Origin of the sequence: Xanthomonas sp., assembly GCF_017163755.1 — a bacterium.
Lineage (GTDB): Bacteria > Pseudomonadota > Gammaproteobacteria > Xanthomonadales > Xanthomonadaceae > Xanthomonas_A.
Genome location: NZ_JAFIWC010000013.1, coordinates 1 through 56404, shown reverse-complemented (window position 1 = coordinate 56404; position 56404 = coordinate 1). Strand labels below are relative to the sequence as shown.

General features: G+C 71.2%; 48 protein-coding genes and 1 pseudogene (1 of these 49 cut by a window edge). 26 read left to right on the top strand and 23 right to left on the bottom strand.

Annotated elements, in window-relative coordinates; all coding sequences use genetic code 11:
• Positions 1-127, bottom strand: partial view of a hypothetical protein gene (locus JR065_RS10425; RefSeq protein ID WP_206234064.1) — the 5' end (the start) only. It extends 407 nt beyond the left edge of the window; 127 of the gene's 534 nt are visible here — the first part of the coding sequence; its start codon is at positions 125-127; its stop codon lies off the left edge, out of view.
• A 219-nt stretch (positions 128-346) separates the two neighbouring features.
• Between JR065_RS10425 and JR065_RS10420 the strand changes: the two genes are divergently transcribed.
• Both JR065_RS10420 and JR065_RS10415 read left to right on the top strand, forming a co-directional pair.
• Positions 347-721: a hypothetical protein gene (locus JR065_RS10420; protein ID WP_206234063.1), complete on the top strand. Its 375-nt coding sequence runs from the start codon at positions 347-349 to the stop codon at positions 719-721.
• 34 nt (positions 722-755) lie between these two features.
• A complete protein-coding gene (locus tag JR065_RS10415; RefSeq protein WP_206234062.1) occupies positions 756-1739 on the top strand; it encodes a polysaccharide deacetylase family protein in 984 nt (327 codons plus the stop codon).
• Between the two features lie 19 nt (positions 1740-1758).
• On the opposite strand, the gene JR065_RS10410 is transcribed toward JR065_RS10415, so the two are convergent.
• On the bottom strand, positions 1759-2130 hold the full coding sequence (locus JR065_RS10410) for a hypothetical protein (RefSeq protein ID WP_206234061.1): 372 nt from the start codon (positions 2128-2130) through the stop codon (positions 1759-1761).
• A 284-nt stretch (positions 2131-2414) separates the two neighbouring features.
• Between JR065_RS10410 and JR065_RS10405 the strand changes: the two genes are divergently transcribed.
• Together JR065_RS10405 and JR065_RS10400 are read left to right on the top strand one after the other, a co-directional pair.
• Complete coding sequence (locus JR065_RS10405) at positions 2415-3302, top strand: AraC family transcriptional regulator (protein ID WP_206234059.1); 888 nt, start codon at positions 2415-2417, stop codon at positions 3300-3302.
• A 243-nt stretch (positions 3303-3545) separates the two neighbouring features.
• Positions 3546-5651, top strand: a complete 2106-nt coding sequence (locus tag JR065_RS10400) for an NHL repeat-containing protein (RefSeq protein WP_206234058.1) — start codon at positions 3546-3548, stop codon at positions 5649-5651.
• A 222-nt stretch (positions 5652-5873) separates the two neighbouring features.
• Here the strand turns inward: JR065_RS10400 and JR065_RS10395 are convergent, their stop codons facing one another.
• A complete protein-coding gene (locus JR065_RS10395) occupies positions 5874-6344 on the bottom strand; it encodes a DUF4410 domain-containing protein (RefSeq protein WP_206234057.1) in 471 nt (156 codons plus the stop codon).
• Positions 6345-6470: 126 nt separating this feature from the next.
• Positions 6471-7253 (bottom strand): transporter substrate-binding domain-containing protein, encoded by a 783-nt coding sequence (locus tag JR065_RS10390; protein WP_206234056.1) that lies wholly within the window; start codon positions 7251-7253, stop codon positions 6471-6473.
• A 304-nt stretch (positions 7254-7557) separates the two neighbouring features.
• On the opposite strand from JR065_RS10390, the gene JR065_RS10385 reads away from it, so the two are divergent.
• Positions 7558-8535, top strand: coding sequence for a hypothetical protein (locus JR065_RS10385; RefSeq protein WP_429001857.1), 978 nt, complete (start codon positions 7558-7560; stop codon positions 8533-8535).
• Positions 8536-8631: 96 nt separating this feature from the next.
• Complete coding sequence (locus JR065_RS10380) at positions 8632-9402, top strand: lytic transglycosylase domain-containing protein (RefSeq protein ID WP_206234054.1); 771 nt, start codon at positions 8632-8634, stop codon at positions 9400-9402.
• Positions 9403-9759: 357 nt separating this feature from the next.
• Here JR065_RS10380 and JR065_RS10375 read toward each other — a convergent pair whose 3' ends face one another.
• The 4 genes and pseudogenes from JR065_RS10375 to JR065_RS10360 all read right to left on the bottom strand — a co-directional run.
• Entirely contained in the window at positions 9760-10455 is a 696-nt protein-coding gene (locus tag JR065_RS10375) for an AIM24 family protein (RefSeq protein ID WP_206234053.1), read from the bottom strand.
• A gap of 55 nt (positions 10456-10510) precedes the next feature.
• On the bottom strand, positions 10511-12199 hold the full coding sequence (gene treA, locus JR065_RS10370; protein WP_206234052.1) for an alpha,alpha-trehalase TreA: 1689 nt from the start codon (positions 12197-12199) through the stop codon (positions 10511-10513).
• 562 nt (positions 12200-12761) lie between these two features.
• Positions 12762-13547 carry a DUF72 domain-containing protein gene (locus tag JR065_RS10365; protein WP_206234051.1) on the bottom strand — a complete coding sequence of 262 codons (786 nt, stop codon included), beginning with the start codon at positions 13545-13547 and terminating at the stop codon, positions 12762-12764.
• Positions 13548-14008: 461 nt separating this feature from the next.
• Positions 14009-16867, bottom strand: a pseudogene (locus JR065_RS10360) (M16 family metallopeptidase); the annotation flags it as partial.
• Between the two features lie 224 nt (positions 16868-17091).
• Here JR065_RS10360 and JR065_RS10355 point away from each other — a divergent pair.
• A complete protein-coding gene (locus JR065_RS10355) occupies positions 17092-18750 on the top strand; it encodes a M28 family metallopeptidase (protein WP_206234048.1) in 1659 nt (552 codons plus the stop codon).
• 138 nt (positions 18751-18888) lie between these two features.
• On the opposite strand, the gene JR065_RS10350 is transcribed toward JR065_RS10355, so the two are convergent.
• Positions 18889-20487, bottom strand: coding sequence for an APC family permease (locus JR065_RS10350; RefSeq protein ID WP_206234046.1), 1599 nt, complete (start codon positions 20485-20487; stop codon positions 18889-18891).
• 465 nt (positions 20488-20952) lie between these two features.
• Here JR065_RS10350 and JR065_RS10345 point away from each other — a divergent pair, with 465 nt between their 5' ends.
• Positions 20953-21594 (top strand): DUF4142 domain-containing protein, encoded by a 642-nt coding sequence (locus tag JR065_RS10345; RefSeq protein WP_206234045.1) that lies wholly within the window; start codon positions 20953-20955, stop codon positions 21592-21594.
• Positions 21595-22067: 473 nt separating this feature from the next.
• Here JR065_RS10345 and JR065_RS10340 read toward each other — a convergent pair whose 3' ends face one another.
• The gene (locus JR065_RS10340) at positions 22068-23273 is read right to left on the bottom strand and encodes an FAD-dependent oxidoreductase (RefSeq protein ID WP_206234043.1); all 1206 of its coding nucleotides are present in this window, start codon (positions 23271-23273) and stop codon (positions 22068-22070) included.
• 673 nt (positions 23274-23946) lie between these two features.
• Here JR065_RS10340 and JR065_RS10335 point away from each other — a divergent pair.
• From JR065_RS10335 to JR065_RS10325, 3 genes are read left to right on the top strand one after another with little or no spacing between them, the layout of a single operon-like run.
• Positions 23947-25248 (top strand): sensor histidine kinase, encoded by a 1302-nt coding sequence (locus JR065_RS10335; RefSeq protein ID WP_206234042.1) that lies wholly within the window; start codon positions 23947-23949, stop codon positions 25246-25248.
• Positions 25241-26008: a LytR/AlgR family response regulator transcription factor gene (locus JR065_RS10330; RefSeq protein WP_206234041.1), complete on the top strand. Its 768-nt coding sequence runs from the start codon at positions 25241-25243 to the stop codon at positions 26006-26008. The genes JR065_RS10335 and JR065_RS10330 overlap by 8 nt, the downstream gene beginning before the upstream one ends.
• 47 nt (positions 26009-26055) lie before the next feature.
• Positions 26056-26433 carry a hypothetical protein gene (locus JR065_RS10325; protein ID WP_206234039.1) on the top strand — a complete coding sequence of 126 codons (378 nt, stop codon included), beginning with the start codon at positions 26056-26058 and terminating at the stop codon, positions 26431-26433.
• A gap of 124 nt (positions 26434-26557) precedes the next feature.
• On the opposite strand, the gene JR065_RS10320 is transcribed toward JR065_RS10325, so the two are convergent.
• Together JR065_RS10320 and JR065_RS10315 are read right to left on the bottom strand one after the other, a co-directional pair.
• Positions 26558-26986: a hypothetical protein gene (locus tag JR065_RS10320; protein ID WP_206234038.1), complete on the bottom strand. Its 429-nt coding sequence runs from the start codon at positions 26984-26986 to the stop codon at positions 26558-26560.
• Between the two features lie 196 nt (positions 26987-27182).
• A complete protein-coding gene (locus tag JR065_RS10315) occupies positions 27183-27815 on the bottom strand; it encodes a hypothetical protein (protein WP_206234037.1) in 633 nt (210 codons plus the stop codon).
• Positions 27816-28156: 341 nt separating this feature from the next.
• On the opposite strand from JR065_RS10315, the gene JR065_RS10310 reads away from it, so the two are divergent.
• Both JR065_RS10310 and JR065_RS10305 read left to right on the top strand, forming a co-directional pair.
• Positions 28157-29077: an oxygenase MpaB family protein gene (locus tag JR065_RS10310; RefSeq protein ID WP_206234036.1), complete on the top strand. Its 921-nt coding sequence runs from the start codon at positions 28157-28159 to the stop codon at positions 29075-29077.
• 403 nt (positions 29078-29480) lie between these two features.
• Entirely contained in the window at positions 29481-32393 is a 2913-nt protein-coding gene (locus JR065_RS10305) for a bifunctional diguanylate cyclase/phosphodiesterase (RefSeq protein WP_343237261.1), read from the top strand.
• Positions 32394-32520: 127 nt separating this feature from the next.
• Here the strand turns inward: JR065_RS10305 and JR065_RS10300 are convergent, their stop codons facing one another.
• The 3 genes from JR065_RS10300 to JR065_RS10290 all read right to left on the bottom strand — a co-directional run bounded on the left by JR065_RS10300 (position 32521) and on the right by JR065_RS10290 (position 35817).
• Positions 32521-33219, bottom strand: coding sequence for a glycosyltransferase (locus JR065_RS10300; protein ID WP_206234033.1), 699 nt, complete (start codon positions 33217-33219; stop codon positions 32521-32523).
• Positions 33220-33526: 307 nt separating this feature from the next.
• Positions 33527-34522, bottom strand: coding sequence for an aldo/keto reductase (locus tag JR065_RS10295; RefSeq protein ID WP_206234032.1), 996 nt, complete (start codon positions 34520-34522; stop codon positions 33527-33529).
• A 206-nt stretch (positions 34523-34728) separates the two neighbouring features.
• Complete coding sequence (locus JR065_RS10290; RefSeq protein ID WP_206234031.1) at positions 34729-35817, bottom strand: aldo/keto reductase; 1089 nt, start codon at positions 35815-35817, stop codon at positions 34729-34731.
• 77 nt (positions 35818-35894) lie between these two features.
• Between JR065_RS10290 and JR065_RS10285 the strand changes: the two genes are divergently transcribed.
• Together JR065_RS10285 and JR065_RS10280 are read left to right on the top strand one after the other, a co-directional pair.
• Positions 35895-36812, top strand: a complete 918-nt coding sequence (locus JR065_RS10285; protein WP_241093527.1) for a LysR family transcriptional regulator — start codon at positions 35895-35897, stop codon at positions 36810-36812.
• Positions 36813-36850: 38 nt separating this feature from the next.
• Positions 36851-37186 carry a DUF2834 domain-containing protein gene (locus tag JR065_RS10280; RefSeq protein ID WP_206234030.1) on the top strand — a complete coding sequence of 112 codons (336 nt, stop codon included), beginning with the start codon at positions 36851-36853 and terminating at the stop codon, positions 37184-37186.
• 82 nt (positions 37187-37268) lie between these two features.
• Here the strand turns inward: JR065_RS10280 and JR065_RS10275 are convergent, their stop codons facing one another.
• On the bottom strand, positions 37269-37838 hold the full coding sequence (locus JR065_RS10275; protein WP_206234028.1) for a flavodoxin family protein: 570 nt from the start codon (positions 37836-37838) through the stop codon (positions 37269-37271).
• 113 nt (positions 37839-37951) lie between these two features.
• On the bottom strand, positions 37952-38860 hold the full coding sequence (locus JR065_RS10270) for a LysR family transcriptional regulator (protein WP_206234027.1): 909 nt from the start codon (positions 38858-38860) through the stop codon (positions 37952-37954).
• A gap of 171 nt (positions 38861-39031) precedes the next feature.
• On the opposite strand from JR065_RS10270, the gene JR065_RS10265 reads away from it, so the two are divergent.
• Together JR065_RS10265 and JR065_RS10260 are read left to right on the top strand one after the other, a co-directional pair.
• Positions 39032-39838, top strand: a complete 807-nt coding sequence (locus tag JR065_RS10265; protein ID WP_206234026.1) for a DODA-type extradiol aromatic ring-opening family dioxygenase — start codon at positions 39032-39034, stop codon at positions 39836-39838.
• Between the two features lie 128 nt (positions 39839-39966).
• Positions 39967-41211, top strand: coding sequence for a putative DNA modification/repair radical SAM protein (locus tag JR065_RS10260; protein WP_206234025.1), 1245 nt, complete (start codon positions 39967-39969; stop codon positions 41209-41211).
• 30 nt (positions 41212-41241) lie between these two features.
• Here JR065_RS10260 and JR065_RS10255 read toward each other — a convergent pair whose 3' ends face one another.
• Positions 41242-41397, bottom strand: coding sequence for a hypothetical protein (locus JR065_RS10255; RefSeq protein WP_206234023.1), 156 nt, complete (start codon positions 41395-41397; stop codon positions 41242-41244).
• A 350-nt stretch (positions 41398-41747) separates the two neighbouring features.
• Here JR065_RS10255 and JR065_RS10250 point away from each other — a divergent pair, with 350 nt between their 5' ends.
• Positions 41748-43187, top strand: a complete 1440-nt coding sequence (locus tag JR065_RS10250) for a UdgX family uracil-DNA binding protein (protein ID WP_206234022.1) — start codon at positions 41748-41750, stop codon at positions 43185-43187.
• A 708-nt stretch (positions 43188-43895) separates the two neighbouring features.
• Here the strand turns inward: JR065_RS10250 and JR065_RS10245 are convergent.
• On the bottom strand, positions 43896-44282 hold the full coding sequence (locus tag JR065_RS10245; protein WP_206234021.1) for a YciI family protein: 387 nt from the start codon (positions 44280-44282) through the stop codon (positions 43896-43898).
• Between the two features lie 146 nt (positions 44283-44428).
• Here JR065_RS10245 and JR065_RS10240 point away from each other — a divergent pair, with 146 nt between their 5' ends.
• From JR065_RS10240 to JR065_RS10230, 3 genes are all read left to right on the top strand, one after another.
• Positions 44429-46066 carry a Na+/H+ antiporter gene (locus JR065_RS10240; RefSeq protein WP_206234019.1) on the top strand — a complete coding sequence of 546 codons (1638 nt, stop codon included), beginning with the start codon at positions 44429-44431 and terminating at the stop codon, positions 46064-46066.
• Between the two features lie 290 nt (positions 46067-46356).
• The gene (locus tag JR065_RS10235) at positions 46357-47298 is read left to right on the top strand and encodes an ATP-binding cassette domain-containing protein (RefSeq protein ID WP_206234018.1); all 942 of its coding nucleotides are present in this window, start codon (positions 46357-46359) and stop codon (positions 47296-47298) included.
• A complete protein-coding gene (locus JR065_RS10230; protein ID WP_206234016.1) occupies positions 47295-48056 on the top strand; it encodes an ABC transporter permease in 762 nt (253 codons plus the stop codon). Before JR065_RS10235 ends, JR065_RS10230 begins: the two co-directional genes overlap by 4 nt.
• Before the next feature lie 181 nt (positions 48057-48237).
• On the opposite strand, the gene JR065_RS10225 is transcribed toward JR065_RS10230, so the two are convergent.
• Positions 48238-48480 (bottom strand): DUF3297 family protein, encoded by a 243-nt coding sequence (locus JR065_RS10225; RefSeq protein ID WP_206234015.1) that lies wholly within the window; start codon positions 48478-48480, stop codon positions 48238-48240.
• A gap of 149 nt (positions 48481-48629) precedes the next feature.
• Here JR065_RS10225 and JR065_RS10220 point away from each other — a divergent pair, with 149 nt between their 5' ends.
• Positions 48630-49172 (top strand): DUF6630 family protein, encoded by a 543-nt coding sequence (locus tag JR065_RS10220; RefSeq protein ID WP_206234014.1) that lies wholly within the window; start codon positions 48630-48632, stop codon positions 49170-49172.
• Positions 49173-49387: 215 nt separating this feature from the next.
• Here JR065_RS10220 and JR065_RS21710 read toward each other — a convergent pair whose 3' ends face one another.
• Positions 49388-49522, bottom strand: a complete 135-nt coding sequence (locus tag JR065_RS21710; protein ID WP_277420138.1) for a hypothetical protein — start codon at positions 49520-49522, stop codon at positions 49388-49390.
• 220 nt (positions 49523-49742) lie between these two features.
• Between JR065_RS21710 and JR065_RS10215 the strand changes: the two genes are divergently transcribed.
• The 3 genes from JR065_RS10215 to JR065_RS10205 are packed head-to-tail and all read left to right on the top strand — an operon-like array spanning position 49743 to position 54933.
• Complete coding sequence (locus JR065_RS10215; RefSeq protein ID WP_206234012.1) at positions 49743-50843, top strand: LacI family DNA-binding transcriptional regulator; 1101 nt, start codon at positions 49743-49745, stop codon at positions 50841-50843.
• Between the two features lie 35 nt (positions 50844-50878).
• Positions 50879-54217 (top strand): GH92 family glycosyl hydrolase, encoded by a 3339-nt coding sequence (locus JR065_RS10210; RefSeq protein WP_206234138.1) that lies wholly within the window; start codon positions 50879-50881, stop codon positions 54215-54217.
• Entirely contained in the window at positions 54217-54933 is a 717-nt protein-coding gene (locus JR065_RS10205; protein WP_206234011.1) for a basic secretory protein-like protein, read from the top strand. Before JR065_RS10210 ends, JR065_RS10205 begins: the two co-directional genes overlap by 1 nt.
• A 184-nt stretch (positions 54934-55117) precedes the next feature.
• On the opposite strand, the gene JR065_RS10200 is transcribed toward JR065_RS10205, so the two are convergent.
• Together JR065_RS10200 and JR065_RS10195 are read right to left on the bottom strand one after the other, a co-directional pair.
• Complete coding sequence (locus JR065_RS10200; RefSeq protein ID WP_206234010.1) at positions 55118-55402, bottom strand: DUF4031 domain-containing protein; 285 nt, start codon at positions 55400-55402, stop codon at positions 55118-55120.
• A gap of 8 nt (positions 55403-55410) precedes the next feature.
• Positions 55411-55932 carry a hypothetical protein gene (locus JR065_RS10195; protein WP_206234008.1) on the bottom strand — a complete coding sequence of 174 codons (522 nt, stop codon included), beginning with the start codon at positions 55930-55932 and terminating at the stop codon, positions 55411-55413.
• Positions 55933-56211: 279 nt separating this feature from the next.
• Here JR065_RS10195 and JR065_RS10190 point away from each other — a divergent pair.
• A partial coding sequence (locus tag JR065_RS10190) for a hypothetical protein (protein ID WP_206234007.1) occupies positions 56212-56404 on the top strand: 193 nt, incomplete at its 3' end.

Genomic DNA, 56404 nt, shown 5'->3' with positions numbered 1-56404 from the left:
TCCAGACCGAGATGTTGTGGTCCAGATAGACCTCCGGCGACATGTTCTTGTTGCCGGTGGTGGGGTCGCAGGCGGACAGCACGGTCGCGCACAGTGCCAGCAGGACGAGGGTGACGAGATTCTTCAAGACGATTTCCTTGGTGCGAACGATGTGCCTGCCGGACGAGTGGCGCGGCGGAGGGCAAGGAATCGACGCAGGCCGGCAGGCCGGGGCGAGGCCGGCGCGATCTTCCTTGATGGGTGCAACGGCAGCGGGCCGGTGCGGCCCGGCGAACGATGCGCGGCGATTATAGCGGCAACGCCGCGCCGGCACATTCGCGCGTCTGCATCGCGGCGGCGGCCTAGAATGCAGCGATGGCCGCAGGCGGTGGAGACGATGGGCAGGCAGGAACGACGGCAACGCAAGCACGAACCTGCGCCGGCGCCCGCGCGCCGGCTGGCCGAGTGGTTGCGCTGGCCGGCCTCGGTGCTGGCGGTGGCGATGGTGGCGGCCGGTGGCCTGGTGAAGCTCTACCTGCTGGTGAAGTCGTTGCTGAGCGGCGTGTACACCAACGTGCGGCGCGTCGGGCCGACGCAGGTCTATGTGCGCGACGCCGATCCGCAGGGCTACTGGTTCTGGATGGCGATGGACGGCTTCTTCACCGTGCTGTTGCTGCTGGCGGCCGTCGCCACCGGCTGGGTGCTGCTGGTGCTGAGCAGGCCGCAACGCCGCAGCCGCTAGACTGGACAGCTCTCGAGAGAACGCGATGTGGCCGATGAACAATCCTTGCCGTTTCCTGTTGTCGGCGCTGTTGCTGGTCTCCGCTGCCGCACAGGCACAGGTACAGGCACAGGTCGACGACCGCCGCATCGCGGTGACCATCGACGACCTGCCATGGCAACGCATGGGGCAGACCCCGCAGGCGCAGCTGCCGGCGCTGCATGCGCAGCTGATGGCCGCGTTGAAGCAGGCGCAGGTGCCCATCGTCGGCTTCGTCAACGAGGACAAGCTCGAACGGGACGGCCAACTGCAGCCGCAGCGGGTGGCGATGCTGCGCGACTGGCTGGACGCCGGCTACGAACTGGGCAACCACACCTACGGCCACGTGAACCTGCACGAGGTCGGCGTGCCCGCCTACGAGGACGCCATCGTGCGCGGCGAACGCACGCTGCGCCCGTTGCTGGCCGGATACGGCCAGCCGTTGCGCTGGTTCCGCCATCCGTACCTGGCCAGCGGCCGCAGCCAAGCCGACCGCGAAGCGGTGGTCGGCTTCGTCGTGGCGCGCGGCTACCGCGTCGCGCCGGTCACCGTGGACAACGGCGAATGGGTCTGGGCCTTCGCCTATGCGCGCGTGCTGGAGAACGAGCCGGCCGGCGCGGCGCGCGAGGCCACGCTGTTGCGGCTGCGCAAGGGCTACGTGCCGTACATGCTCAACAAGCTGGACTACTTCGAGGCGCAATCGCAGCGGCTGTTCGGCCGCCGCATCGCGCAGGTGTGGCTGATGCATGCCAACGAACTCAATGCGGTGGCGTTCCCTGAACTGATCGCCGCCACGCGCCGGCGCGGCTATGCGTTCATCACCCTGGACCAGGCGTTGCGCGATCCGGCCTACCGGCACGCCGAAGGCTATACCGGCCGCGGCGGCATCAGCTGGCTGCACCGCTGGGCGATGGCCGAGCACAAGCCCAAGGACTTCTACGCCGGCGAACCGGCGGTGCCGGCGTGGGTGTTCGCGCTGGCCGGGATCGATTCGGAGTAGAACCCGGTTGCGCTGTCGCCTACGCGGCGATGCGTTCGATGCCGGCGCCGGCATCCAGGTCGGCGTCGATGCCGCCGCGGTCGCCGCCGCTGGCGTGCTGCACCGGGGCGATGCTCCACGACACCGTGTCCGGATCGATCAAGGCATGGATCGCGGCATCGCCCAGTTCGCGCATCAGCCGCCGCGCCGAGGCGGTGCCGTGTGCGACGCTGTCCCACAGCAGCATGTCGACCACGGTGCCGTCGCGGCGCCGGGCGATGCGGCGCGAGCGGAAACCGGGCTGGCGCTGCAGCCAGGCATCGACCTCGGCGTTGGCGCGCAGGAAGGTCCGCCAGGTGCAGTCCTGCAGGCGGAAGGTGGCGATTTCGAGGGCTTCGGTATGCGGCTGCATCGGTTCAACCCTGGCTGGCGCGCGGGGCGGCGCGGTGGGGGCCGAGGGCGGCGGCGCCGATCGGCGTACGGCAGGCGAAGCGGGGGAGCGGGCTGGGCATGGAGCACTCCGGTGGAAGCAGGGGGATCCGGCTGCACAGGATGCGAGCGAGGCGTGCCGGCGCGTTATCGCGATCCCACGGGATTCTTGTACGATCCTGCAAACCGCGCCGTGCCGGTGGTCCGCGCCAGCGCAGTATCAGGCAAGCTGTACCTCCTTCCACGCCCGCCGTTGCGCCCCTGCCGATGACTGCGCTCGCCGACCGCTACCGAGAGATGGCCGAACTGGTTGCCCGATTGACCGTTCCCGACGGCGACGGCGAAACCCCGATCGACGGCTTCTTCTGTTCCCACCGCACCGCGCCGTCGCCGAAGAGCCACACCGCGCAGTGGCCCTGCTTCGCGATGGTGGTGCAGGGCGAGAAATGCCTGAGCCTGGGCACCGAGGAGTACCGCTACGGCGTGGGCAATTACCTGCTGGTGGCGCTGGACCTGCCGGTGGTGTCGCGGATCACCCAGGCCAGCCCGGAGCGGCCGCTGCTCGGCGTGGGCATGGCGATCAAGCCCGACCGGCTGCGCGAACTGCTCGAACGCATTCCGCTGCCGGCGCAGGCCAGCGCCGATGTCCGCGGGGTCTCGGTCAACACCGCGTGCCCGGCGCTGCTGGACGCGGCGTTGCGCATGCTCAAGCTGATCGAGCGCCCCGACGACATCGCCGCGATGGCGCCGCTGATCGAACAGGAGATCCTGTACCGGCTGCTGACCGGACCGTGCGGGCCGAACCTGCTGCGCATCGCCCAGGAGGACAGCCCGAGCAACCGCATCGCCAAGGCGATCGCGTGGCTGCGCCAGCACTACACCGATCCGCTGCGGATCGAGGACCTGGCACGGCACGTCAACATGAGCGCCTCGTCGCTGCACCACCACTTCAACGCGGTGACCGCGATGACCCCGCTGCAATACCAGAAGCAGCTGCGCCTGCGCGAAGCGCGGCGGCTGATGGTGGTGGAGCGCATGGACGTGGGCACGGCAGGCTACCGCGTCGGCTACCAGAGCCCGTCGCAGTTCAGCCGCGAATACAGCCGCCTGTACGGGCGCTCGCCGCGCAACGACGTCAGCGAGCACCTGCGCTAGTCGACACCGCGTACGCACGCGCGGTGCGCCGGTCATGGCGCTGTCGCGTAGCACGCGTTTTCTTCGTTCGCGGATATTGAAACCTGCGCGCGGCGCGGGATGCGTTCGACCGTTCGATCCCAAAGCCTTGCCGCCGTGCCTGTCGCGCCGGGAGGCCTGCGCCGCTCCCCGACATCTCGCTGGCGGTAAACATCCGCGTTGAAATGCACTAAGGTGCGCATCCCTCACTGCCGTACGTGGCGCATGACGAGAAGGACCTGGCGGTGGCCGGCGGTGGTGCTGGTGGTGACCGTGGCGGCGCTGGCCGCCACGTTCGTGTTCGAGCCGCGTACGGGTGCGCCGCAAGCGCCCAGCGGCCCGGCACCGACGCCGCTGGGATGGACCGCGCAGCTGCAATGGGTGGCCGGCGACGGCGTGCGCGGCCTGGCCGATGCCGCCGCCGGCCGAGCGCGCTTCGCCGATCCGTACGGCATCGCGGCCGATCGCCACGGCGTGCTGTACGTCGCCGATGCCGGCGACAACAACCGCATCCGCCGCATCGGCCGCGATGGCGTGGTGGCCACGCTGGCCGGCGGCGCCGAGGGCTTCGCCGACGGCATCGGCCAGGCGGCGAGGTTCGCCACGCCCTCCGGCATCGCGGTGGATGCGGCGGGCGACCTCTACGTGGCCGACACCGGCAACCATGCCATCCGCAAGATCAGCGTGCAGGGCCACGTGACCACGCTGGCCGGCGACGGCACCGCGGGCTTCCGCGACGGCCCTGCGGCGCAGGCGCGCTTCAACGGGCCGGTCGGCGTGGCGGTGGACGCGGGCGGACGCGTCTATGTCGCCGACACCTACAACGACCGCATCCGCGTGATCGACCGCGACGGCCAGGTACGCACGCTGGCCGGCGGCGAGCGCCCCGGCTATGCCGACGGCGCCGCCGCCGACGCGCGCTTCGATACGCCGACCGACCTGGAGGTGGATGCCGGCGGCACGCTGTGGATCGCCGATCTGCGCAACGACGCGATCCGCCGGCTGTCGCCGGACGGGCAGGTGCGCACGCTGGTCGGCGGGCCGTCGGACGCGAGCCAGCGGCTGTTCTACCGGCCGCTGAGCCTGGCGCTGAGCCACGACGGGGTGTGCTACGTCGGCGACGCGGCGGGCCGGATGGTGCAGGTCACCCGCACCGGGCACGTGCTGGTGCTGAGCGGCGAGCAGGTCGAACAGCGGCTGGCGCGTCCGGCCGGGCTGGCCATCGACGCGGTCGGCGCGGTCTACGTCACCGACGCCGCCAGCGCGCGCGTGCATCGCCTGGTGCCGGCGGATGCGGCGAGCGCCGCCGTGCCCTCGCCGGTGGGGCCGTCGCCGCGGCAGCCGTTGCCGGCCACGCGCGGTCGCTGGCCGCTGCACCCGCAGGACGGCTGGCACGAGGTGGTCGGCACGCTCGGCGAGGTGCGCGGCAACTACCAGGGCGAGAGCCGCGACCACCTGCACGCCGGCCTGGATATCCGCGGCGACGTGGGACAGACGGTGCTGGCGATCGCCGATGCCAAGGTCGCCAGCGCCAACGCGACCTGGGGCTTCGGCCAATCCAGCGAAGGCCTCGCGGTGGACGACCTGGGCTACATCCACATGCGCGTGGGCCGCACCGCGCAGGGCGCTTCGCTGGACCCGCGGCGTTTCCACCTGCTGGTCGACGAGGCCGGCAAGCCCGAGCGCGTGCGCGTGCTGCGCGGCACCCGGTTCAGTGCGGGCGATGCGCTGGGCACGCTCAACGGCATGGCGCACGTGCACCTGAACGTCGGCGCCAGCGGCTTCGAGCGCAATGCGGTGCAGCTGGGCTTCCAGGGCTACGCCGACCACTATGCGCCGCGCATCGACCGCATCGGCCTGCTGGATGCGGGCGGGCAGGCGCTGCCGAAGGCGCGCGATGGCCGCGTGCACGTGCCGCGCGCCACCGCCGGCGTGCAGATCGTGGTCGAGGCCTGGGACCAGGTGGACCGCAACCTGCCGCGGCGGCGCCTGGGGCTGTACGCGCTCGGTTACCAGGTGCTGGACGCCCAGGGCACGCCGTTGCCGGACTATGCCGTGCCGCGCACCACCATCGAATTCAACCGCATGCCGGCGCATCCGGACGCGGTCAAGGTGGCCTACGCGGCCGACAGCGGCGTCACCGTGCACGGCAGCGCGATCACCCGCTTCCAGTACGTGGTCACCAACACCGTGCGCGACGGCCGCGTCGCCCAGGGCCTGTGGCGGCCGGACGCGTTGCCGCCCGGCGACTACACGATCCGCATCACCGCGCGCGACTACAGCGGCAACCAGGCCGCGGCCAACCGCGACCTGCGCATCGCCCTGGAGTAGTCGCCCGCGCCAACTGCGCGCTGCGCGATCGCGGCACGCGGCGCCTGGACGAATGCCGCGGTAATTGCCGGCGGCGCTGCGCTGCGGCGGCAAGGGCGCTGCCGGGGTCCGTCTCGCGGTGACGCCAGCGGCTGCGCTGCGCACGCCGACTGCGGCTGCGGCAAGCGGCGTTGCGGTGCCCGCAGGCCGCGCAGCGCCGCCGAACCGCGTGACGCTGCGCCGCTACTGCAGCTGCTTGAGCCGCTCGACGATCTCTTCGGCGTGGCGGCCGACCAGGCCCTCGGACGTGCCCCAGGCGGTGGCGTTGGTCGACTCGACGTCGAAGCTGGCGGCGGTCTTGCCGTTGGCGTCGGCCACGTCCACGCGGCTCTTGATCTTGTCGCGCCCGGCCATGATGCCGCCCCAGAAGCGCGCGCCGTTGCTGCGCATGTAGTAGTGCTCGATGGCGATGGTGACCTTGCGCGCGCCGGCCCCGCCTTCGCTGCCGCGCAGCCTGGCCTGCTCCAGTTTCTCGTCCAGCTGGCGCTGGAACATGGCCAGGCTTTCGGCATCGGTGTCCGGGTTGCCCTTGACCTGGTACCAGTAGGTTTCCGCCGCCGCGGCCTTGTAGCTCTGGCGCACCACGCTGTCGGTGGAACAGCCGGCCATCAGCAGGGTGCCCGCCAACGCGAGCGCGCACAGTAGGTTCCTCATGTTTTTCCCCTTTTTGGAAGTCCTTGTCTGCCGTGGCGATCGCCGCCGGCGTGCCGAGCATAGCGGCTTTGCCGGCGAGCGCATCGGCGTGCCGCGTGTGCCGGATCGACTCGCGCCGTCGCCGCCTCAGTGTGCCGGCGCTGCCGGGCCGACCCACTTGTCGACGATCCGCGCGTACTCGCCGCTGGCCTTGCTCAGGTGCAGCCACTGGTCGACGTAGGCTTTCCATGCCACGTCGTCGCGCGGCAGCAGGAACGCCTTTTCGCTGTACTGCAACGGCTGCTGCGGATTCACCGCGCACAGCTGCGGGTAGCGCCGCTGCTGGAAGCGCGCCTCCGATGCGTCGGTGATCATCACGTCGGCGCGGCCCTCGGCCAGTTCGGGGAAGATGGCGGTGTTGTCGGGAAACAGGATCAGCTGCGCCAGCGGCAGTTCGCGGCGGGCGAAGGCTTCGTTGGTGCCACCGGGCGGCTCGATCACACGCACCCCGGGACGGTTGATCTGCGCCACGCGCTGGTAGCGCGCCTGCTCGGCGCAGCGCACCAGCGGGACCTTGCCGTCCACGTCCAGCACCGCGCTGAAGAACGCCTGGCGCTGGCGCGGCAGCGACACCGAGATGCCGCCGACGGCCAGGTCGCAGCGCGCCGCCAGCAGGTCCGGCATCAGCGTGGGCCAGCGCGTGGCCACCCAGGCCACGCGCACGCCGAGGCTGGCGGCCAGCGACTGCGCCAGCTCGATGTCGATGCCTTCGTAGCGCCCGTCCTGGCGCAGGTGGCTGTACGGCAGGTAGTCGCCGGTGGTGCACACGCGCAGCGTGCCGTCGCGCACCACCGTGTCCAGGTGCGAGTCCGCGGCCGTGGCCGGCGCGGCGGCCACGCTCAGCAGCAGTGCGGCAAGCCATCGGGGCATCGGGGTGTCCTTTGCGGGGTGGGGTTGCGCATCCGGGCGCGTGCGGCGCGCGCCGGCTGTACCCCCGCTGTCGCGGCGGATGCGAATAAAACGTTAACCGGTTTTCGCCGCGCATGCGCAGCGCCATGCGCGGCGCGGGTTTGCGCCGCCGCGCCACCGCCCGTGTGGCACGGCGTGGCGCACGCCGGCATGGACGGCGATGCGCCGGCACAGGAACTCGCGGCATCCTAGCCGGGTCCGCAGACCACCGCCGCTTGAACGCCCGCCTAGTGAACCCCCGCCTCGCCATGGAAAACCGATCGTCGTGAAGCCGGCGCTTGCGGACGAGACGCTGCTGCGCCTGGGCGCGGCGGCGAGCGCCGGGCTGATCCTGCTGCTGCTGGGCCGGCTGCTGTGGCTGGCGCCGACGCCCTCGCCGCGGCATGCCGACGACGCGCTGCGATTGGTGTTCGTGTCGCGCGCGCCGCCGCCGGCCGCGGTGGCGCCGCCGGATCCGGCGCGTCCCACGGCGCCTGCCGCACGGCCGCGGCCCGCGGCCCGGCCCGCCGCCGCGCCCGCGCCGCGCGCGACCGCCACGACGCCCACGCCGGCCGCCGCGCCGGCCTCGATGGCCGCCACGCTGTACACCGGCGACGGCCGCGTGCGCCTGCCCGACGCGGTGGCGATCGATCCGTTCGCGCAGGCGCCGGGCACCGCGCCGGGCACCACCAATCCGCGCGACCTGGCCAAGGCCAAGCGGCTGCTGGAACGGCCGAACCCGGTCGACTACCGCTCCACGCGTTTCGACAAGGACTGGGCCAGCGATGGCACCCTGGGCGACGTGGCGATGCAGGGCATCGGCGAGGCGATGAAGAAACTGCGGCCCAAGAGCACCCACCAGCCGGCGGTGGCACGTCCGCCGCCGGACGTGCGCTTCAACCCGGCGCTGCACGAGCGCCCCGGCGACCTCGGCAGCGAGGCCACCGGCGACGCGTACAAGGCCGCGCCGATCGCCTTCGAGAAGGTTCCCGGCCTGGACGGCGAGGCCAGCCGCCGCATCCGCCGGGCGATCGGCGAGCTGGAGCGGCGCCGCGCGGGGTGCCCGGCGCCGCAGCGCAGCCGCCTGCTGGCGCCGGCGCTGCTGCACCTGGACGAGCTGCAGCGGGTGGAAAAGGCGCTGGCCGGCGGCGCCGACCCGGTGCTGGCGCAGCAGTTGCTGCCGCGCCAGGCCGACAGCGCCTACGACCTGGCGCGGCGCGCGCTGTGGTACGCCGACCAGAAGCTGGCGGCCTGCGCGCCCTGAACCCCGGGCCGACGCCACGCCGCCGCCCTCACCCGTTGCCGCGCCGGGTGCGCGATGATGCGCCGCGCCTTGTCCCGGCGCGTCCTTCGCGATCCGATGCCCAAGCTGTTCGCCTGCCTGATCCTGCTGTCGCTGTGCTGCCCGCTGCCCGCGCAGGCGCGCACGGTGTACCGCTGCGTGCGCGACGGCACGGTCAGCCTGGCCACCGCGCCGGAGCCCGGCTCGGTCTGCACCGCCAAGCAGCTTGACGATGGCGCGGTGGTCACGCCGAACCTGTGGGGCAACATGGGCGTGTTCAGCGGCACCTTGTACGAGCGCGAACAGGACGGGCGCACCGTCTATTCCACGCGCAACCTGCCCGGGTCCCGGCTGTATCTGCGCTTCACCGCGGTCACCCCGCCGGGCGAGCCGGCGCACCCGGGGCTGGGCAAGGTCGGCAAGCCGCAGCTGGACCGGCACGCCAAGCAGTTCCGCGCCGCCGCGCGCGCCACCGGCGTGGACGACGCCTGGCTGCGCGCGATCGCGCATGCCGAGAGCGGCTTCGATGCGGCGGCGGTGTCGCCGAAGGGCGCGCAAGGGGTGATGCAGCTGATGCCCGAGGTGGCCAAGGAATACGGCGTGGCCGATCCGTTCGCCGCCGAGCAGTCGATCGCCGGCGGCGCGCGCTACATGCAGTCGCTGCTGCGCCGCTACCAGGGCGACCGCACCCTCGCCGCGGCCGCGTACAACGCCGGCATCGGCACGGTGGCGCGCTATCGCGGCGTGCCGCCGTATGCCGAGACCCGCGAGTACATCGACAAGGTGCTGGCGCTGTACCAGCGCTACCGCGAGGCGATGGGCTTCAAGGTGGAGACGCCGGCGCAGTAGCGTCGGCAGGCGGTTGCACGGAGCTTCTCCCAGCGGGAGAAAGGCGCCGCGCACGGCGGATGAGGGGGCGGCGAAGCCTCGTGCTGTTCGAGCGGACCGGCTGCGGGCGTACCCTCACCCCAACCCCTCTCCCGGGGGGAGAGGGGCTTTTAGCCTTCGACCCGGAGTCGCTCCACAGCTTGCTTGGGCGCGAACTGGCGAGGAAGCGGCCGACGGAGCGCGCGGCCACGACCGGGCGACCGGTTCGCCGCGCAACGCCTTCGTGCACAAGCGCGATGCGTGCGACGCGCGGGCGGCGCAAAATGCGGCGGGCCGCGCGGCGCATTCGCCGGCCGCACGCTGCGTGCCGCGCGCGAATCAGTCCTTCGCCTGCAGCGCGACTTCTTCGTACGGCTGTACCACCACCCAGCCTTCGCCGGCGAAGCGCAGCTGGATGCTCTCGCCCGAGCCGCGCCCGAACAGCGTGCCCAGCGACACGTCGGTGACGATCTCCGGGGTCAGGTTGCCCGACCACGCCACCGTGGCGTTGGGATCGGTGAACACCGGGCCGGTCTGCGCGTTCACCGGCAGCGTCAGCGGTTCGTAGTGCGAGGTGATGGCGACGATGCCGTTGCCGCTCAGGCGCACGTTGAACAGGCCGCCGGACAGCATGCCGGCCACCTTGCGCATCATGGTGATGCGGTTGTCGATGCTGGCCTCGAGCGCCAGCACGTCGTTGCCGTTGACGAAGATCGACTCGCCGGCCAGGCGCAGCAGGGTGACCTTCTTGCCTTCGTCGGCGAGGTATACGCGGCCCTGGCCCTCGACCTTCATCAGCTGCATGCCTTCGCCGCTGACCGCCTTCTTCAGCAGGTTGCCCAGCCCCTGTTCCATCAGCCCCTGGCGGGTGAACTTGACCGCGCCCTTGCGCGCGACCATCGAACCGGCCTTGGCCCAGATCATGCCGTCCAGGCGGACCTCGAGCATGTGCGGGCTTTCCAGCTCGAAGGCGTCCGCCGACGCGTCCTTCTCGCGCGTGGTGGAGAGGAATTCTGTCAGGGTGCGTACGCTCATGCTCGATCCTTGCATCGTTGGCGGGCCCGCATCATAACCGCCTTGATCGAGCGCTTCAGGGTTCGACCGCTTCCGCCGGCGCCTGCGCGCGTGCCTGCGACCGCGCGGCGGGCGCCTGCGCCGCGGGCGCGGCGTACAGGTCCAGCAGCAGCAGGGTTACGCCGTTGGTCCAGCCGAAGCCGTCCTGCAGCGCGTACTCGCCGCCGCCGCCGCCGCCGGCCTGCGCGTCCACGCCGTACTTCTCCACCAGTTTGTGCTGCTGCGCGAACAGCGCCTGCACCCGGGCCAGGAAGCGGCTGCCGATGCGCTGGGCCAGTTCGTCGTGGCCGTAGCGGCGCAGGCCGTCCACGGCGATCCACTGCAGCGGCGCCCAGCCGTTGGGTTCGTCCCACTGCTGGCCGGTGCGCAGCGCGGTGGTGGCCAGGCCGCCGGGACGCAGCAGCTGCGCCTGCACCGCCTGGGCGGTGCGTTCGGCGCGCGCGGGCGTGGCGATGCCGGCGAACAGCGGATACAGCGTCGCGGCGGTGACCTGGTCGCTGAGCGCGCGCCGCTGCCAGTCGTAGTCGGCGTAGTAGCCGGCGTCGTTCCACAGGTGCTTGTCCATCGCCGCCTTGCGCGCGGCGGCCAGCGCCGCGTAGTCGGTGTCGCAGCCGGCCGCGCCCGGGTTGCCGGCGCAGGCCACGGCCAGGGTCGTTTCCAGGTGGTAGAGCAGGCTGTTGAGGTCCACCGGCACGATCGCGGTGGTGCGGATCGTGGCCAGCGTGCGGCGGTCGCCGAGCCAGCGGCTGGAATAGTCCCAGCCGCTCTCGGCGCCGGCGCGCAGGTCGCGGTAGACCTCGGCGGCCGGCCGGTCCTTGGCTTCGGCGGCGGTGCGCGTATCGTGCAGCCAGGCTTCCGGGCGCGGGGTGTCGCGCGCGTCCCAGTAGCGGTTGAGCACGCTGCCGTCGGCCAGCCGCACCACGTGCGCGTGGGCGTTGCCCGGGGCCAGCGATTGCGCGCCCTCCATCCAGTACGCGTATTCCTTCTGCAGCTGCGGCAGGTAGCGGCGATAGGCGGCCTCGCCCTCGACCTTGGCCTGCAGCGCCACCATGTGCGAGAAGAACGGCGGCTGCGAGCGGCTCAGGTAGTAGCTGCGGTTGCCGTTGGGGATGTGCCCGTAGGTGTCGATCAGGTAGGCGAAGTTGTCCAGCATCTGCCGGTTGCGCTCGGTCTCGCCGCTCTCGACCAGGCCGAGCATGGTGAAGTACGAATCCCAGTAGTAGACCTCGCGGAACCGCCCGCCCGGCACCACGTACGGGTGCGGCAGCGACAGCAGGCTGCTGTGCGCCGGCACGTCCACCTGGCGCCGCACCAGCAGCGGCCACAGCGCGTCGATGTGCTCGCGCAGGCCGGTATCCTGGCGGATCGCCTCGGTCTGCACCGGGCCGGACTCTTCGAAATTGGCGGCGACGAAGCGGCGCAGGTCGAAGCCGGGCTGCCCGCGCTGCGCCAGATAGTCGGCGTTGATCAGCGCCGGGTCGCGCAGCGGCAGCGCGTCGACGAAGTGCTTCTGGTCGTCGAACAGCTCCTGCTGCTGCACGGCCTCGAACAGCTCCGGATAGGCCTGGTCCGGCGTCTGCGGCGGCGCGGCCGGGGTGTTGAGCACCGGCGTGTCGGCATGCGCGGGAGGGGCGTCGCAGGCGGCCAGCAGCAGGCCCAGCGACAGGCCGAGCAGGGGAGTGCAGCAGGACGGAGCATGGCTCATATCGGGTCCAGAGCAGGATGCGTGCGGCATGGTAAACGACCGAAGGAGGAGACGGGAGGCCGGCGGCGGTGGCGGCCGCGTGCCGACGAAGGAAGAAAGCGCAGCGCGATCCGGATCGAGGCACGACGCAGGCGGCCGATCTGGCAATATCGGCCATGTGCCGGCTGGCTTGAATCGGAGGGTGGACGGCTGGGACATGCCCGAGCGATGCAAGAGCGGGGCCAATCGCGCTGCGGCGCGGATTCCGCGGCGCGTCGGAGGCGGCCGCCATCGGTTCGATTGCCATGGGCCCATGGCCTGGGTCCGCCGGGGTGGGCAGGCGCCCCGAAGCCCAGCGCCTGGAGCATGCGACACAGGCGTCTACGGCAAGCGCGGGCTTTTGTGGGAGCGACTTCAGTCGCGACGCACTATCGGTAAGGCCCGTCGCGACTGAAGTCGCTCCCACAGGTTCGCCGCCCGCTTGGCATGATTGCCGGTGCGCGCGTGTTCGTGCATGACGGCGTGGCCGGTCCGCGCTTTACGGCTGACGTGGACGTCGGCGGCGTCCGTGTGACGCGCTGCGTCAGGTGCCTGGGCCGACGCCGATGCCTTCCGCGTCCAGCTGCGCCTGCAGCGTGGCGGCGTTGTCGAGGGCGTGGCCGAGCGCGGTGTTGTCGAAGATCACCCAGGCCTGGCCGGTCCGCGGCGTGGCGGCGACGACGCGATCGGCCAGGCCTCGCAGCGTGTCGGCGGCGTAGTCGCTGTAGTACATGCGCGGCGCGCCGTGCCAGCGCCAGTAGGCCGGCGCCGCCACGCCCGCCGGTTGCGCGGCGGCGGCGCTCAAGGCCGGGTCGGCGGCCACGCGCGCGATGTCGTGGCGCTGCCACAGCGCATCGGCGCGCGCGGTGAACCAGCTGGCGTGGCGCGGTTCGCAGGCGATGCCGCCGTGCCAGCGGCGGCGCAGCATCGCGAAGAAGGTGGCTGCCGTGCGCGCATCGAAGCTCAGGCTCGGCGGCAGCTGCACCAGCAGGCAGCCGAGCTTGTCGCCGAGATGGCCGACCTCGCCGAGGAAGGCTTGCAGCAAAGGCGCCACGCGGTACAGGCGCGCATCGTGGGTGATGGTGCGCGGCAGCTTGGCCGAGAAGCGGAAATCGGCCGGCACGCTGTCGGCCCAGCGCTGGTAGGTGGCCGGACGGTGCGCGCGGTAGAACGAGGAATTGATCTCGACCGCGTCGAAACGCGTGGCGTAGCGCGCCAGCTGGCTGGCGCCGTCGCCGACCAGCGCGCGTTGCGAGGCAGCGATCGACCAGCCGGCGCAGCCGACGCGGATGCGCGGTGCGGCGGTGGCGCGGGGCGGGACGGTCGGCATGGTCGGGTCGCAGGCGAAGACAGGCGCCCGGGATAGCAAGCGGCACGGCCACGGGCCGTGAAGGGCGGCGATCGTGTCCATGGCCGGTTGCACGCGTGCATGGAGCGAATTGCGGTTGGCGTTGCGACGGTGCCCATGGCGGCGGCCGCGTGCAGCGCGAGCGCGTGCCTTGCGCGCTCGCGCCGCGAACCGTTCCCGAAGGCGCGTCGTCGCCGGGCGTCGCCGCATGGCTAGCGGTGCCGGCCATGCGCAGCGCCCGCTGGCGATGTCTGGTTCGCCGCTTTCCAGTTCAAGGAAAGCGGTCTCGTGGGAGCGACTCCGGTCGCGGCAGGCTCATCGGCCGAGCCTGTCGCGACCTACGGTGCGAGCACCCGCCGCCGCTCCACAAGGAGCGTGGCTCGCACTGGACGCGGAAGCGACCCGTCAGCGCGTGGTTGCGCCTTCGCCTTCGCCTTCGCCGCGACCGGCTTGCCGTCGCCGTCGATCACCTGCACCGGGCCCAGATCCAGCGCGCGCACCTTGGACTCGATCTGCTTCAGGTCACCGACGATCACCCAGGTCATCGCCTCGGGCTTGACGATGCGCTTGATCGCCGCGTCGCCGGCGGCCTGGTCGATGCCTTCCAGCCGTGCCTTCAGCGTCTGCACGTAGTCGTCCGGACGCGCGTAGCGCACGATGCCCTCGACCGCGTCGAGCACCGCGGCGGTGGTCTCGTAGCTGCCGGGCAGGGCGCGGATGCGCTGGTTCTTGATGTTGTCGATCTCCTGCTCGGTCAGCGGCCGCTCGCCGACCACCGCCTTGGCTTCCTTCAGCAGTTCGGCCACCGACTCGGCGGTCTTGTCGGTCTGCACCGGCGCGTAGAACAGGTACGGGCGCTGGCCCTGCGCGTCGCTGAGCATGGTGCCGGCGCCGTAGGCCCAGCGCTTGTCCTCGCGCAGGTTCATGTTCAGGCGCGAGGTGAAGGTGCCGCCGAACGCGCCGTTGGCCATGCCGATGGCCAGGTTGTCGGGCGCCTTGGTCGACGGCGCCAGCAGCCCGGCCAGGATCAGCGACTGCGGCGCGTCCGGGCGGTTGATCAGGTACACGCGCGGCGCCGGCTGCGCCGCGACCTGGCCGATGTTCTTCTTCGGCATGGTGCCGGCCGGCGGCTGCCAGTCGCCGAACGCGGCGTCCAGCTGCGGGATGATCGCTTCCAGCGTGGTGTCGCCGGCGACCAGGATGCGCAGGTTGTCCGGACGCAGCCAGCGCTGGTGGAAGCCGGACAGGTCGGCGGCCGACAGCGACTTGATCGCCGCCTCGGTGCCGCTGCCGGTGAACGGGATGCCGTAGGCGTGGCCGCTGCCGTACAGCAGCGGCGGCAGCGTGCGCAGTGCCAGGCTGGTCGGCTGGGTCTTTTCCTGGGCGATGCCGGCCAGCCACTGGCCGCGGATGCGTTCGATGTCCTCGGCCTTGAACGCCGGGTTGCGCACGATGTCGGCGAACAGCGCCAGCGACGGTTGCAGCTGGTCGTTGAGCGCGTCGAGCGAGGCGCTGCAGCTGTCCAGGTCGCAGTCGACCGCGGTGCTGGCGCCCAGGCGCTGGCGGCGCTGCGCCACCGCCACCGAGTCCAGGCTGCGCGTGCTTTCGTTCATCAGCGCGGCGGTGAAGCTGGCGGTGCCGAGCTTGCCGCCCTGGTCGGCGGCGTAGCCGGCATCGAACAGCAGCTCGATCTGCGTGGTCGGGATGGTGTGGCGCTCGGCCAGTACCACTTCGATGCCGTTCTTGAGCTTGCCGCGCTGCAGGGTCGGGAAGCTCAGGTCGGGGAACCGATGGGTCTCCGGCACGCCGCCGCTGCGGTCGAGCCGGCTCTTGGCCACCGTGTACCTGGCCGCCGGCGGCAGCTTCGGCGCCGGCCGTCCCGGCGCGTCGCCGAGCGCGACCACCGCCTTGTCCTCGGCGGCCGGGTCGAAGCCTTCGCCGGCCGGCAGCACGGTCAGCAGGTAGTCGCCCTTGCCGAACCAAGCGGCGGCGGCCGTGCGCACGCTGTCCACGGTCGCCGCCTGCACGCGCTGCAGGTCCTTGCGGTAGGCGCCGGGGTCGCCGCGGTAGACCTGGCCTTCGGCGAGAATCACCGCCTTGCCGGTGAATCCGCCGACCTTCTCCAGCCCGCGCACGAAGCCGGCGCGGTAGCTCACCTGCGCGCGCTGCAGCTCGTCGGCGCTGGGGCCTTCGGCGAGGAATCGCGTCAGTTCGTCGGCGATCGCCGCCTCGACCTTGGCCGGGTCCACGCCGTCCTTTACGTCGGCCTGGATCTGCAACTGGCTGGCCAGCGCGAACGGCTGGATGCTCGCCGACACGTCGTCGACCAGCTGGTCGCGGTACACCAGGCGCTGGTACAGCCGCGAGGTCTTGCCGCCGCCGAGCACGGTGGTGGCCAGGTCCAGCTGCAGCATGTCGTCGCTGCCCAGCTGCGGCGCCACCCAGGTGCGGTAGATCCGCGGCTGCGCGACGTGGTCGTGCTGCACGCCGCGGCGCGAGGCGGCCAGCGGGGTGATCCACGGTTGCTGGCGCGGCACCGGCTTGCCGGCGGGGATGTCGCCGAAATACTGCTCGGCCTTGGCCCGCGCCTGCGCCACGGTGATGTCGCCGGCCAGCACCAGGGTGGTGTTGGCGGCGCCGTAGTTGTCGTGGAACCACTGCTTGACGTCGGCCAGCGACGCGGCGTCGAGGTCCTCCATCGAGCCGATGGTGTCGTGCTGGTAGGGATGGTTGGCGGGGAAGAGGTTGGACAGGATGTTCTGGTCGACGCGGCCGTACGGGCGGTTCTCGCCCTGGCGCTTCTCGTTCTGCACCACGCCGCGCTGGGTATCCAGTTCCTTCTGCCCGATCGCGCCGAGCAGGTGGCCCATGCGGTCGGACTCCATCCACAGCGCGGTGTCCAGCGCGGTGGTCGGCACGGTCTCGAAATAGTTGGTGCGGTCGAACCAGGTGGTGCCGTTCATGTCGGTCGCGCCGACCTGCTCGAACGGCTGGAAATAGGTGCCCTTGTGGTTCTCCGAGCCGGAGAACATCAGGTGCTCGAACAGGTGGGCGAAGCCGGTCTTGCCGGCCGGCTCGTCGCCGGAGCCGATGTGGTACCAGATGCTGACCGCCACCACCGGCGCCTTGTGGTCTTCGTGCACGATCACGGTCAGGCCGTTGTCGAGGGTGAAACGGGTGTAGGCGATGTCCGGCGTGGTGGCCGCCTGCAGCGTCTGCGGCGCCGCCAGCGCCGGCGCGCAGGCGGCGCCGATCCCCGCGGAAAGAATGCTTGCGATCAGCAGCGACAACGGACGGGTCATGGCGGGGCCTGCGGCAGGAAGGATCGGCCTAGCATAGTCACCGCCCGCGGCGGCGGTTAGTGACTTACGGCACGCGCGCCGCGGCGGCGGCGCGCAAGGACGCGCGCATCGCGCGCTGCAGGCCCGCCTGGCTCGCTGCACCGGCGTCGGCCGCCTCGCCCGGCGCGCGGCCGATCGCCTACACTCGCCGGGCGTTTTTTCCGCCACACGAAAAGGGGCCATTGGTGAAACGAGCGATGATGGGCATGCTGGCGCTGGCGGTATCCAACGCATCGATGGCGGCGCCGCCCGCCGCGCCGGCGTTCGATACGCAGCGCATTTCCGCCGACGTGAAGACGCTGGCGTCCGACGCCTACGAAGGCCGCGCGCCGGCCACGCCGGGCGAGGAAAAGACCGTGGCCTACCTGAGCGCGCAGTTCCAGGCCGCCGGCCTGCAGCCCGGTGGCGACCTGCACGACGGCAAGCGGTCGTGGACCCAGGCGGTGCCGCTGCGCCGCGCCGACATCGTCGGCATGCCGACGCTGGCGATCCTCAGCGACGGCGAGCGCCAGGCGCTGAACCAGGGCCAGCAGGTCGCGATCCGCGCGGCGCTGGACGGCAGCGACAAGGTGCGCATCGACGGCGCGCCGCTGGTGTTCGTCGGCTACGGAGTCAAGGCGCCGGAGCGCGACTGGGACGACTTCAAGGGCGTGGACCTGAAGGGCAAGATCGCGGTGATGCTGATCAACGACCCGGACTTCGAGAGCGGCAAGGGCGCCTTCGACGGCAAGGGCATGACCTACTACGGCCGCTGGACCTACAAGTACGAGGAAGGCGCGCGCCAGGGCGCGCTCGGCGTGCTGGTGGTGCACGAGACCGCGCCGGCGTCGTACGGCTGGGCCACGGTGGCCAGTTCCAATACCAACAGCATGTTCGACGTGGTCCGCGACGATCCCAAGGCCGCCCATCCCGCGCTCGAAGGCTGGATCCAGCGCGACCTGGCGGTGGAGCTGTTCCAGCGCGCCGGACTGGATTTCGAGGCCCTGAAGAAACAGGCGCAGTCGCGCGACTTCAAGCCGGTGGAACTGAAGGGCCAGCGCTTGGCCGCCGACTACGCGGTGAAGTCGGAAGTGATCACCTCGCACAACGTGGTGGCGCGGCTGCCGGGCAGCGAACGCCCGGACGAGAGCGTGATCTACACCGCGCACTGGGACCACATCGGCGTTGGCGAGCCGGACGCGCGCGGCGACCGCATCTTCAACGGCGCGCTGGATAACGCCAGCGGCACCGCGGCGCTGCTGGAACTGGGGCGCGCGTTCGCCAAGGCGCCGGCGCCCAAGCGCTCGGTGGTGTTCCTTGCGGTCACCGCCGAGGAAAAGGGCCTGCTCGGCTCGGAGTTCTACGCGTCCAAGCCGCTGTATCCGCTGGCCGCCACGGTGGCGGTGATCAACATGGACGGCATGAGCCCGTTCGGGCCCTCGCGCGACTTCGGCATCTACGGCACCGCCAAGCTGGACCTGCTCGACGCGCTCAAGCGCGTGGCCGCCGGCTGGGACCTGCGCTACACGCCGGACCCGAAGCCGGAAGCCGGCTATTTCTTCCGCTCCGACCATTTCTCCTTCGCCAAGCGCGGCGTGCCGGCGCTGTCGTTCTCGGCCGGGCAGGACTGGGTCGACGGAGGCGTCAAGGCCGGCAAGGCGGCGTCGGACGACTACACCGCCAAGCGCTACCACCAGCCGGGCGACGAGTGGCTGCCGAGCTGGACCTTCGCCGGCGCCGCGCGCGACATGCAGGTGCTGTACACGCTGGGCGCGCAGCTGGCGAATTCGACGCAGTGGCCGAACTGGAGCGGCGACTCGGAGTTCCGCGCGCCGCGCGATGCGAGTGCGGCGCAGCGGCAGTAGGCTGGGTTGAATCGGGACCGGGGACTCGGGACTCGGGACTCGGAAAAGCGCAGCGTCGCGCCTTGGAGCTCTACCGACTTCCGTTCTTCGGGTCCCGAGTCCCGGGTCCCGAGTCCCGCGCCGACGCCGCCGCCGGCCTCAGCCGGCGCCGGCCGAGGCCTGCTGCAGCGACGGCGTGCGCCAGCCGGCGCGCACGCCCCAGAAATAGAACCCCAGCGCGACCACCGCCACCACCGCAAGGTCCGGTCCGTAGCTGAGGTAGCCATGACCGCCGAAGGTGGTGCTGCCGGCCCACGACAGCAGCGCGATGGTCGGCAGGTAGGCGATCAGCCAGCTGGCGCCGCGCAGGTGGCGGCCGAAGTCCTTCCAGCCCTGGCGGTGCTGGTAGTAGGCGTATACCGGCAGCGCCGCCAGCATCAGCACGATGATCTCGCCGGTCAGTGGCCAGCGCGCCCAGTACAGCAGCTCGGTGGCCAGCACGAAGGCCGTGGCGGCCAGCACCGGCAGGCCGAAGATGCGCAACGGGCGGTGCAGGTCCGGCGCATGCCGGCGCAGCGCCATCGCGCTGATCGGGCCGGTCAGGTAGGAGATGATCGTGGCCACCGAGATCACCGCCGCCAGCGTGCCCCAGCCGCGGAAGAAGAACAGGAACAGGTACGACACCGCCAGGTTGAACAGCATCGCCGGGCGCGGCACGCCCCAGTGCGGATGCACCTGGCCCAGCACCTTCGGCAACGTGCCGTTCTTCTCCATGCCGTAGATCATCCGCGCGGTGGTCGCGGTGTAGGTGATGCCGGTGCCGCTGGGGCTGACGAATGCGTCCACGTACAGCAGCATCGCCAGCCAGTGCAGGTTGACGATGATCGCCAGTTGCGCGAACGGCGAGCGGAAATCGATGCCGTGCCAGCCGGCCTTGGCCAGCAGCTCCGGCGGCACCGCGCCGATGTAGGCCACCTGCAGGATCAGGTAGATCACCGTGGCCAGCGCGATCGAGCCGAGCACCGCGAACGGGATGCTGCGCCCGGGATTGCGCGCTTCGCCGGCCAGGTTCACCGGGCTCTGGAAGCCGTTGAAGCTGAACACGATGCCGGCGGTGGCCACCGCGGTCAGCACCGCGGCGAAATCGATGGTGTGCGCGCCGCCGTGCAGGCCGACCGAGAAGTTCTCGCCGTGGAACCCGCTGGCGATCAGCGCCACGCCGGTGGCCGCCGGCACCACCAGCTTGAACACGGTGATCAGGCTGTTGGAGCGTGCGAACAGCTTCACGCTCCAGAAGTTGAGCAGGAAGTAGCACAGCACCAGCACCGCGGCGATGCCCAGCCCGGGCAGCGACAGCTCGCCGGCGCCGCCTGGCGCCTGCTGGTACAGGTCCTGCGCCCATTGCCACGGCCACGACGCCATGTACTGCACCGAGGCCTCGGCCTCCACCGGGATCACCGACACGATCGCGATCCAGTTGGCCCAGCCGGCGATGAAGCCGACCAGCGAGCCGTGCGAATAGTGGCTGTAGCGCACCATGCCGCCGGACTCGGGGAACATCGCGCCCAGTTCGGCGTAGGCCAGGGCGATGGTGGTGACGATCGCCGCGCCCAGCAGCCAGGCCCACACCGCGCCGGGACCGGCCAGGCCCGCCGCGCGCCAGGCGCCGAACAGCCAGCCCGAGCCGATGATCGATCCCAGCCCGGTCAGCATCAGCGCGAACGGGCCGACGTCGCGTCGCAGTGCGGGTTCGGTCATGGGAAATCCTGGCAGCGGAAACGGGAAGCCGCCGATGATCGCAGAAGCCGGCGCGTGCCGTCTGCGGTCGCGGTGTGCGGCAGTGGACGGATGACGGTGCGGATTCAGCCGGTCCGCTCGTGCCGCGGCGAGATCGCCTGCGGTTGCGCGGGTTGCGCGGGTTGCGCGGGTTGCGCTTCCGTCCATGGGAGCGCGGACGCGCGCGACGTGGCGCACGCCGATGGCAGCGCGATCCCGATGCGCCGCGGACGGGTGTTGAAGCACGACAGGAAGGCGTGCCGCCGTCGCGCCGGCCGACCGCGGCTCCGGCCGAGCGACGCAGGTTGGGCATGGAGCACCGCCGCGATGGCGGGACGCGATACGGGCGCCTGCGCAGACAGTGAGCTGAAGGGTTCATGCGCGCTGCATGATCGTCTTCACTCCGGCGGCGCGATGCTTGACGCCCCTTACCAAGAGGATCCGGACATGAGGCACTCACTGTTGGTCCTGTCCATCGCCGCCACGCTGGCCGTCGCCGGCTGCAAACGCGACGGCGACAACAACGACGCGCCGGCGCCCACGGCGGACGCACCTGCCGGCGCGGCGTCCGAACCGACGCCGGTGGGCGGCACCGCCACGCCCACCACGCCTCCGGTCGGCCAGGCCAGTCCTGCGCCGGAAGGCGCCGCGCGCACCAGTTCCAGCGACGATGTGGCGCTGGGCCTGCTGGGCGAGGTCAACGAGCACGAGATCGCCGCCGCCAAGCAGGCGCAGGAAAAGCAGGTGACCGGCGCGGTGCTCGACTACGCCAAGCTGATGGAGAAGGAGCACACCGCGAACCTGGAGAAGACCAAGTCGCTGGGCTCGCTGGCCGATACGCCCGAGGTCAAGGAACTGGAAACCAAGGGCGCCGGGGAACTTGCGACGCTGGGGCAGAAGTCCGGCAAGGACTATGCCGCCGCGTACATCGACGCGATGATCGCCGGGCACCAGCAGGCGCTGTCGCTGATCGACACGAAGATGATGGCGCTGGCGTCGAAGGACCCGGTCAAGCAGCACCTGACCGAAACCCGCACGCACGTCGAGCAGCATCTGGCGAAGGCCGAAGAGATCAAGAAGTCGATGTGAACCGGGTGCGGGCCTGGCGATGCCGGGTCCGCGCGTGGCGCAGGGCGCTGTGCCGATCGTTGGATCGCGGCGAAAGCCCGGCCTGGCGCTTTCCCCCGCCAAGCCTAAATGGCAGGTTCAAGCAGAAGCATGCTGGGAAACACGCTGGAGCAACTCGGTCGCAGCGGGCTTTAACTGGCAAGCCCGTCGCAACGGGCCGCAACGCTGGCTGGCGGTGAGCCTGCGTGGAGGCGCTATGCGTCGTCTGAGGCAAGCTCAATGAAGACGGCGGCGCCGGCACTGTCGACTGATCACCCGGCAGCCGCTGGAGTTCGCCGATCCGCTGCATGTCGAAACTCGATAGCGGTGCCCACTGCGACCTGACCGAGGCATACCGCGCAGTTCAGCGGCCAGCGTCGGCCCGCCGGCCCGCATCCGGTCCCTCGCAGCGCGGAAGCTAGCGTACCCGGCGCGCATCGCCGCCGGCGCGGCGCTCAGGCGAACAACGCCGCCAGCCGCGCCACCGCCGCCTCCGACGCGGCGCGGTCGGGCGTGTCGTCGGGATTGCCGAAATCGCCATCGGCCTGCGCCTGCACCAGGATTCCGTCGCGCCGCGGCACCACGCTGAGGTTGTGGCCGCGGTAGCTGATGCCATAGTCCACCTCCGGCTGCGGCACCAGCCGCGCGGTCTGGCCGCGTACCGGCACCAGCGACGCGTCGCCGAGCAGCGCGCGTGCGCCGTAGCCGGTGGCGTTGACCAGGGTCTTCTCGCGCAGGTCGGCGAACTGGTGCGGATGTTCGAACTCGCGCGTCTCGATCTCCCCGCCGGCGGCCAGGAAGTCGTCCATCAGCAGCCGCGCGTAGGCGCTGATGTTGAACACCAGTTGCGTGTAGCGGCGCACGTGCGGCACCGCGAACGGATGCTGGTCCGGGCGTAGCGGCTGCGAGCGTGGGTGCAGGTCGGCCAGGCGTTGCGCTTCCAGCGACGGATATTCCGGCTCGCCGTCTTCGCCATGGCCGCTGGGCTGGTCGAACGGCATGTCGGACAGCGCATAGCCGTCGCGCCATTCGACCGGCTCGCCGGGCAGGCCGAGCAGGTTCTGGTACATGCCGAACGAGGTGCGCGCCATCTGCTCCCAGCGCTGCGCGAACGCGGGCGTGGCGTATTCGGCGGTGCACACCCGCGAGTCCGGCGACCACACCCCGGTGGCGAACGAGGAGCGCACGTGCGGCGGGCGTTCCTTGGCGTAGATGCGCACGCGCAAGCCGGCGCGCTGCGCGACCAGCGCGGTGGTCAGCCCGATCGCGCCGCAGCCGATCACCGCCAGCTGCCGCTCGCCGGTGGCGCGCGCCAGCTGCGTGGCGATCGCCGCCGCGCCCCACGACAAGGACCAGCCGCTGCCGCCATGGCCGTAGTTGTGCACCACGGTCTTGCGCCCGATGCGTTCGGCCTCGATGCGCGGGCCCTGCGCGCGGAACGGGCGGATGCACGCATGCATGGCGACGATGCGGTCGGCGCTGGCGCGGATCGGCGCCAGCGGCGCCGGCGCGGCGAAGCCGGGCCGCGCCGGCGCCGCGTGGGGCAGCCGCGGCGAGGCCGGCACGCCGCCGGCGCGGGGGCGTGCCTGGGCGAGCAGCGGGCTGGCGGCCAGCGCGGTCAGCGCCAGGCCGCCGCTGCGCAGGAAGTTGCGTCGTTGCATGGAGGGTCTCGCGCGTGGAGTGGGGCGAGTCTATACGCGGCGTGGCCGCCGCGCTGCCGCGCGCGCAGCAGCGTCGCGGCATCGGGCGACGGGGCAGGAATGCGCTTGCGACCCCGGATACGGGTACGCGCAGCGCCGTCCAACGGCCGCGCGCCAATGTGCTTGGCGGATGCCCTAAGGCGCCCGCCGCGGCGAGTCCCGCGCCGGGCAGCGCGTGCGGCGCCGGGTCGGCGGCCAGGGTCAGGGTGTCGCCGACCGGCGCGCCGTGCACGTCCTTGATCGAGGCGTTGATCCAGCCCACCTCGCCGGCGCCCCAGCGCGGGCAGCTCCTTGCGCTTGGGCGTGAACACGCCGACCTTGTCGTACGGCGCGGCAGGCGCGCGCCGGGCCCTACCGCAGCGCCGGCTGCGGCCAGCAGCCACGCGCCGGCATGCGGACACGACCGATGCGCTCCTGGTCCACCTCGACCCGCGGCGACGGCGCGAACGCACCGCGCCGCCCGCTGGCAGCATGTGGCAACGCGCGCTGCGGCCTGGCACGCGCCGCACCGGCGCGGATTTCGCGCCACCGATCCGGCGCCCCGTCGCCCGGCCGCCGGTTTCGTCGCAGCGGGACTGGCGGCGGCCACCGCCGTCGCTATGCTCGCCGCATCGTCTTCGTCGCCGGTCGCGTCATGATCCCCAGCCTGTCCCTGATCGTCCGCCTGCTGTTCGCCTGGGCCGCCGCGCTGATCGTGGCCGCCTTCGTCTGGAGCGGGCTGTTGTACGGCATGGAGAGCCCGCCGGGCTGGTTCTTCGGCCTGCTGGCGATGCTGCTGATGCTGTCGGCGCTGATCGCCGGCATCACCCACCTGCGCCGGGTGTGGCTGGTCGCCGGGCGCCTGGACAGCGCCACCCTGTCCAGCCGCCAGCGGCGCCAGATCGAGATCCCGCTGGATACGCGCGAGGCGTTCGCGCTGGTCGACGCGGCGGTGCGCGAGCTGCCGCGGGTGGAAGAGGTGGAGAGCACCGCCGACAGCCTGCAGGTGCGCGCCAAGGTGCGCCGCATCGACCCGTACAACGGGCGCAAGCCCTCGCGCTGGAACCTGGCGGCGCGCTTCGCGGTCAAGCGCAACCAGGTGCTGGCGACGGTGACCCCGGGCGCCGGCACCAGCAGCCTGACCCTGCTGCTGGAACCGGACGCCAGCGCGTGGATCGACCTGTTCGTGGTCGACGAGGGCAGCAACTACGAGAACGCCGAGGCGCTGAGCCGCGCGATCGCGCGCCGCGTGGCCGAGCTGCGCCGCGACGAGCAGGCCGCCGCCGCGCAGGCCGCCACCGCGCAGGAGCTGACCGTGGCGCGGCTGAACCTGCTGCACGCGCAGGTGGAGCCGCATTTCCTCTACAACACGCTGGCCAGCGCGCAGGTGCTGGCGCGCACCGACCCGCCGCGCGCCGACCTCATGCTGGGCTACCTGATCCAGTACCTGCGGCGCTCGCTGCCCAGCGCCGAGGACGCGCTGAGCACGCTGGGCGAGGAACTGGAGCGCACCCAGGCGTACCTGGAGATCCTCAGGATCCGCATGGGCGCGCGCCTGCAACTGGACGTGCAGGTGCCCAGCGCGCTGAAGGCGCTGCCGCTGCCGTCGATGATGCTGCAGACCCTGGTCGAGAACGCGATCAAGCACGGCCTGGAACCCAAGCCCGGCGGCGGCACGGTGTGGATCCTGGCGCGCGAGTTCGACGACCACCTCACGGTCACCGTCGCCGACGACGGCCTGGGCTTCAACACCCAGTCCAGCGGCACCGGCATCGGCCTGAAGAACCTGCGCGAGCGCCTGCGCCTGACCTACGCCGGCGCGGCGACGTTCGCCATCGTCTCCAACTTCCCCAGCGGGGTGGCGGCGACGATCACCCTGCCGCGTCCGGCGCACTTCGTGTCGCCCGTGCCGCCACCGGTGCCGCTGGCCGGCGCCGCCGGAGCGCATCATGGTTGACGCGGTCATCGCCGAGGACGAGGAACTGCTGCGGCAGTCGCTGGTGGCGCTGCTGGGCGAGGTATGGCCGCAGCTGCGCATCGTCGCCGAATGCGAGGATGGCGCCAGCGCGCTGGAAAGCCTGGCCGAGCACCGGCCGGACGTGGCGTTCCTGGACATCCGCATGCCCGGCCTGAGCGGCATCGAAGTGGCGCGCGCGCTGGGCGAGCTCAGCCCGCGCACCCAGGTGGTGTTCGTCACCGCCTACGACCAGTATGCGATCGACGCCTTCGAGCACGGCGCGGTGGACTACCTGCTCAAGCCGATCGCGCGCGACCGCCTGCAGGCCACCGTGCAGCGGGTGCAGGCGCGGGCGGCGCAGGGGCCGGACACCGCGCTGCTCGACGCGTTGCTGCAGCGCCTGGCGCAGCGCCCGGCAGCGGCAACGGCCGCGCCGCCGCTGGCCTGGATCACCGCCAGCAGCGGCCGCGAGACGCGCCTGATCATGCTCGAGGACGTGCTGTATTTCCGCGCCGACAACAAGTACACCACGGTGTTCACCGACGCCGGCGAAGCGCTGCTGCGCACCTCGCTGCGCGAGTTGCTCGACGTGCTGGATCCGGCCGCGTTCCGGCAGATCCACCGTTCCACCATCGTCAACCTCAAGGCGGTGGCGTCGGTGGTGCGCGAGGACACCGGCAAGGGCCGGCTCAGGCTCAAGCAGCGCGACGAAACGCTGAGCGTGAGCCTGCCGTACATGAGTCTGTTCCGCGGCATGTGACCGCCGCGGCGTCGCTTCGATTTCCGCACTGGAACAAGGAACCTGCCATGCGCTTCTTCTCCGCCTTGCTGTCATGCCTGCTGAGCCTGGCCGGCTGCCAGGACAAAACGAGCCTGACGATGATCACCCACGCCAGCGAAGACGGCCGCGACCTGCTGTTCGCCAAGACCACCTACGTGAGCGGGATCGCCACCTTCCGCTGTTTCGACAGCCGCAGCGGCCGCTGCCACTACCGGGTCTACAGCGAGGCCTGCGACGCGGCGGCGCCGTCGCCGGCCGCGAAGGCGGCCTGCGCGCAGCGCACGCTGGAGGAGTTCCAACTGGAGGCCGGCCAGTCGCGGCAGGTCAGCGGCCTGCCGCGCGACTTCCGCCAGTGCGTGGCGTCCGAGCCGCTGCGCCCGGGGAGCAACTGCGTGCACGGTTGAGCGGCGCGATCCGCCGCGAATATCGATTCGCGCCCCGGCGCCGCGCGGCTCCGGCTGGCTTGGCCCTCGGCCGCGGCCGGCGCGCTGCGCCCTCGCCCATGCCGCCGCGTTGCAGCACCACGGACTACGCCGAAGTCCCGCCATCCCCGTGCCGGGGCTCGCGAACGACGTAGCGGTCGTTCTTATCCAGTTCGTCCGGGTCCACCAGGACCACCGAGCGGCGGCCGCTGCTGGCGACGCGGACGAAGGAATACGGATTCGCCGTTTCATCGTCCACCAGGAGCAGCGACGTATCCAGCGTCCGCGCCAGTCGAACGGCCGCCTCGGACACCTCCGGGCGCGGCAGCGCTTCGGCGAGATAGAAGGTGACGAGTTGCGAATAGCGGGCATCGGCACGAACCTCGACCACGCACGTGGCCGGCGCGTCGCCGATTTCGCCGACGCTGTGGACGACGTCCACGCGCTCGCTGGGGAGGCCGAGCATCGCTGCCACGCAACGCTGCAGGAGCCGGTCATCGGCAGGATGGTCCAGGGCGGCGTCGAACCAGATCATGGCCGCGCCTGCGGATTTCGGTTGCGCATCTGATGGCGGCGGCGGAGGCCAGGCATGCGGGGATTCGGGATTGGCGGCGGCAACCATGCGGGAAGAGGCACTGCCTCGCCAGCGTGCCGGCATGCCACGGCACAGCAATGAACGTTCCTAGCAAGGCAGCGCGCGTCGCCGTCGCCGGCGGTGCCGCGCGCCTGGTTCAGCCGGCGACGCGGAACACGCCGCCGTTGCCGTTCTGGCCGTTGCCGTTGGCCGGCAGGCCTTCGAACTGGGTCAGCGCAGCCACCAGTTCGGCGTGCAGGCGGATGCGCCCCATCTCGCGCATGATGCGGATGTCCTCGTGGCGCAGTTCGCGGTTGGCGACCACCTCGCGCTTGTACTCGAGGATCTCCGGATACTTGCGCGCCATGTTCAGCGCATCGGCGACGCATTCGACCGTGTCCGCGTCCGAGGACAGGTAGGCGCGGCTGTTGAAGGCGGTGAGCCAGCGCTCGAAGCCGGCGGTGCGGTCGAACATGTTGGCGATGAACCACAGCACGAACAGGATCGCGACCCACGAACTGAACACGATGACGATGCGCGAGAAGGTCACGTGGTAGTCGTGCTGCCACAGCTGGTTGGTGATCACCCCGAGCAGCACCAGCGAGATCGCCTGCCAGCCGATGATCGACGCCACCAGCCACTGCTCCTTGGCCTTGGCCAACAGCTCGACCTCGGCCTGCAGCTGGTGCTCGCTCTTGTGCTGCCAATGCGCCACCTGTGCCGGGAACGGCTCGCGGTGCAGCGCGTTGTCTTCCAGAAGCAATCCCAAACCCTTGAACAAAGCGACCATGACGAGCTCCCTTGCAGATGCGAAAAACACCAACCGGCGACGTCGCTGGCGATGCGTTTTATTTCTAGCACAGTACCCGCCGCCGGCGGCGCCGGCGCGGTGCCGGATGCTGTGTTGCATCGGCCAGACGCGTCCACCGGCGCCGATTCAGCCACTTGCGCAGGGCGGTGGCGGCGCCATGCCGCGCCCGCCGCGATCCTTTGCTGCAAGTGCACATGGAAATCGCGGCACGCGCTGCGCGGCGCCGATCCCAGCCTAATCCGTTCCCGGGTAAGCGGCGCGTGAGCGGCGGCGCGCTCGCGGCGACGCGCCGCCGACGCCTCGCCCACTACGATGGCCGCATGACCGCCGTGCTCCGCCGCCTCGCCGCTCCCGCCACTGCGCACATCCGCCGCTGGGTGCTGGGCGCGTTTCCGCGCGGACACAGCGGCATCGACTACGACCGGCCGCCCGGCGATCCGGGCCTGTTCGGTCCCGACAGCGTCACCTGGCGCGTGCACGCCGACTTCCCGGGCATGCTCTCCGGCGGGCTGTGCGCGCTGATGCTGCAGACCCTGCATCCGCTGGCGCTGGCCGGCGTCTATGACCACTCCAATTTCCGCGACGACCTGGTCGGGCGGCTTCGCCGCACCACCAACTTCGTCGCCGGGACCACCTATGCGCCGCTGGCCGAGGCGCAGCGCCTGATCGGGCGCGTGGCCGCGATCCACGCGCAGGTGCGCGGGCACACCGCCGACGGGCGCGCCTACGCCGCCGACGATCCGGCCCTGCTCACCTGGGTCCACGTCACCGAGGCCTACGGCTTCCTGCACGGCTATCGGCGCTACTGCCGCGCGGTGCCGGCGGCGATCGCCGACCGCTATTACGCCGAGGCGCGGCGGGTGGCGCTGGCGCTGGGCGCGCGCGAGGTGCCGGGGTCCGAGGCGGAGGTGCGCGACTACTTCGCGCAGGTGCGGCCGACGCTCGGCGTGGACGCGCGCTCGCGCGAGGTGCTGGCGGTGCTGGCGGGCATCCGCCTGCCGGTGCCGGCCGCCGGCCTGTCGCGCGACCTGTTCCTGGGTGCAGGCGCGGCGCTGCTGCCGGACTGGGCGACGGCGATGCTGGGCCGCACGCGGTTGCAGCGCGCCGGCGCGGCGGCGGGCGCGTACGTGCTGCGCGCGCTGTCGCCGCTGTTCCGCGCCGCGCTCACCGACGGCATCGCCCAGCGCGCCTGCCGCCGCGTCGGCGTGGAGCCGCAGGCGCTGTCGCACTGGCCCGACTGAGCCTGGGCCTGGCGTATCGGCAATCGCCGTTGTTCACCCGGCCGGCTCGCAGTCCGCGCAGATCCGGCGCATGCTCCACCCGCGCAGCTCCATTGCCCGCGCCGGTCTGGCCGGCGGCTGGACGCGAACGCCGCGCCGGGGAAGCGGACCAGATAGCCGCAGTCGGTGGGCGGTTGCAGCGCGTGGCGTCGATCCGCGGGCATTCCAACGCGGACGCCGTGCGCCGCCGCGGCGCCTTTCTAAACGCCTCAGGCGCTGCGGGCGGGGCGCCGCCGGCGGCGTCAAGATCCCGGTAGTTTGGCCGCTCTATGGGAGACCTATGCAGCGTCACCAGCCTCAGCGTGCGGACAAGACGCAGGACACCCGGTTCAGACACGGTCTGCGCCGCGCCCTGCGCGCGCCCGTGCGCGCGATCCTGGTGTGGGGCGTGCTGCTGGCGCTGCTGCTGGCCGCCGGCCTGGGCTTCGTCCTGGTCCAGGACCGCGAAAGCCGGCTGGCGGCGGCGCAGCGGCAGAGCCTGGCGCTGGCCGGCGGCGCCGAACGCCTGTTGCAGGTGCAGCTGAACAACCTGACCCAGGCCCTGCGCGGCGAGGCCGCCGGCGCGCAGGCGCTGTACGCGGACGACGCGCAACGCGCCCCGGCGCTGATCCAGGCATCGCTGGACGGGTTGCTGAGCCGGCATCCGGAGCTGCACAGCCTCTCGCTGCTCGATGCCCAGGGCGGGCGCCTGCTCGGCGGCGCCGCCGACGCCAGCGTGCGCAACTGGGCCCTGCCGCTGTACCGCGGCGCCGACGAGCACGCCTTCGTCGGACCGATCGAGCGGCTGGCCGACGGCGAGCAGGTGCTGCGCCTGGCGGTGCCGATGGCGCCGGACCGCTGGGTGCTGGCGCGGCTGCGGATGGACGCGCTGCAGCGGGTCGTCGGCGGTTTCGACACCGGCCACGACGGGGTGGTGGCGCTGTTCGACCACCGCGGCGCGCTGCTGGCCGCCAGCAGCCCGGCGGCAGGCGCGGTCGGGGAGCGGATGCGCCTGCCGCTGGGGCTGCGCGAGGAGTCGTACACCAGCGCGCTGGGACTGCGCCGCGACCTGTTCGACCGCGTCCCGCGGATGGTGGCGGCCAGCGGCGGGCACGACTATCCGGTGCTGGTGATGGCCGGCCTGTCGGTGGACGAGGCGCTGGCGCAATGGCACTGGTTCGCCGGCGGCGCGGCGGCGATCTACCTGCTGTACCTGCTCGGGTTCGCCTACCTGCTCGGCAGCCTGCGCCGCGCCGAAGCGCGGCAGCGGCGGCTGCTCGGCGAACTGCGCAAGGGCGACGAGGACCTGCGCCTGGCGCACGAGATGGGCCGCATCGGCACCTGGCGGGTCGAGGCCGACCGGCGCCTGCTCGAGCTGAGCGAGGCCACCGGCCAGATGCTGGGCCTGCGCCAGAACAGCATCCCCACCGAACAGTTCTTCGCCAGCGTGCATCCGGACGATCGCGAGCGGGTACGGCAGGCGTACGAAGCCGCCTGGGACGGCCGCGGCGAATACAACGCGCTGTATCGCGCGCGGCTGAGCGAAGGCCCGTGGCGCTGGCTGGCCGCGCGCGGCGCACTGGTGCAGGGCCGCGACGGCGTACGCATGACCGGCGCGGTGCAGGACGTGAGCGAGCGGCTGGAGGCGCAGGCGCGGCTGTTCGACGCCGAGCGCCAGTTCCGCCTGATCTTCGACCGCAACCCGCTGCCGTTCTGGCTGTTCGCGGTCGACGACCTGCGCTTCCTGGAGGTGAACCAGGCCGCGATCCGCCAGTACGGCTACACGCGCGAGGAGTTCCTGGCGATGACCATCCTCGACATCCGCCCGCCCGGCCATGCCGAGCAGGTGCTGCAGGACGTACGCCAGCCGCGCGACGGCTTCGACGAGCCGCGGATCTGGATCCACCAGCGCAAGGACGGCAGCCTGCTGTCGGTGAAGGTGCACAGTTCCGAGCTCGATCTGGGCGGGCGCCAGGTGCGGCTGATCCTGGCCGAGGACGTCAGCCAGCGCGTGGCCTACGAGCGCGAGCTGGCGTTCCGCGCCAGCCACGACGTCACCACCGGGCTGCTGAACCCGCGCGCGCTGGCCGAGGCGCTGAACGCGCGCCGGCGCGAAGGCTATACCGTGGTCTACGCGCAGCTGCGCGGCCTGCAGCTGATCGGCGACACGCTCGGCCGCGAGGCCGGCGACGCGGTGCGCGGCGCGGTGGCCGCGCGCCTGCAGCGGCTGGGCGAATGCTACGGCCTGACCGCCTACCAGCCGGCGCAGGACTTCGCGCTGGCGATCCTGGACCCGGACCGGGTGGAGGAGGCGGTGCAGGCGCTGCTGGAGGCGGTGGGCGTGCCGGTGGAGGGGCGCGATTTCCCGCACCAGCTGGAGGCCCACGTCGGCGTGGCGGCGTGCCCGGACGACGGCGGCAGCGCCGACGAGGTGATCGGCCGCGCCGCACAGGCCGCGCACGCGGCGCAGAGCGAAGGCAAGGTGATCGCGCGCTTCGATTCGAGCATGTCCTCGCACCTGAGCGAACGCCTGCGCTTGGCCGGGCGCATCCACCAGGCGATCGAGCAGCAGCAGTTCCGCCTGTACTTCCAGCCGATCGTGCGCGTCGCCGACGGCACCCCGCGCAAGCTGGAGGCGCTGATCCGCTGGCCGCAGGACGACGGGCGCTTCATCGCCCCGGACGCGTTCATCCAGCTGTGCGAGGACACCGGCCTGATCCTGCCGCTCGGGCGCTGGGTGATGCGCGAGGCCGCGCGCGCGCAGCGGCAGCTGGCGCTGCACGGCTGGACCGCGCTGCCGGTGGCGGTGAACGTGTCGGCGGTGCAGTTCTTCGACAGCGACCTGGTCGACGAACTGGCGCAGGCCTGCGCCGACGCGGGGCTGGCGCCCGGCGCGGTGCACGTGGAGCTGACCGAGAGCAGCCTGATGCGGCATCCGCAGCAGGCGCTGGAGGTGGTGCGGATGCTGCGCTCGCAGGGCGTGTGCGTGTCGCTGGACGACTTCGGCACCGGCTTCTCCAGCATGGCGTATCTGCGCCACCTGCCGCTGGATGCGCTGAAGATCGACCGCAGCTTCGTCGACGGCGTCGATCGCGACCTGCGCAACGCGTCGATCTGCGAGGCCTTGCTGACCCTGGGCCATAGCCTGGGCCTGAGCGTGGTCGCCGAAGGCGTGGAGACGCCCGAGCAGTTGCAGTGGCTGCGCGAGCACGGCTGCGATCATGCGCAGGGTTATCTGCTCGGGCGTCCGGCGCCGCTGGACCAGGTGATCGCCGCGCTGGGCGTGCCGCCGGCTTAGCGGCCGCGCCGGCGGGTAGGGCGCGGCTCGCGGCGCGGGGCCGATCGCATTGCGGTATCGCCGTATCGCGCGGGGCAGTGGCTGGAACCGGATCGGCGTCGCCACCGGGTGCGCGGCGCGCGCGGCGTCAGAAGCGGCGCTGGCCGTACCAGAAGCCCAGCGCGTCGCGCGAGGTCAGCATGCCGCGGCCGCGGCGCAGGAAGCGCAGCAGCAGGCCCAGGTGTTCGCGCTTGCTGAAGCTGCGCAGCTTGCGGTCGGAGGTGTGCACCGGCTCGCGCAGGATCACGAAGCGGCCCTGCCGCGCCAGCGCGCGGCTGAGCGCGACGTCTTCGCCGGCGTAGTAGCGTTCGTCGAACCCGCCGGCCGCGTCGAACGCGGCGCGGGTGCAGAACAGGAAACAGCCCGGGGCGATGCCGGTGCGGCGGAACAGCCAGCCGAACAGCGCCTGCGCGGCGCGCTCGTACCAGGCGCTGCTGCCAAGCAGCCGCACCTGCGCGCCGCCGCCGACCGCGCCGTCGCGCAGCGCGCGCACCGCCGCGGCGAGCACCGCGGCATTGACCCGCGTATCGGCATCGACGAACAGCAGCCACTCGCCGCCGCTGGCGCGGGCGCCGGCGTTGCGGGTGGCGGCGATGTGGCGCAGTTGCAGCTCGAGCACCTGCGCGCCGTGGCGCCGCGCGATCGCCGCGGTGTCGTCGCCGCACGCGTCGGCGACCACGACGGTCTCGCTGCGCAGATGCAGCGCCTGCGCGGCGACATGCAGAGACGCCAGCGTATCGCCGATCAGCGCGGCTTCGTCGTGGGCAGGGACGATGAACGAGATCACCGGCGCATCATGCGACCTCCGGCAGGGCCCGGCAATGGACCGCGCCGGTGGCGTACATGCGCCAGCCAGCCAACCGACGCCGCTCCGGCGCCCGGATCGGATGGACGGGGAGGCGGGCAATGCATGCGAGCACAACGAGCCCGCCGGACGGGCACTTGCGGCCGTCCGCCATCGCATACCAGCCGGTGGGTTGGCCCAGCGACCGCGACGGGTTAGACGGCGCGATCGCTGGTGTGGCGGGCGTCGCGCCTGTCGCCACGCGCCGTCCGCTTTGCCTATTCCGGTTTCTCCTTTCCCGATTCCCGCCTCAACGATCGACCGACGCCATCATCGCTTCGGGATAGCGCGTGCCGGCGGCGGCATCGGGCGGGAAGATCGCATCGATCTGCGCGCGTTCGTCGGCGCTCAGCGCCACCTGCAGCGCGCCGAGGTTCTCTTCCAGGTACTTCAGCCGCTTGGTGCCCGGGATCGGCACCAGGTCCTCGCCCTGCGCCAGCACCCAGGCCAGCGCCAGCTGGCCCGCGGTCACGCCCTTGGCCTGGGCCAGCGTGCGCACCTGCTCCACCAGCTGCAGGTTGCGGGCGAAGTTCTCGCCCTGGAACCGCGGCGAATGGCGGCGGTAGTCGTCGGCCTCGAAGTCGTCCGGCGAGCGGATCGCGCCGGTCAGGAAGCCGCGGCCGAGCGGCGAATACGGCACGAAGCCGATGCCCAGTTCGCGCACCGCGGCGAACACGCCGTTGCTCTCCGGATCGCGCGACCACAGCGAGTATTCGGTCTGCACCGCGGTGATCGGATGCACCGCGTGCGCGCGGCGGATGGTGTCGGCGCCGGCCTCCGACAGGCCCAGGAAGCGCACCTTGCCCTGCTCGACCAGCCGCGCCATCGCCCCGACCGTGTCCTCGATCGGCACGTTCGGATCCACGCGGTGCTGGTAGTACAGGTCGATGTAGTCCACGCCGAGCCGGCGCAGGCTGGCCTCGCAGGCGGCCTGCACGTACTCGGGGCGGCCGTCGATGCCGCGCGCCGACGGATCGCCCGGATCGAGCTTGATGCCGAACTTGGTCGCCAGCACCGCCTGCTCGCGGCGCCCGGCCAGCGCCTTGCCGACCAGCACCTCGTTGGTGTGCGGGCCGTACATGTCGGCGGTGTCGAGCAGGTTGACGCCGCGTTCCAGTGCGGCATGGATCACCGCGATCGATGCGGCGTCGTCTTCGCGTCCGCCGTAGAACGCGCTCATGCCCATGCAGCCGAGGCCGAGGGCGGAAACGCGGGGGCCGTGACGGCCTAGGGTACGGGTCTGCATCGGAAAACTCCTGGCTGGGGGAAGAAGAAGCGGCGCATTCCGCCGTAGCGCGCAGGCACACAGCATGCGCGTGCCTGCGCGGCGACGGATATCGCGATCTGACGGAATCGTTGAACGATCCTGCAAACCGCACCGCGGGATACGCGCCGGCGCCGACCATGCCACGTCGGGTGTCGGCGCGCGGTCGTCGCCGGCTGCGTGCCGGCTCAGCCGCCGGCGGCCGGCGTGCGCGGCTGCAGGCGGGTACCGCCGGACACCAGTTGCTGCGGCATCGGCAACTTGATGAACTCGTGCGGGAAGCCGAGCGCGACCGCGCTGACCGCGTCGAGCTGCCGCAGGTGCGCGGCGTCTAGCCGCAGTTCCAGCGCACCCAGGTTGTCGTCCAGCTGCGCCAGGGTGCGCGCGCCGACGATCGGGATCGCGCCGGGGCCGGGCCGCTGCAGCAGCCAGGCCAGCGCCACCTGCGCCGGCGAGCGGCCGATCTCCGAGGCGACCTGCTTGACCACGTCGGCGATGTCCAGCGCGCGCTCGCTCAGCATCCGGTGCGCATAGGCGGCATCGCCGCGCTCGGCGCTGGCCTGCCCGTCCGCGGCGCGGCGCTGCACCGCGGCCAGGTCCTGGCGGCTGTACTTGCCGGTGAGGATGCCCATGGTCAGCGGCGACCAGGCCAGCACGCCCAGGCCCAGCGCCGCGGCCATCGGCACCAGTTCGGCCTCGACCGTGCGCTGCGCCAGGCTGTATTCGATCTGCAGCGCCACCAGCGGCGACCAGCCGCGCAGGTCGGCCAGCGTCTGCATCCGCGCCACCTGCCAGGCCGGCGTGTCGGAGATGCCGGCGTAGACGATCTTGCCGGCGCGTACCAGGTCGTCGAAGCCGCGCATCACTTCCTCCACCGGCGTGGTGTCGTCCCAGATGTGCAGGTACAGCAGGTCCAGGTAATCGGTGCGCAGCCGCTTCAGGCTGGCCTCCACCGACTGCAGCAGGTTCTTGCGGTGGTTGCCGCCGCCGTTGGGATCGCCGGGGAAGGGGTTGAGGGTGTACTTGCTGGCGATGACCAGGCGGTCGCGGCGGCCTTCGGCGAACTTGCCGAGCAGGGTTTCGGAACTGCCGTTGGTGTAGGTGTTGGCGGTGTCGATGAAGTTGCCGCCGAGCTCGACGTAGCGCGCGAACAGGCGCCCGGCTTCGGCTTCGTCGGCGCCCCAGCCCCAGTCGTTGCCGAAGGTCATCGTGCCCAGCGAAATGGGGCTGACGCGCAGGCCGGAGCGGCCGAGCAGGCGGTAGTGGTCCAGGGACATCGCGCATCTCCAAAAGAAGGGATGCTCACTGTAGGCCTGGCCAATGCGTGGATAAATCCGCAGAATAGGGATCTTGAATGAAGCAGGGGTTCACAATTAACGCCAATCCGCTATCCGCGGTGATCGCCTTCGTCCGCGTTGCCCACCATGCCAGTTTCACCCGCGCGGCGAGCGAACTGGCGGTGTCGCCGTCGGCGCTGTCGCAGACCGTGCGCGCGCTGGAAGCGCAATTGGGGGTGCGCCTGCTCAACCGCACCACGCGCCGGGTCGGGCTCACCGAGCACGGCGAGCGCTTCCTGCAGCAGGTGGCGCCGGGCTTGCAGCAGATCGACGCCGCGTTCCAGGACCTGGACTTCGTGCGCGACCGCCCCGCCGGCCACCTGCGCATCACCCTGCCGCGCATCGCCGCCGACATGCTGGTGCTGCCGCACCTGCCGGCGTTCGTCACGCGCTACCCCGAGGTGCAGGTGGAACTGTCGATCGACCCGGCGCTGACCGACCTGGTGGCCACCGGCTTCGATGCCGGCCTGCGCCTGGGCGAATGCCTGGCGCGCGACATGGTGGCGTTGCCGATCGGGCCGATGCAGCGCCAGGCGATCGTCGCCACGCCCGACTACTTCCGCCGGCATGCGCCGCCGCGCACGCCGCAGGACCTGGTCGGCCACCACGCCATTCGCCACCGCGCCAGCAACGGCCGGCTGTGGGCCTGGGAATTCACCCGCGACGGACGCGACTTCAGCGTGGAGGTGGCCGGCACGCTGACCGTCAACGACACCGCGGTGGCGCTGCAGATGGTGCATGCCGGGCTGGGCATGGCGCAGGTGTTCGAGGCGATGGTGGCCGACGACGTGGCCGCGGGCCGGCTGCTGCGCGTGCTCGACGACTGGCAGCAGCCGTTCCCTGGCTTCCACATCTACTACCCGGCGCGCGAACACCTGCCGCCGAAGTTGCGCGTGTTCATCGACCATCTGCGCGCGGCGAACGCGCCGGCGTGAGGTTAGGCTTGCGCTGACCCGTTGCAGGAGCCGGTGCGATGCGTGGCCTTTACCTGGGATTGTGCGTGCTCGGAACGGTGTTGCCGTTCGCCGCGCTGTGGCCGTGGCTGCAGCGGCACGGGCTCGATGCGCCGTTGCTGCTGCGCCAGATCGCGGCTTCGCCGCCGTCGCTGTTCGCCTGGTGCGACGTGCTGGTCGCGGCCATGGCGGTGATCGCACTGGTGTGGGTCGAGGGCCGGCGCCTGGGCATGCGCGGGCGCTGGCTACCGATCGCGGCGCTGCTGACGGTCGGCGTGTCGCTGGCGTTGCCCTTGTTCCTGTGGATGCGCGAGCGGCAGTTGCGGGCGGGCCGCAACACCGGCAACGGAACGTGACCGAGGCCATATGGGCGTGCGGCAAGGCATGCATCGCTGTCGCCGCGTCGCCACCATCGCGGTGGCGACGCAGGCGCGCGGCTCAGCCCTTGAGCCGGGCCGCGTACTCGGCCACGCGCTTGCCCAGCAGCCGGGCGGTTTCCAGGTCGCCGGCGCGCGGCGCTTCCTCCGCAGAGGCGTCCGACGGCGAGATCGCCAGCGCGCCGGCCGAGCCGGCGGTCCAGTTCACGTCGGACGGGCCGTGCGCCTTGGTGTTGGACGGCAGCAGGCCGGTGCCGACCCAGATCTGTCCGTGCTGCTGCGACAGGGTCCAGAAGTAGGCGATGGTGGCGAACTTGTCGCCGTTGACCGAGGCCGAGTTGGTGAAGCCGGCGGCGACCTTGTCCTTCCATGCCTGCGAGAACCAGGACTTGGAACTGGCGTCGGCGAACTTCTTGAACTGCCAGGCCGGGCCGCCCATGTAGGTGGGGCTGCCGTAGACGATGGCGTCGGCGGCGCCGATGGCGTCCCAGGCGCCGTCGGGCAGGTTGCCGTCCTGGTCGATGCGGTACAGCGTGGCCTCGCCGACGCTGGCGGCACCGGCGTGCACGGCTTCGGCCTGTTTGACGGTATGGCCATAGCCGCTGAAATAGACGATCGCGATCTTGCTCATGGGCGTGGTCCTTGGACGGGGGGAGGGGACGCGGCCATTGTGCGCAACGGACGTGGCGTCGATCACCGCCATGGGCAGGATGTTGTGTCCGGCCGACGTCGCCCGGCGCCGGATCAGCGCGCCGGCGTGCCGCGCATCTCGCGGTCCACGCCGACCTCGAGCAGATAGTCGATGAAGCTGCGCACCTTGGGCGCCAGGTGGCTGCGGCTGGCATAGACCGCGTACACGCCGATCGGGCCGAGCTGGTAGTCGGGCAGCACGCGCACCAGCCGGCCGTCCTCCAGCGCTTCCTGGGCCATGAAGTCCGGCTGCAGGACGATGCCCATGCCGGCGATGGCGGCCTCGCGCAGCACGTCGCCGCTGTTGGCGCGCAGCCCGCCGCGCACGCGCACGCGGGCCTCGCCTTCGGGGCCGTGCAGGGTGATCTCGTCCAGCGGCACGTAGCTGTAGTTCAGGAATTCGTGGCCGGCGATGTCGGCGGCCAGGCGCGGCGTGCCGGCGCGCTGCAGGTAGCCCGGCGAGGCGCACAGGCACACCTGCACCTCGCCGAGCTGGCGTGCGATCAGCGTCGGCGCCACCTGGCGGGTGATGCGGATCGCCATGTCGTAGCCTTCCTCGACGATGTCCACCAGCCGGTCGGACAAGGTCAGGTCCAGCGCGACCTGCGGGTAGCGCGACCGGTAGCCGGCCAGGCGCGGCCCCAGCCGGGCGATGCTGAAGCTGACGGGCGCGTTGATCCGCAGCGTGCCGGACGGGGTCAGCGCCTGCTCGCCGACCGCCGCCTCCAGGTCGTCGAACTCGGCCAGCAACAGCTGGCAGCGCTGGTAGTAGGCGGTGCCGACGCTGGTCGGGCTGACCCGCCGCGTGGTGCGGTTGAGCAGCCGCGATCCCAGCCGTTTCTCCAGCCACGCCACCTGCCGGGTGACGCTGGCGGTGGACATGCCCAGGGTTTCGGCGGCGGCGTTGAAGCCGTTGCGGTCGACGACGGTGACGAACACGCGCATCGCGTCCAGGGTATCCATTGTTCCGCTTCTCGAAATAAACAGTCGGACGCAGAGTAATTTATCTCTGCAAGCGCCGCGAATAGCCTGTCCGGACCGATACGCGCCGTCTTTCGCCATCCCCGCCTGCGATGGCGACGATCGCGCGCCAAAGGCCGCGGGGCGCGGCCATGTTTCCAAGAGTCCTGTGCCATGAATCGTCTGCCTTCGCTGTACATCTCGCACGGTTCGCCGATGACCGCGCTGCAACCGGGCCTGGTCGGCGCGCGCCTGGCCGAGCTGGCGCGCAGCCTGCCGCGGCCGCGTGCGATCGTGCTGGCGTCGGCGCACTGGCTGGGCCGGCGGCCGCTGGTCGGCGCGTCCGCGCAGCCGGAGACGATCCACGACTTCGGCGGCTTCCCGCGCGCGCTGCACGAAATGCAGTACCCGGCCCCCGGCGCGCCGGCGCTGGCGCGCGAGGTGGCCGAGCGGCTCGAGCGCGCCGGCCTGCAGCCGCACGTGGATGCAGGCCGCGGCCTGGACCACGGCGTCTGGGTGCCGCTGTCGCTGCTGTATCCGCAGGCCGACATCCCGGTGGTGCCGCTGTCGATCCAGCCGCAGCTCGGGCCGGCGCACCAGCTGGCGCTGGGCCGCGCGCTGGCGCCGCTGCGCGAGGACGGCGTGCTGCTGATCGGCTCGGGCAGCATCACCCACAACCTGCACGACCTCGGCCGCTACGCCGCCGGCAAGGACGCGCCCTACGTGCGCCCGTTCGTCGACTGGGTGGCGCAGGCGCTGGCGCGCGACGACCTGCCGGCGCTGCTCGACTACCGCCGCCAGGCGCCGTTCGCCGAGCGCGCGCATCCCACCGACGAGCACTGGCTGCCGATCTACTTCGCGATGGGCGCGGCCGGCGACGGCGGCCTGGGCGCGCAGCGCATCGATGCCGGCGTCGATGCCGGGTTGCTGGCGATGGACATCTACCGCTTCGACGGCGCATCGCTGCGCGCGGCGGCGTGAGCCGTCCGTGGCGCAGCATGGCGCCGGCGCCGATGCGCGTCGGCATGCGGCTGAGCCGTTCACGCCGGTGAAGGCGGCCTTGCCCTGGCGTCTCACCGGTTGAGACGCCGGCCCGGCAACGTCCGCGGGTGAATACCGCCGAAAAACTCGCCGTGCTCGCCGATGCGGCCAAATACGACGCGTCCTGCGCCTCCAGCGGCGCGGACAAGCGGCATTCGCTCGGCAGCGGCGGCATCGGCAGCACCGAGGGCATGGGCATCTGCCACTCGTATACGCCCGACGGCCGCTGCGTGTCGTTGCTGAAGATCCTGCTGACCAACTTCTGCGTGTTCGATTGCGCGTATTGCGTCAACCGCGTGTCCAGCAACGTGCGCCGCGCGCGCTTCACCCCGGCCGAGGTGGTGACGCTGACCCTGGATTTCTACCGGCGCAACTACATCGAGGGCCTGTTCCTGTCCAGCGGCATCATCCGCAACAGCGACTACACGATGGAGCAGCTGGTGGAGGTGGCGCGGCAGCTGCGCGAGGAGCATCGCTTCGCCGGCTACATCCATCTCAAGACCATTCCCGATGCGGCGCCGGAACTGCTGGCCGCCGCCGGCCGCTACGCCGACCGGCTCAGCATCAACGTCGAACTGCCGACCGAAGCCGGCCTGGTGCGGCTGGCGCCGGAGAAGAGCGTCGGCGGCATCCGCGCGGCGATGGGCGAGCTGCGCTGGCGCATCGAGGAAAGCAAGGAGGCGCGCAAGGCCGAACGCAAGCTCAGCGCCAAGCCGCCGCGGTTCGCGCCGGCCGGGCAGAGCACGCAGATGATCGTCGGCGCCGATGGCGCCGACGACCGCGCGGTCCTGCGCACCAGCCACAACCTCTACGGCAACTACCGGTTGCGCCGGGTGTACTACTCCGCGTTCAGTCCGATCCCCGATGCGTCGTCCAAGCTGCCGTTGCAGGCGCCGCCGCTGCAGCGCGAGCACCGCCTGTACCAGGCCGACTGGTTGCTGCGCTTCTACGATTTCTCGGTGGAGGAGATCGCGCCGGAGGCGTCCAGCGGCATGCTCGATCTGGACGTGGATCCGAAGCTGGCCTGGGCGTTGCGGCATCCCGAGCGTTTCCCGGTGGATCTGAACACGGCGGCGCGCGAGATGTTGCTGCGGGTGCCGGGGCTGGGCACGCGCAACGTCGAGCGCCTGTTGCTGTCGCGGCGGCATGCGCGGTTGCGGGTCCAGGATCTGGCGCGGTTGCGCGTGCCGATGAAGAAGGTGCTGCCGTTCGTCAGTGTGCTGGATCATCATCCGCGGCGGCGGCTGGACGATACGCAGCGGTTGCGGGCGCAGTTGGCGCCGGCGCCGCGGCAGGGTGGGTTGTTTGATTGATCTTTGATGGGTTTGGGTGCTGTGCCCCTGCTATTGCTGTGGCAACAGCAACAGCAACAGCAACAGCAACAGCAACGGCAACGGCAACAGCAACGGCAACGGCAACGGCAACGGCAAAAGCCAGGCAACGGCAAAAGCTTTCGCGCCTTTGGCGCGAGTCACTTTTGTCTTGGCAAAAGTAACCAAAACCGCTGCCGCCGACGCGAGCCGGTGCGATAAGGCCGCACCGGTGCCCTGCGCTCCTCGGCATGGGCGGCACGGCGCCCGAACTCGCTTCGCTCAGACACGGGCGCCTCTTCGACCGCCCATGCCTGCGGTGCTCGGCTCGCTTTGAAGGCGGAGAAAGCAACAGCAACAGCAACAGCAGAAGCAGAAGCAGAAGCAGAAGCAACGGCAGAAGCAACGGCAGAAGCAACGGCAGAAGCAACGGCAGAAGCAACGGCAGAAGCAACGGCAGAAGCAACTGTGGTGGCGGTGACGATGGTGCGATGGAGATGGGGGCGGTTGAGTGTGGGCTTGGTGGGAGGAGCGGGGTCGTGTTTCAGGCTGAGGTGATGCCGGCGTGGGATCTGGAGGCGTGGCGGGGGGCGGCGCGTGCGGCGTGGTGTGCGCAGGTGGCGCCGGAGGCGTTGGCGTGGAACGGCGATGCGCAAGGTGGGTTGCTGGCGGGGGGCGATGTGGCCGCGTTGCCGGCGACGGTGGCGCCGCCGCGGGTGTGCGCGGGGTTCCTGGCGTTGGCCGGCGCGGTGCTGTGCCATCGCGATCCGCAGCGGCATGCGTTGTTGTACCGGTTGTTGTGGCGGATCGCCTCGGGCGAGCGCGCACTGCTGGAGCGCGCCGCCGATGCCGAGGTGCACCGTGCGCGGCAATGGGAAAAGGCGGTGCGCCGCGACAGCCACAAGATGAAGGCATTCGTGCGCTTCCGCCAGGTGCCCGGCGAGGACGGCGCCTTCGTCGCCTGGTTCGAGCCGGAGCACCATATCGTCGACCGGATCGCGCCGTTCTTCGCGCGGCGTTTCGCCGGCATGCGCTGGGCGATCCTGACCCCGTACCGCAGCGTGCGCTGGGATGGCGAAGCCTTGCGGTTCGGCCCGGGCGCGCGGCGCGCCGATGCGCCGGCCGACGACGCGCAGGAAGCGCTGTGGCGCACCTACTACGCGAACATCTTCAATCCGGCGCGGCTCAATCCGACGATGATGCGCCAGGAGATGCCGCAGAAGTACTGGAAGCACCTGCCGGAGGCGCAGCTGCTGCCGGCGCTGATCCGCGACGCCGGGCCGCGCGTGCGCGAGATGGCCGAACGCGCGCCCGAGCCGGTGCGCCGGCGCATTCCGGCGCCGCCGCCGGTGCCGCAGGCCGGCGACGCCGGCAGCCTGGATGCGCTGCGCGACGCCGCGCGCGGTTGCCGCCGCTGTCCGCTGTGGCAGCCGGCCACGCAGACCGTGTTCGGCGAAGGCCCGGACGGTGCCGCGGTGATGGTGGTCGGCGAGCAGCCCGGCGACGAGGAGGACCTGAGCGGGCGTGCGTTCGTCGGCCCGGCCGGGCGCCTGTTCGACCGCGCGCTGGCCGAACTCGGCATCGCGCGCGAGGCGCTGTATGTGACCAACGCGGTCAAGCACTTCCGTTTCGAGCAACGCGGCAAGGCGCGGCTGCACCGCAATCCCGATCGCGCGCATGTCGAAGCCTGCCGCTTCTGGCTGGCCGCCGAACTGGCGCGGGTGCGACCGCGCATCGTGCTGTGCCTGGGGGCGACGGCGGCCGGCGCGGTGCTGGGCCATGGCTTCAGGCTGATGGCGCAGCGCGGCCAGTGGCAGTCGCTGCCCGACGGCACCCGCGCGCTGGCGACGGTGCACCCGGCGTGGGTGCTGCGCCAGCGCGATGCCGACGCCGGCGCAGCGGCCTATCGTGGATGGATCGACGACCTGCGCACGTTGTGCGTACAGCCGGAAACACCGCGCGTGCGCAGCGCCGGCTAGCGCCGGCCGTATCGCGTCCGCCTCATGCAGTTCCGCTGGCTCGCAGAGGTGGTGGGGGTGATGGCCACGGCTACCGGAGCCGCTTCTGCAAGGGCTGGCTGGTGCACTGTAGGAGGGGCTTCAGCCCTCAGCCCCGGCATCGACCGAAGTCGGGGGCAGTAACCGCTCCGCTCGCCGCGGCTGAAGGCCCAGAGCACCCGAAGCGCTCCTACAAGGGCTGGCCGCGTGCACTGTAGGAGGGGCTTCAGCCCCGGCATCGACCGAAGTCGGGGCAGTGCCCGCTCCGCTCGCCGCGGCTGAAGGCCCAAGGCACCCGAAGCGCTCCTACAAGGGCTGGCCGCGTGCACTGTAGGAGGGGCTTCAGCCCCGACGTCGACCGAAGTCGGGGCAGTAACCGCTCCGCTCGCCGCAGCTGAAGGCCCAGGGCCACCCGCGAGCCACTCTTAGAAACGAAGGCTTGTGCGGGTGGCCGGGTGCTATGGAGCGGCTTCAGTCCCGGCGCCGGCCGACGCCGGTTCGGTTGCCGGCTCCGTCCGTCGCGGCTGAAGCCGCTCCTACATTGGCTCGTCGCACGCTGGCTCGTCGCACGCTGCCCAGCCCGCTGTATCGAGGGGGCTCCCGCTCTGCGCTGAGCGCCGGCCCGAAGGCGTGCAGGTGCCAGCGCGGCCCATGCCTTCGCCGGCAGGCGCGTTGCCTGCGGTTGTGCGGTCACCCTGCCGGCGCCGCGCCCACCTGGCGCCGCACGGCGCCCATGTCGCGGACCGCGCGCACTTCGACGCAGCCGGTCCGCGCCCAGGGGAAGCTCTCGGCGATCTTCACCGCCTCTTCGTAGTCGGCCGCCTCGATCAGGTTGAAGCCGCCGAGCAGTTCCTTGGTCTCGGCGAACGGGCCGTCGACCACGCGGGTGCGGCCGTCGCGGACGCGCACGCTGCGCGCCTGCGCCGCGTCCTCCAGCTGCTGCGACTGCAGCAGCTGCCCCTGGCGCTGCATGGCGTCGGCATTGGCGAAGCAGTGCCGCATCATCGCGTCGGCCTCGCCGTCGGGCAGCGCCTGCAGCGCGGCGGGATCGTTGTAGATCAGCAACAGGAATTTCATCGGCGCGGCGTCTCCCGGTTCGGTGGCCGCAGTGTAAACGCAGTCGCCGGCGCGTACTGGACATCGGCAGTGCGGTGCGCTTTGCTTGCCGCCTCCCTCCCTCATGGTGCGATGCCGCAGGCGCGGTGCCGCGCGTCCGGACAAGCATGCATTCGATCGAAGTGGTGTTGGCGATGTTGCTGGCGGTGGTGGCCAGCGGCTATCTGGTGCGGATGCTGCCGTTCACGCTGCCGTTGCCGCTGGTGCAGATCGGCCTGGGCGCGGTGATCGCCGGCGTGTTCAAGAAGGGCTATGCGCTGGAGCCGGAGCTGTTCTTCCTGCTGTTCCTGCCGCCGCTGCTGTTCCTGGACGGCTGGCGCATCCCCAAGCAGGGCCTGTTCCGCGACAAGGGCGTGATCCTGGAACTGGCGCTGGGGCTGGTGGTGTTCACCGTGGTCGGCGCCGGCTTCCTGATCCACTGGATGATCCCGGCGATGCCGCTGGCGGTGGCGTTCGCGCTGGCCGCGGTGGTGTCGCCGACCGACCCGGTGGCGGTGTCGTCGATCGCCTCGCGGGTGCCGATCCCGAAGCGGCTGATGCACATCCTGGAGGGCGAGTCGCTGCTCAACGACGCCTCCGGCCTGGTCTGCTTCCAGTTCGCGGTCGCCGCCGCGGTCACCGGCAGCTTCTCGCTGGCCGACGCGTCGCTGACCTTCCTGTGGGTGGCCTTCGCCGGCGTCGCCGCCGGCATCGGCGTGACCGTGGCGGTGAGCCTGGCGCAGCGCTGGATCTGGCGCCAGGTCGGCGAGGAACCCGGCGCGGCGATCCTGGTCAACCTGCTGCTGCCGTTCGCCGCCTACCTGCTGGCCGAGGCGATCGACGCCTCGGGCATCCTGGCCGCGGTGGCGGCGGGCATCAGCATGAGCTACGTGGAACTGAGCGGCCGCGCGCCGGGCAGCATGCGCGTGCAGCGGTCGGCGGTGTGGGACATGGTCCAGTTCACCCTCAACGGCATCATGTTCGTGCTGCTCGGCGAGCAGTTGCCCGGGATCCTGCAGGGCGCGGTGCGCAACGTCGACGAGGCCGGCCACCTGAACCCGTGGTGGCTGCTGGCGTACGCGCTGGCGATCTACGTCGGCCTGTTGCTGCTGCGCTTCCTGTGGGTCTGGCTGTCGCTGCGCTGGACCCTGCTGAAGGCGCGGCGCCGCGGCGAGCGCCATGCCAGCCCGCCATGGCGCGTGGTGGTGGCCACGTCGCTGGCCGGCGTGCGCGGCGCGATCACCCTGGCCGGCGTGCTGACCCTGCCGCTGCTGCTGCCCGACGGCACCGCGTTCCCGGCGCGCGACCTGGTGATCTTCCTGGCCAGCGCGGTGATCGTGACCTCGCTGCTGGTGGCCAGCCTGGCGCTGCCGCGGCTGCTGCGCGGGCTGGAGCTGCCGGAGGAGCCCAGCGACCAGCTGGAGGAGGACCTGGCCCGGCGCGAGTCCTCGCGCGCGGCGCTGGCGGCGGTGGAGAAGCTGCGCCAGCGCCTGGCCCACGACAGCGAGCATGCCGAGCTGTACAACGAAGCGGCCAACCGGGTCAGCGTGCTGTACCAGCGCCACCTGGACCAGGGCGAGGCGATGGAGAGCAACCCGGAAGAGGCGCGGCGGCTCGACGACGCGCTGCGCCAGCTGCGCCAGGCGGGGTTGCAGGCCGAGCGCCAGGAACTGTTCAAGCTGACCCGGCAGCGCCGGATCTCCGACGAGATCGCACGGCGGCTGATCCGCAACCTGGATCTGCTGGAGGCGCGGCGGAAGGGATGAGGAGCCGGGACCGGGGACCAGGGACCGGGGACCGGCGAGCGAGCGAACTGAAAGTGCATCTGCCCAGGTGCAAGGCCTGGCCATCGGTGCGACGTGCACGCTTTCCGTTCCGATCATTGTCTCAGCCACAACAGCGCTGCTGCTAGGCTCTGCGGTCCCCGGTCCCCGCACCATCACTATCCCGCCCACGGGAGACTGCTTCCGCACTATCGGGGTTTATCGGCCCGCGCCGGGCCACTACCCTGTTGGGCGTTCGTCGCAGCGGCCGTTCCGCTGCGCAAGGAGTTCGTGTGTCGCCCATCATTTCCTTGCAACAGCTCACCAAGACCTATGCCGGCGGCTTCCAGGCGCTCAAGGGCGTGGACCTGGACATCCGCCGCGGCGAGATCTTCGCCCTGCTCGGCCCCAACGGTGCCGGCAAGACCACCTTGATCAGCATCGTCTGCGGCCTGGTCAATCCCAGCTCCGGCACCGTGCTGGCCGACGGCCACGACATCGTGCGCGACTACCGCGCCGCGCGCGCCAAGATCGGGCTGGTGCCGCAGGAACTGGCCACCGACGCGTTCGAGACGGTGTGGGCGACGGTGCGCTTCAGCCGCGGGCTGTTCGGCAAGCCAAAGAATCCGGCCTACCTGGAGCAGGTGCTGCGCGAACTGTCGCTGTGGGACAAGCGCGACAGCAAGATCTCCACGCTGTCCGGCGGCATGAAGCGGCGCGTGCTGATCGCCAAGGCGCTGGCGCACGAGCCCAGCATCCTGTTCCTGGACGAGCCCACCGCCGGGGTGGACGTGGAACTGCGCCACGACATGTGGCAGATGGTGCGGCGCCTGCGCGAGCAGGGCACCACCATCATCCTCACCACCCACTACATCGAGGAAGCCGAGGACATGGCCGACCGCGTCGGGGTGATCAACCGCGGCGAGCTGGTGCTGGTCGAGGACAAGCACACGCTGATGCGCAAGCTCGGCAAGAAGCAGCTGGCGCTGACCCTGCAGGCGCCGCTGCAGGCGCTGCCCGAGGCGCTGCGCAGCCAGCCGCTGGAGCTGTCCGCCGACGGCGCCCTACTGACCTACACCTACGACGTGCAGGCCGAGCAGACCGGCATCGGCAGCTTGCTGCGGCAACTGGAGGAACACGGCGTGGAGATCAAGGACCTGCATTCCAGCGAGAGCTCGCTGGAGGAGATCTTCGTCAACCTGGTGCGGCCGCAGGCCGTGGAGGCGCGCGCATGAACCTGCACGCGATCGGCGCGATCTACCGTTTCGAGATGGCGCGCACCTTCCGCACCCTGACCCAGTCCATCGCCTCGCCGGTGCTGTCGACCTCGCTGTACTTCGTGGTGTTCGGCGCGGCGATCGGCTCGCGCATGGGCGCCATCGACGGGGTCAGCTACGGCGCCTTCATCATCCCCGGGCTGGTGATGCTGTCGCTGCTCAACGAAAGCATCTCCAACGCCTCGTTCGGCATCTACATGCCGCGCTGGGCCGGCACCATCTACGAGGTGCTGTCGGCGCCGGTGGCGTGGTGGGAAATCGTGATCGGCTATGTCGGCGCGGCGGCGAGCAAGTCGGTGATGCTGGGCCTGCTGATCCTGGCCACCGCGCGGCTGTTCGTGCCCTACGAGATCGCGCATCCGCTGTGGATGTTCGGCTTCCTGGTGCTGACCGCGATCACCTTCAGCCTGTTCGGCTTCATCATCGGCATCTGGGCCGACGGCTTCGAGAAGCTGCAGGTGATCCCGCTGATGATCGTGACCCCGCTGACCTTCCTCGGCGGCAGCTTCTACTCGATCAGCATGCTGCCGCCGCTGTGGCAGAAGATCACCCTGTTCAACCCGGTGGTGTACCTGGTCAGCGGCTTCCGCTGGGCGTTCTACGGCAAGGCCGATGTGCATATCGCGGTCAGCGCCGGCATGACCGCGCTGTTCCTGGCGGTGTGCCTGACCGTGGTGTGGGCGATCTTCCGCAGCGGCTACCGGCTCAAGTCGTGAGCCGCGGCATTCCGCCCGCATAGCGCGGCATTGCCGACCGGGCGTGCCGGTGCTGCGGTAAGCGCAGGCCGGGCGTGGCGCCGCGGCGGCGGCGCACCGTGGGCCCATCGCGGCAGCGGGCGCAGCCGTGGGCTCGCGCCCTGGCTGCCGGGGGCTCAGGCCTATGCGTTGTACCGCGCGCTCAGTTCGTCTCGAGGAAGTACGGCTCCACCGTGCCGTTGATCTTCATCGTCATCGGGTTGCCGCGGCGGTCGCGGGCCTTGCCCACCTGCACGCGGATCCAGCCTTCGCTGACCGAATACTCTTCCACGTTGTCGCGCTCGACGCCGTTGAAGCGGATGCCCACCCCGCGCGCGAGCGCGGCGGCATCGTGGAACGGGCTGTTCGGGTTGATCGCCAGGTGGTCGGGAGGGGTGTCGCTCATCGTCGTGGGTTCGGGTTGGCGGCGGGAAACGCCGTCTTCGGGGGGCGAAGGATAAACGCCCGCGCGCCGCTTGCCGACTGCCGCGGCGCTTCCGTCGCCGCGCGCGGCGCGGCACACTGCGCTTCCCCGCCTCGCCGAACCCCGCCGCCATGCCCGACAACAGTGCCGACTACGAAGAACCCGACGACCTGCCCGGCGACGACGAGGACGACGCCGATACCCAGCAGGGGCTGATCTGGAACCTGCTGCTGCTGATCAACCCGGGCGACGAGGAGACCGCGCTGCGCCAGTTCAACGCCTACCGCGAGGCCGCCGGCGAGGCGGACAGCGACGACGACGGCTGGCTGTGGACGCTGAAGGACGCCATCGACTGGACCTCCGGCTTCTATGTGGACTGGAAGGACACCGAATCGCTGATCGGCGCGATCAACGAACTGGCCGCGCGCTGGAACCTGCGCATCGACTGGGGCGGCGACATCGACGACGAGGACTTCCTCGGCGGCCACGATACGGCATCGCTGCTGTCGGTGGCCTACGACCGCCTGCGCGAGTACGGCTATACGGTGTGGTGCTGGGATACCGGCGGCGACGCCCACGCCGGCTGGATGGCGCTCAGCCGCGACGACGAGGACATGCAGCGGCTGGCGGCGATCCTCGGTATCGACCTGCGCCCGGGCAGCGATCCGTTCTGATCGGCGCGCGGGATGGCCTGGCGCCCCCCGCGTCTTTCCGCCCCGTGCCCGGCCACGGCCACGGCGCCGCCATCGTTCCCCCGGCCGGCACGCGTTCGCTGCGCCGCAGACCGCCAGACGCTGGCCGCCGCGCGCTTAAGCGGCGCATTGCGCCTCAAGCGCCGCGCTTGCCGTTCACGCGCCGGCCGGCGCGTGTCGCACCGCACCACGAGGCGTCACCGGTCCACCGACAGTTCCAGCTGCAGCGAGCGGCCATACGCGTTGTAGATGCCGACGTCGTAGAACGTCCAGCTGTTGTTGTTGGCGTCGATCGGCGGACGTCCGTTGGCCAGGTTGTTGACCGCGCACATGACGCTGACGATCTCGTTGAAGCGACGGCTGCCGCTGCCGTTATGGGTCGTCTTCTAAATCGTTTTAGAAGACACTGCCAACGACGTGCCTCAAAACTGGGACAGGCCACAATGTTCGTGCAGCTACCCGCTTGTGCGATGCAGCGCCCATCGCGGGCGCCATTGCCACAGGCACGAAATTTATGCAGGATCGCCGCATCCCTTTAAACGATTCAGGGGCATGGTGGACACAGACCCGCGCCGGCGACGCGTCACCCTGGCCGACATCGCGCGTGCCTGCGAGGTGTCCTCGGCGACGGTCTCGCTGGTGCTCAGCGGCAATCCCGCCGTCGCCGCCAAGACGCGGCGCCAGGTGCAAGCGGAGCTGCGCCGGCAGGGCTACGTCTACAACCGCAGCGCGGCCAACCTGCGCCGCAAGGTGTCCACCAGCGTCGCGCTGTTGATCAACGACCTGTCCAATCCCTTCGTGGCCGAGTTCGCCGCCGGCGTCGACGAAGCGCTGGCCGAGGCGGGGTGCGTGCTGCTGCTGGGCAGCTCCGGCGAATCGGTCGAACGCCAGCGCGCGGTGCTGTCCTCGCTGCTGGAACACAATCCCGCCGGGGTGATCCTGACGCCTGCCGAAGGCACCACCGCCGACGACCTGAGCCCGGTGGTCGGCCTGCATACGCCGCTGCTGCTGTTCAACCGCCAGGTGCCCGGTTCGACGTGGCACTACCTGGGCGCCGACAATGCCGCCGGCGCGCGCCTGGCCACAGAGCACCTGCTGGCGCAGGGGCACACCCGCATCGCCTTCTTCGGCGGGCACCGCGAGTCCAGTTCGTGCCGGCAGCGCCTCGAGGGCTACACCGCCGCGCTTGCCGCGGCGGGCATCGATCCCGAACCGCGCTGGATCGTGGAATGCGCGCCCACGCGCCTGCAGGCGGCCACCGCGACCGCGGCGCTGTTCTCGCGCGATCCCGCGCCGACCGCCGCCGTCGCCTACAACGACGGCGTGGCGCTGGGCCTGATGATGGGCCTGCGCGCCCGCAACATCACCCCGGGGCGCGACTTCGCGCTCACCGGCTTCGACGACATTCCCGAGGCCGCTGTCACCGTGCCGGCCCTGACCACGCTGGCGACCGGCCCGCGTGCGCTCGGCCGCCGCGCGGTGGGCCTGTTGATGTCCACTGCGCGCGCACCCGATGCCTCGCCACAGGTCACCATCGCGCCGGTGCAACTGGTGGTTCGCGACAGCTCTCTCACCTTCGCCCACCGCCCGCCGGCTGCCGCGGCGGCTACGCGCGGCAAGCGCCGCACATCCACTGGAGGAACCTCCGCTTGAAACCATCCGCCATCCGGCCGCGCCAGGCGCAATGCATGCTGGCCGCCGCCATCGCGCTCGGCGTCGGCGCCGCGGGCGCCGCCAGCGCCGCCGATTTCAGCACTTCCTTCGAAGCCGGGCAGCGACAGGCCCGCGCCGGCGACAGCGGCATCGAGCTGTACGTGGGCAACGGTCCGGCCGAACCCTACGCCGCCAAGCCCAATGCCGGCTACAGCGGTGCCAAGGCGCTGCGCTATGCGGCGAAAGCCGGCGGCCGCAGCACGCTGTTCGATGTCGACGTGACGGTCGGCGCGGACACCACGCTGGCCTGGCTGGTGCTGCCGGAGATCGTCGGCGAAGACACGGTCGCATCCACCTACGTGTCATTGGACGCGGTGCTCGACGACGGCACCCGCGTGTCGGCCAACGGCGCGCGCGACCAGCACGGCTTCGCGCTGGGCGCGCAGGCGCAGGGCGATTCGAAGTCGTTGTATCCGCAGCAGTGGGCACGCAAGGCGGTGCGCCTGGGCGACGTGCCGGCGCTGCGCGGCAAGCGCGTGGTCGCCATCGAGGTCGAGGTGCGCCCCGCGGCCGGCAAGCCCGCGCAGGGCTGGATCGACGACGTGAGCCTGGACGATGCGCCGATCGCGGCGCGCAAGGCGCCCACCGACTGGGTGCTGACCACCCGCGGCACGCAGGCCAACGGCCGCTTCTCGCGCGGCAACAACTTTCCGGCCACCGCGGTGCCGCACGGCTTCAACTTCTGGACGCCGGCCACCGACGCCGGCACGCTCAGCTGGCTGTACAGCTGGAACGAGAAGAACGACGCGGCCAACCGCCCGCGCCTGCAGGCGCTGTCGCTGAGCCACCAGCCCAGTCCGTGGATGGCCGACCGGCAGACGTTCCAGGTGATGCCGTCCAGCAGCCGCGGCGTGCCGGAGGCGGACCGGCAAAAGCGCGCGCTGAGCTTTTCGCACGCCAACGAGGTGGCGCGGCCGCAGCGCTATTCGGTGCGCTTCGACAACGGCATCGCCGCATCGCTGGCGCCGACCGACCACGCGGCGCTGTTCGAGTTCTCCTTTCCCGGGCAGGCCGATGCGAACCTGCTGTTCGACAACGTCGACGCGCGCGGCGGCCTGAGCCTGGACCCGCAAACGCAGACGCTGTCGGGCTATACCGACGTGCGCAGCGGCCTGTCCACCGGCGCCACCCGGATGTTCGTCCATGCCAGCTTCGATGCGCCGTGGCAACGCAGCGGGATGATCGACACCGGCCGTCCCACCGGCTACGTGAAGTTCGCCGCTCCACAACAAGGCGATGGCACGCGCAAGGTCACCATGCGCATCGCCACCTCGCTCATTTCGCTGGAGCAGGCCAGGCGCAACCTGGCATTGGAAGTGGCGGACGGGGACACGGTGGACAGCGTGGCCGCGCGCGCGCAGCAGCGGTGGGACGCGCTGCTGGGCGTGCTGGAGGTCGATGGCGCCAGCGAGGACCAGCGCACCACCGTGTATTCCAATCTCTATCGGCTGTTCCTGTACCCGAACTCCGGATCGGAGAACGCCGGCAGCGCCGCGCAACCGGACTGGCGCTACGCCAGCCAGAACAGCGGGTCGGACGACAACACCGACGGCAGCGCGGTGCGCAGCTTCGCGCCGGTGCGCGACGGCCGGATCTACGTCAACAACGGCCTGTGGGACACCTTCCGTACCGCGTGGCCGGCCTACGGCCTGCTCGCCCCCGACAGCGCGGGCGGCCTGATCGACGGTTTCCTGGAGCAGTACCGCGCCGGGGGCTGGGTCGCGCGCTGGTCGTCGCCGGGTTATGCCGACCTGATGGTGGGCACCAGTTCGGACGTGGCCTTCGCCGATGCCTGGGCCAAGGGCATCGGCGGGTTCGATCCCGCGCTCGCGTACGAGGCCGCGCTGAAGAACGCCACCGTGGTTCCGCCGGACCGCCATGTCGGGCGCAAGGGCATGGCCCGTTCCACCTTCCGCGGCTATGTGGACACGGACACGCACGAAGGCATGTCGTGGACGCTGGAAGGCGCGCTCAACGACTTCGGCATCGCCGCGTTGGCCGAAGGCCTGGCCAGGCAGGCCGGCTCGCCGCAGGACCGGCGGCGCTACGCCGAGGAAGCGGCGTATTTCCGCTACCGCGCCGCGAGCTATGCCAATGTCTTCGACCGCAACGTCGATTTCTTCCAGGGCCGCACGCCGGACGGCAGCTGGCGCCTGTCGCCGCAGGACTACGACCCGCGCGTGTGGGGCCATGACTACACCGAGTCCAGCGGCTGGACCTTCGCCTTCACCGCCGCGCACGACGGCAACGGCCTGGCCGCGCTGTACGGCGGCCGCGACGCTCTGGCGAAGAAGCTCGACGCCTTCTTCGCCACGCCGGAGACCGCGCAGGCGCGGTTCGCCGGTTCGTATGGCGGCCTGATCCACGAGATGATCGAAGCGCGCGACGTGCGCATGGGCATGTACGCGCACAGCAACCAGACCGCGCACCACATCGCCTGGATGTACCTGTACGCCGGCCAGCCGTGGAAGACCCAGGCGCTGACCCGCGAAGTGCTCGCGCGCCAATACCTGGGCAGCGAGATCGGCCAGGGCTATCCGGGCGACGAGGACAACGGCGAGATGTCGGCCTGGTACGTGCTGGCCGCGATGGGCCTGTACCCGCTGCGCATGGGCTCGCCGGACTACGTGATCGGCTCGCCGCTGTTCAGGCAGGCCACGCTGAAGCAGCCGGGCGGCAGGCAACTGCTGGTGCGCGCGCAGAACAACTCGCCCGAGAACGTCTACGTGCAGTCGCTCAAGGTCAACGGCAAGCCCTGGACCCGGACCTGGATACCGCACCGGCTGCTGGCGCAGGGCGCAACGCTGGACTTCGTGATGGGCCCGCAACCCTCGCGCTGGGGCGCTGCGCCGGAAGACGCGCCGCCGTCGCTGACGCCTGCGGGCCAGGCGCCGCAGACGCTGCTGGACGTGATCGACACCGCCGCCAGGGTGACCGTGCAGCGAGCCGACGGCGCGGCGCTGGTGGACGACGATGCGCGCACCGCGCTGCCGCTGGCGGGCAAGCCGTACGAGGTGGACATCGCACTGGGGGCCAGCGCGCAGCCGGTCTTCTACACGCTCACCTCCGGCGAGCGTCCGATCGCCGGCGCGTCGTGGACGCTGGAGGCCCGCAGCGGCAACCAGGGCTGGAAGGTCATCGACACGCGCAGCGGCGAGACCTTCCGCTGGAGCCTGCAGACCCGCCCGTTCCGCATCGCCGCGCCGGGCCGCTTCGACGCCTACCGGCTGCGCTTCACCGCCCCCGGCCGCATCCAGCTGGCCGAGGTGGAACTGCTGGCCCCGCACACCCCCGTCGCCCTGAAGGAGCCGTGATGCCCCGTTCGTCCCTGTCGTTCGCCGGCAGCGCGCTGGCCGCGGCGCTGCTGCTGGCGCCGGCCGCGCATGCGGAGGATTTCACCAGGACCCAGGATGGGGTGAGCGTGGTCTATCGCGATGCCAGCGGCGCGCTGGACCGCACGATGCGCGACCGGATCCTGGAGACCTTCTTCCACGCCTACCCGCGCGAGCGCGCCGAGTTCAATGCCGCCGCGCCGACCCGGGCCATCATCACCATCGACCCCGGCTACGACGGCATCGCCTACGTGGACAGCGACGAGTGGGCCAGGATGACCATCAACCCGGCCTGGCTGGCCAAGCATCCCGGCGACACCGACCTGGTCGCCCATGAAGCCATGCACATCGTCCAGGGCTATCCCGACTACGGCAACGACAAGGCGCCGGGCTGGCTGGTGGAGGGCATCGCCGACTATGCGCGCGACAGGTACGGCGTGGACAACGCGGCCGGCGGCTGGAAGCTGCCGAGCGAGGTCAAGGAAAACCACAACTACGACAGCGGCTACCGGGTCAGCGGCGCGTTCCTGAAGTGGTCCGATGCGCGCCACCCGGGCCTGGTCAAACGGCTGGATGCGGCGCTGCGCAGCGGCACCTACACGGCGCGGCTGTGGAACGAACTGACCGGCCAGGACGTCGCCGCGGTGTGGGCCCGCTATGTAGCGGCGCAGGGCGGGGTGAAGCCCGCGGCGGATTGAGGGCTGCTCGTGTGCGCACGGCGAGGGATCCACGGCAGGCGGCGGTCGCGTGCCGCCACGACGTCCGCCATTCGTTAGGGCTCACGTGCCGCCGTTCGCGAATCGGCGCATGTCTGCGCCGGCATGCACGGCCTGCATGTCCGCGGGCGAAGCCACGCAGGCCGCCATCGCAACCGATCGCGGATCAATCCGCCTCGCCACGTGCCTGCGCGCGCGCATGGCGGATCAGCGCCTTCATCCGTTCGCGGTCGGTATGCCGCGATACCGGCACGGCGCCCAGGCGCAGCGCTTCGTCGCGCAGCGTCGCCGGCACGTCGTAGTGGGCGCCGCTGAGCTTGTTCTGGAAGGCGCGGCGGGGGATGCCCAGCCGCGCCGCCATCGCATGCAGTTCGTCCAGCGTATCGGCCAGCAGATGCGCCCAGCGCTGTCCGCGCCAGGGATGCACTGCGTCGTCGACATACACTGCCACCGCGGCGATCAGGCCTGCGCGCGCGGGCCGTTGCCGGTGTCGCCTGCGTCCGCGTTTGCTTCTGCGTCCGCGGCCGGTTCCGCCTGATCGGCATCGGTGGCATCGGTGGCATCGCCGGCGGCTTCGCCTTCGTCTTGGCTTTCATCGCCATCGCCGGCGAACTCGGCCACCAGCGCGTCCAGGTATTCGGCCGCGGTCTTGCCTTCGTCGGCGGCCAGGTCGTCGATCATCTGCTGCAACTGGCTGGAATATTCCAGCGTGATGGTCTTGCCTTCCTGCTCCTGCACGTTGGCCAGGTGCTTGAGCATCGCCAGCATCGGCACCGGATTGTCGGCATTGCCCATGGTCTGCCCACCCACCGCCAGCAGCCATTCGCCGCCCTGCAGGCCGATCGCGGCCAGCACGCGTCCGCTTTCGTCCTGCAGCACGGCGTGGTTGGCGATGGGCTGCTCGCGGCCCAGTCGGGCAAAGGCGCGCTTGGGCTGCTGCTTCTTGCGCTGGTCGCGCTTGGCTTTGGATTGCTTGGACACGTTCGTCTCGTTCGCGGATAGGCGGCCATTGTAAGCGGCGCGGTGCGGCGCCCGCCCGGCGTGACCTTCGGCAGGGTTGACTACAAGTGTAGTCACGACTAGTTTGACTACAGGTGTAGTTATTGGCGCGGACGGCGGTGGTTGTGCGGTGAACCGCGCACCGCGATGCGCTTGCCGGCGGCTGCACCGGAACCACGCTGTCGCTGCGGCGCGCTGCGGGCGGCTTTCGTTGCGGCGCAGCCGATGCGCCGCCTTCCATGCATCCACAGGAGACTCACCATGTCGCAGTCCATGAAAGCGCGTTGGCGCAACAACGCACCACGAGCGGCGATGCTGGCCGCGGTCCTCGGCCTGCTGCCGCTGCACGCGGCCGCTCAGGCCGAGCCCGCGGCAGCGGCAGATGCTGCCGCGCCGCTGGAGGCCGCGATCCCTGCGCCTCCCGCACTCCCTGCACCCCCCGCACCTCCTGCGC

What these genes read in the sequence shown, in the direction of transcription:
- JR065_RS10270 (WP_206234027.1), bottom strand. Translation starts at nt 38,860, where the DNA reads ATGGATACCCTGGACGCGATGCGCGTGTTCGTCACCGTCGTCGACCGC.
- JR065_RS10395 (WP_206234057.1), bottom strand. Translation starts at nt 6,344, where the DNA reads ATGAGGAACCTACTGTGCGCGCTCGCGTTGGCGGGCACCCTGCTGATG.
- JR065_RS10340 (WP_206234043.1), bottom strand. Translation starts at nt 23,273, where the DNA reads ATGCAACGACGCAACTTCCTGCGCAGCGGCGGCCTGGCGCTGACCGCG.
- JR065_RS10405 (WP_206234059.1), top strand. Translation starts at nt 2,415, where the DNA reads ATGACTGCGCTCGCCGACCGCTACCGAGAGATGGCCGAACTGGTTGCC.
- JR065_RS10290 (WP_206234031.1), bottom strand. Translation starts at nt 35,817, where the DNA reads ATGTCCCTGGACCACTACCGCCTGCTCGGCCGCTCCGGCCTGCGCGTC.
- JR065_RS10320 (WP_206234038.1), bottom strand. Translation starts at nt 26,986, where the DNA reads ATGATCTGGTTCGACGCCGCCCTGGACCATCCTGCCGATGACCGGCTC.
- JR065_RS10345 (WP_206234045.1), top strand. Translation starts at nt 20,953, where the DNA reads ATGAGGCACTCACTGTTGGTCCTGTCCATCGCCGCCACGCTGGCCGTC.
- JR065_RS10225 (WP_206234015.1), bottom strand. Translation starts at nt 48,480, where the DNA reads ATGAGCGACACCCCTCCCGACCACCTGGCGATCAACCCGAACAGCCCG.
- JR065_RS10350 (WP_206234046.1), bottom strand. Translation starts at nt 20,487, where the DNA reads ATGACCGAACCCGCACTGCGACGCGACGTCGGCCCGTTCGCGCTGATG.
- JR065_RS10410 (WP_206234061.1), bottom strand. Translation starts at nt 2,130, where the DNA reads ATGCAGCCGCATACCGAAGCCCTCGAAATCGCCACCTTCCGCCTGCAG.
- JR065_RS10380 (WP_206234054.1), top strand. Translation starts at nt 8,632, where the DNA reads ATGCCCAAGCTGTTCGCCTGCCTGATCCTGCTGTCGCTGTGCTGCCCG.
- JR065_RS10375 (WP_206234053.1), bottom strand. Translation starts at nt 10,455, where the DNA reads ATGAGCGTACGCACCCTGACAGAATTCCTCTCCACCACGCGCGAGAAG.
- JR065_RS10285 (WP_241093527.1), top strand. Translation starts at nt 35,895, where the DNA reads ATGAAGCAGGGGTTCACAATTAACGCCAATCCGCTATCCGCGGTGATC.
- JR065_RS10275 (WP_206234028.1), bottom strand. Translation starts at nt 37,838, where the DNA reads ATGAGCAAGATCGCGATCGTCTATTTCAGCGGCTATGGCCATACCGTC.
- JR065_RS10420 (WP_206234063.1), top strand. Translation starts at nt 347, where the DNA reads ATGCAGCGATGGCCGCAGGCGGTGGAGACGATGGGCAGGCAGGAACGA.
- JR065_RS10240 (WP_206234019.1), top strand. Translation starts at nt 44,429, where the DNA reads ATGCATTCGATCGAAGTGGTGTTGGCGATGTTGCTGGCGGTGGTGGCC.
- JR065_RS10365 (WP_206234051.1), bottom strand. Translation starts at nt 13,547, where the DNA reads ATGCCGACCGTCCCGCCCCGCGCCACCGCCGCACCGCGCATCCGCGTC.
- JR065_RS21710 (WP_277420138.1), bottom strand. Translation starts at nt 49,522, where the DNA reads ATGTGCGCGGTCAACAACCTGGCCAACGGACGTCCGCCGATCGACGCC.
- JR065_RS10415 (WP_206234062.1), top strand. Translation starts at nt 756, where the DNA reads ATGAACAATCCTTGCCGTTTCCTGTTGTCGGCGCTGTTGCTGGTCTCC.
- JR065_RS10280 (WP_206234030.1), top strand. Translation starts at nt 36,851, where the DNA reads ATGCGTGGCCTTTACCTGGGATTGTGCGTGCTCGGAACGGTGTTGCCG.
- JR065_RS10265 (WP_206234026.1), top strand. Translation starts at nt 39,032, where the DNA reads ATGAATCGTCTGCCTTCGCTGTACATCTCGCACGGTTCGCCGATGACC.
- JR065_RS10205 (WP_206234011.1), top strand. Translation starts at nt 54,217, where the DNA reads ATGCCCCGTTCGTCCCTGTCGTTCGCCGGCAGCGCGCTGGCCGCGGCG.
- JR065_RS10230 (WP_206234016.1), top strand. Translation starts at nt 47,295, where the DNA reads ATGAACCTGCACGCGATCGGCGCGATCTACCGTTTCGAGATGGCGCGC.
- JR065_RS10315 (WP_206234037.1), bottom strand. Translation starts at nt 27,815, where the DNA reads ATGGTCGCTTTGTTCAAGGGTTTGGGATTGCTTCTGGAAGACAACGCG.
- JR065_RS10390 (WP_206234056.1), bottom strand. Translation starts at nt 7,253, where the DNA reads ATGCCCCGATGGCTTGCCGCACTGCTGCTGAGCGTGGCCGCCGCGCCG.
- JR065_RS10215 (WP_206234012.1), top strand. Translation starts at nt 49,743, where the DNA reads ATGGTGGACACAGACCCGCGCCGGCGACGCGTCACCCTGGCCGACATC.
- JR065_RS10335 (WP_206234042.1), top strand. Translation starts at nt 23,947, where the DNA reads ATGATCCCCAGCCTGTCCCTGATCGTCCGCCTGCTGTTCGCCTGGGCC.
- JR065_RS10330 (WP_206234041.1), top strand. Translation starts at nt 25,241, where the DNA reads ATGGTTGACGCGGTCATCGCCGAGGACGAGGAACTGCTGCGGCAGTCG.
- JR065_RS10325 (WP_206234039.1), top strand. Translation starts at nt 26,056, where the DNA reads ATGCGCTTCTTCTCCGCCTTGCTGTCATGCCTGCTGAGCCTGGCCGGC.
- treA (WP_206234052.1), bottom strand. Translation starts at nt 12,199, where the DNA reads ATGAGCCATGCTCCGTCCTGCTGCACTCCCCTGCTCGGCCTGTCGCTG.
- JR065_RS10310 (WP_206234036.1), top strand. Translation starts at nt 28,157, where the DNA reads ATGACCGCCGTGCTCCGCCGCCTCGCCGCTCCCGCCACTGCGCACATC.
- JR065_RS10245 (WP_206234021.1), bottom strand. Translation starts at nt 44,282, where the DNA reads ATGAAATTCCTGTTGCTGATCTACAACGATCCCGCCGCGCTGCAGGCG.
- JR065_RS10210 (WP_206234138.1), top strand. Translation starts at nt 50,879, where the DNA reads ATGCTGGCCGCCGCCATCGCGCTCGGCGTCGGCGCCGCGGGCGCCGCC.
- JR065_RS10295 (WP_206234032.1), bottom strand. Translation starts at nt 34,522, where the DNA reads ATGCAGACCCGTACCCTAGGCCGTCACGGCCCCCGCGTTTCCGCCCTC.
- JR065_RS10400 (WP_206234058.1), top strand. Translation starts at nt 3,546, where the DNA reads ATGACGAGAAGGACCTGGCGGTGGCCGGCGGTGGTGCTGGTGGTGACC.
- JR065_RS10220 (WP_206234014.1), top strand. Translation starts at nt 48,630, where the DNA reads ATGCCCGACAACAGTGCCGACTACGAAGAACCCGACGACCTGCCCGGC.